Genomic DNA, 56,240 nt, shown 5'->3' with positions numbered 1-56,240 from the left:
TGCGGCGACCTTCTCCGCGGTGGTGCGGCCGAGTTCGGCGAGCTCGGCGCGGCGGCCGGCGCGCCACTGGGCGATGTCCAGCATCAGGCGGGAGCGGACGCCCGTCTCCTGCTGGACGGCGAGGCGGGTGAGCTCCTGGAGCGACTCGAGCACGTTGCCGCGGGGGCCGACGAGCTTCGAGAGGTCCTCGCCGCCGTCGATGCTGACGACCGCGCGGCCGCCCTCCACGTCCAGGTCGATGTCACCGTCGTAGTCCAGCAGGTCCAGCAGGCGCTCGAGGTAGTCACCCGCGATGTCGCCTTCCTGGACGAGCAGGTCCTCGGTCTTGCCCGGCGACTGCGACTCCGACTCTGACTGCGTCTCCGACTGCGGCTCGGCCTCGTCCGACGACGACGCCTCCACGTCGGTCGCCTGCAAGGTCTCCGACACGATGTCTCCTCTCCGGGGCGAACGCCCGAAATCAGCGGCGCTTCTTGCTGCCCGGCTTCTTGCTGGTGGATCGGCCTGGGGTCAGGCCGGGAATCTCGGTGTTGGAGTTGCCGTTCACGTCGGCCGGGGAGTCCGGCTTCTGCGCGGCCGGCGAGCCGCCGGGGCCCGCGGTCGGCATGCGCTTCGCACCGTTGGCCGGCTTGACGCCGGGTGCGGGCTTCTTCGGGTTGACCGGCTTCACGCCCGGCTTGGGAGCGAGGGCCTGGCGGGTGGTCACCGCGGTGGCCTTCTTCTCCTCTTCCTCCGCGTCGATGCGGCGGTAGACGACGTACTGCTGGCCGAGCGTCCACGCGTTGTTGGAGAGCCAGTACAGCAGGATCGCGACGGGGAAGAAGAAGCCACCGACCAGGACGCCGATCGGGAACAAGTACAGGGTCAGCTTGTTCATGATGGCCGTCTGCGGGTTGTCCAGCGCGGCCTGGTTCTGGCGGGCGACCGAGTGGCGGGCCGTGAAGTGGGTCGCGATGGACGCCACGATCATCAGCGGCACGGACACGAGGATGACGTTCAGGCGCTCGGTGCCGAACTGCGCGAGCTGGTCGGCCGGCATCGTGATGAACGTCGACAGGTTGGTGCCGAAGAGCTTGGCGTTGACGAACGAGTCGACGCCCTGCTTGTCGAAGAAGTAGACCTCGCCCCAGCCGGGCTTGAACGACCGCAGCACGTGGAACAGACCGATGAACACCGGGATCTGCACCAGCATCGGCAGGCAGCCGCCGAGCGGGTTCACGCCGTGCTCGGACTGCAGCTTCTGCATCTCCTGCGCCTGGCGCTGGCGGTCGTTCGGGTACTTCTTCTTGATCTTCTGCATCTCCGGGGCGAACTCCTGCATCCGCCGCATGGAGCGCACCTGGCCGACGAACGGCTTGAACAGGATGGCGCGCAGGGTGAAGACCAGGAAGATGACGGACAGCGCCCAGGCGAAGCCGCTCGACTCACCGAACACCTTGCCGAACACCCAGTGCCAACACCACAAGATGAAGGACACCGGGTAGTAGATGAAGTTGAGCACGAGCTACTCCTCGGTGGATACATCGGGGACCTGCCGCCTCGGCGGTACCGGGTCCAGGCCTCCAGGGTGCCAGGGTCCGCAGCGCAGCAACCGGCGGATGGTCAGCCAGGTTCCGCGGAACGCCCCGTGGACGGTCAACGCCTCCACCGCGTACGCACTGCAGCTCGGGTAGAAGCGGCACGTGGGCGGCAGCAGGGGCGAGATGAAACGCCGGTAGAAGTGCACCGGCAACAGCGCGACCTTCGCGGGCAACGTGGTCATCGCAGCACCTTCCGCAGAGCGGAGGAGAAGTCGGCGGCCAGGTCGGCGCTCGACGCCACCGCTGCAGAGGGCAACGCACGCACCACGACGAGAGTTCCGGCGGGCATGCCGGAGAGGTGTTCGCGCACCACGTGCCGCAGGCGGCGGTAGACGCGGTGGCGAACGACGGAGTTGCCGACGGCCTTGCTCACGACGAAGCCCACCTTGGACGAATCCAAGGTGGGCACGTCTGGCGTCAAGGCGTGGACGACCAACCGGGGCCGTCCAGCGCGGCGGCCTCGGCGAACCACCAGGCCGAAGTCCTGGCTGCGGGTGAGCCGGGCGGCCGCTGGAAGCACGACGACGCTGCGCTTACCAGCTGTCAGGCAGACAGCGTGGCACGGCCCTTGCTGCGGCGCGCGGCCAGAATGGCGCGGCCGGCGCGGGTCCGCATGCGCAGCCGGAAGCCGTGCGTCTTCGCGCGGCGGCGGTTGTTGGGCTGGAAGGTGCGCTTACCCTTGCTCACGGTCGGTTCTCCCGGTGCTTCACTGCTGACAAAGCCTCTGTGGTCGTCCCCGACGGCAGTAGACGTAGGCGCGCGAAAGGCGCCCGTCGCAAGCGGGAGACTCATCTGAGGGTACGCACCCCCGGGTGCCGCGACCAAATCGGGGTGGGCCAAGCCACGTCTTGTCGGGCGCCCGCACCCTTGTTACCGTTCTTCCCTCGCGCGTGCCGGGCCGGTGTGGGAGCCGCCAGCACCGGCTACACAACGCACCTTTTAGTGCACAGTTGTGGATAACTCTGTGGATACCTCTATTCTCCGTGTCCACATGTGGAGTCACGGACTCCGGTGGAGGGGAGGGGAGCGCGGGGTGTCGAACCAGCAGGTCGACCTTGGTCACGTGTGGGCCGAGGTGGTGCAGGAGCTGGCCGCGAGCCACCTGTCCCCTCAGCAGCGCGCGTGGATGAGGGTCACCCGTCCGATCGGTCTGCTGGACGGGACCGCCCTGCTCGCCGCACCGAGCGACTTCGCGAAAGAGGCGATCGAACGCGCGCTGCGCGACCCGATCACCGACGCGCTGTCCCGCAGGCTCGGCCGTTCCGTCTCGCTGGCGGTGAAGGTCGACTCCCCGGAACCGGTCAGCCCGCCGACCGCGCCGATCTCGGTCCACGCCGTCCAGGCGGCGCAGGTGGGGCAGCCCGTTCCGGTCGCGCCGGTCCCTCCGGTCGTCGTCACCGGCGACACGCCCGGCCCCGTGGACGAGGGTGCGGAGCCTGCGGAGGGCAGCGACTCGGACGAGGTCGACGAAGCCGGCGACGCGCTCGCCGCCGTCACCGAGATCTGGCCGACGTTCAACTCCGCGAGCTCGGCCACGGCCGCACCGCCCAACGGGAACATGCCGTACACCCGGCCCGCGAACCCGTCGCCGTCGCAGACCCGGCTGAACGAGAAGTACAACTTCGACACGTTCGTCATCGGCGCCTCGAACCGGTTCGCCCACGCCGCCGCGGTCGCGGTGGCCGAAGCACCGGCCCGCGCCTACAACCCGCTCTTCATCTGGGGTGAGAGCGGCCTCGGCAAGACGCACCTGCTGCACGCCGTCGGGCACTACGCCCAGCGCCTGTTCCCCGGCATGCGCGTGCGGTACGTGTCGACCGAGGAGTTCACCAACGACTTCATCAACTCGCTGCGCGACGACCGCAAGGTCGCCTTCCAGCGCCGCTACCGGGACATCGACGTCCTCCTCGTGGACGACATCCAGTTCCTGGAGGGCAAGGAAGGCACGCAGGAGGAGTTCTTCCACACGTTCAACACGCTCCACAACACGAACAAGCAGATCGTGGTGTCGAGCGACCGGCCGCCCAAGCGGCTGGAGACGCTGGAGGACCGCCTGCGCACGCGGTTCGAGTGGGGCCTGATCACGGACATCCAGCCGCCCGAGCTGGAGACCCGGATCGCGATCCTGCGCAAGAAGGCGGCCCAGGACCGGCTCGCGGCCCCGGCCGACGTGCTGGAGTTCATCGCCTCCCGCGTCGAGCGGAACATCCGCGAGCTGGAGGGCGCGCTCATCCGCGTCACGGCGTTCGCGTCGCTCAACCGCCAGCCGGTCGACATCCAGCTCGCCGAGATCGTGCTGCGCGACCTCATCCCGGACTCGCACGCGCCGGAGATCACCGCCCCGACGATCATGGCGGTCACCGCCGAGTTCTTCGGCGTCTCGATCGACGACCTGTGCGGTCCCGGCAAGACGAAGGCGCTCGCGCAGGCACGGCAGATCTCCATGTACCTGTGCCGCGAGCTGACCGACCTGTCGCTGCCGAAGATCGGTCAGACGTTCGGCGGCCGCGACCACACGACCGTCATGCACGCGGACAAGAAGATCCGCAAGGAGATGGCAGAGCGCCGGCGCATCTACGACCAGGTCCAGGAGCTCACCTCCCGGATCAAGCAGCGCGCCCGCCACGCTCCCTGATCCCACCTGGGTAAGACGCCAAGGGGTTCCTCCACCGCGGAGGGACCCCTTCTTCTTCGCGCCGCGTCCGCGCCACGCGGTGAGCTCTCACCGGGGCGGGAGCGGCCGCGGGGTCCCCGCACACCCAGGGAGGGGACGGGGGAGCGCCGCGCGACCCGGGTGGAGAGGGGCGGCCGGGCCCGGGTGGAGGAGGCGTGGAGGAGGTCCAACCGGGTGCGGAGCGGGCAACATCGTCTGCCCGCGCACTCGAAGGGGTGGGGACAACTGGAAAAGTGTGAGACCCGGGCCACGATCCGGCCACGAAAGCCTGTTGAACACCCGGGTACAACTGCCCCGCACCCGGGGACGCACCCGGGGACAACTGTGGACGATCTGTGGATCGAGACCTGTGTACAACTGGCTGTCCCCGGGTGCGCCGGTTTGTCCCCGGGTGCCATCCCCCTGTAGTCCACATGGGGTGAGGTGTCTTGACCTGGGCGTTCAAGGGATGTCCACACAATCCACAGCCCCTACTGTTACTGCTGTTGATCTCTTCAAGAGAAGTTCTTCAAAAGCAAAACAGCGTGGACGGCTCCCGGGGATCGGTGCCCGAACCCCGAAGTGACGCGGAGGGCCAGGACGCTCTACCGTGGTGCTCCGCCCTCGGCCATCGAGGACACTCAGGCCGGGACGAGGCTCCCCCACCCCCACTGGCACGTTGTCGTGGTCGGGCTTGTCGACTGTCGAGGAAAGGACGCCTCATGAAGATCCGCGTCGAGCGCGACGGCCTGGCCGACGCCGTCGCCTGGGTCGCACGCAGCCTCCCGTCCCGTCCGCCCGTTCCCGTGCTGGGCGGCGTGCTGCTCGACGCGGAATCGGAAGACTCGCTGACCGTCTCCGGGTTCGACTACGAGGTCTCCGCCCAGGTCGGTGTCCCCGCCACGATCGCCGACGGTGGCCGCGCCCTCGTCTCCGGCCGTCTGCTCGCCGACATCACCAAGGCGCTCCCGAACCACCCCGTCGAGATCGCGGTCGACGGTGCTCGCATGACGATCAGCTGTGGCAGTGCCCGGTTCAGCCTCCCGACGATGCCGGTCGAGGACTACCCCGCGCTGCCGTCCATGCCGCAGCTGATCGGTGAGCTCCCCGGCGAGGTCTTCGGCGAGGCGGTCAGCCAGGTCGCCGTCGCGGCCGGCAAGGACGACACGCTCCCGATGCTCACCGGCGTCCGGGTCGAGATCGGCGAGGGCAAGCTGACCCTCGTGGCGACCGACCGGTTCCGCCTGGCGATGCGCGAGTTCCCGTGGGAGCCCGACGCGTCCCTCGGCGAGGTCGCCGTCCTGGTCCCCGCCCGCACCCTCGGCGACGCTGCCAAGACGCTCGGCTCCGGCGGCAGCAAGGTCGAGATGTCGCTCGCGGCCAACGACGGGCTGCTCGGCCTGTCCGGTTCCGGCAAGCGCACGACGACCCGCCTGCTCGACGCCGACTTCCCGAAGTACCGCCAGCTGCTGCCCTCCGAGCACTCGGCCGCGGCGATCATCGACATCGACGCCCTGCAGCAGGCGATCAAGCGCGTGTCGCTGGTCGCCGAGCGCGGCACCCAGGTCCGCCTCGAGTTCGTGGACGGCGGCCTGCGCCTGTCCGCCGGTGGCGACGACGAGGGGTCGGCCGAGGAGGAGCTGCCGGTCGAGTACACCGGCGAGCCGGTCACGATCGCGTTCAACCCGGGCTACCTGCTCGACGGCCTCGGTGCCGTCCGCACGCAGAAGGTCCACTTGTCCTTCACCACACCCAGCCGACCGGCGTTGCTGAAGCCGGTGGACGAGGATGGGAACGTGGCGCCGGGCTACCTGTACCTGCTGATGCCCGTCCGCCTTCCCGGCTGAGAAAACCCTTACCGGGTACCAGAAACGTTAGGGGAGAACACCGTGCAGCTCGGACTCGTCGGCCTCGGCAAGATGGGTTTCAACATGCGCGAGCGGGTGCGCCGTGCCGGTCACGAGGTGATCGGCTACGACCGCAACCCGGAGGTCAGCGACTCGGAGTCGCTGGCGGACATGGTGTCCAAGCTCGAAGCACCGCGCACGGTGTGGGTGATGGTGCCGGCCGGCGAGATCACCAGGAACACGGTCAAGGAGCTCAAGGAGCTGCTGGAGCCGGGTGACCTGGTCATCGACGGCGGCAACTCGAAGTTCACCGACGACCAGGTCCACGCCGAACTGCTCGCGGAGAAGGGCATCGGCTACCTCGACTGCGGTGTGTCCGGCGGCGTGTGGGGCCTGGAGAACGGCTACGCGCTCATGGTCGGCGGTGCCGCCGAGCACGTCGAGCAGGCGCAGCCGATCTTCGACGCGCTCCGCCCCGAGGGTCCGCGCGAGGAGGGCTTCGCGCACGCGGGCAAGGTCGGTGCCGGCCACTACTCGAAGATGGTGCACAACGGCATCGAGTACGGCCTGATGCAGGCGTACGCCGAGGGCTTCGAACTGCTCGACAAGACCGATGTCGTCGACAACGTGCCCGGCGTCATCACGGCGTGGCAGCGCGGCACGGTCGTGCGCTCGTGGCTGCTCGACCTGCTGGTGCGCGCGCTCGAGTCCGACCCGGAGCTCGACGACCTGCGCGGGTACGTCGAGGACTCCGGCGAGGGCCGGTGGACCGTCGAGGAGGGAATCAACAACGCGGTGCCGCTGCCGGTGATCTCCGCCGCGCTCTTCGCCCGGTTCACCTCCCGCCAAGAGGACTCGCCGGCCATGCGCGCCGTCGCCGCTCTGCGCAACCAGTTCGGCGGTCACTCGGTGCACCTCGCCGGTCCGTCGTCCGGTTCGGGCAGCACCCAGGGCTAACGGGTGCACGTCAGACACCTCCAGGTCAGCGACTTCCGCTCGTGGGAGCGGGCCGACCTGGCCTTCGAGCCCGGTGTGTCGGTGCTCGTCGGGCGCAACGGCCAGGGCAAGACGAACCTGGTCGAGGCGCTCGGGTACGTGGCGACGCTGGGCTCGCACCGCGTCGCCACGGACGCACCCCTGATCCGGCACGGCGCCCAGCGCGCCGTCGTGCGGACGGCCGTGGTCAACGACGACCGCGAGCTGCTCGTCGAGATCGAGATCACGGCGGGCAAGGCGAACCGGGCCAGGATCAACCGCGGTCCGGTCCCGCGTCCGCGCGACGTGCTCGGCATCCTGCGGACCGTGTTGTTCGCGCCGGAGGACCTCTCCCTCGTGCGCGGCGATCCGGGGGACCGGCGGCGGTTCCTCGACGAGGTGCTGGTGCTGCGCTCGCCGAGGTTCGCGGGCGTGCGCAGCGACTACGACCGGGTGCTGAAGCAGCGCAGCGCGTTGTTGAAGACGGTGAAGCACAGCAGGTCGGCCGACCTGTCGACGCTCGACGTCTGGGACGGGCACCTGGCCAAGCACGGCGCCGAGCTGCTGGCCGCGCGGTTGAAGCTGGTCCGCGACATGGCGGACCACGTGACCACGGCCTACGCGGAGGTGGCGCCGGAGTCGCGACCGGCGCTCATCTCCTACCGGTCGAGCGTCGGCGACCTGCCGGAGGACCGGGAGAGCATCGAGGACCTGCTGCTCGCCGAGCTGGACCGGGTGCGCAGGCAGGAGATCGAACGGGGGGTGTGCCTGGTTGGCCCGCACCGCGACGACCTCGAGCTGACGCTGGGCGAGCTCCCCGCGAAGGGCTACGCCAGTCACGGAGAGTCGTGGTCGTTCGCGCTCGCGCTGCGGCTCGGCGGGTACGAGCTCATGCGTGTCGACGGCATCGAACCGGTGCTCGTGCTGGACGATGTGTTCGCGGAGCTCGACCGCGGCCGGCGCCGGCAGCTCGCGAAGGTCGCTGCCGCCGCGGAGCAGGTGCTGATCACCGCCGCGGTGGCGGAGGACGTGCCGGACGAGCTCAGCGGCGCCCGGTTCGAGGTGCACGGCGGGGAGGTGCGGCGTGTCTGAGCGAAGGCCTGACTCCGGGGGTGCGGACCCCCAAGATGTAGCTCGATCGGGTGTGTCCGCCCACACATCTGGGGACAAGTCTGTGGATGGTGTGGATAACTCCGTCACAAATCGGGACTTGTCCACAGGTTCATTCACACCTGAGGGTGAGCAGCTGCGCGGTTCGGACCTCGCGCGGGCGGCGCTGGAGGCCGCGAAGGCCAGTGCGAAGGCCCGCGGCCGCACGCCCGGCAGCAAGGCGAAGGGCCGACCGGTCAACCGCAGCCGTCGGCGCTGGTCGGGGCCGGGACCGGACGACCGCGACCCCCAGGCGATCGGCCGCATCGCGTCGCGGATCGCCGCGGACCGCGGCTGGGTCGAGCAGCTGCAGGGCGGCCAGGTGTTCGGGCGGTGGGCGAAGCTGGTGGGGGAGGAGCTCGCCGAGCACGCGCAGCCGATCACTCTCAGTGACGGTGAGCTGACGGTCCAGGCGTCGTCCACGGCGTGGGCCACCCAGCTGCGCCTGCTCCAGCGCGACCTGCTGAAGAGGATCGCGGCCGGGGTCGGCAACGGTGTCGTGACCCGGCTCAGGATCAAGGGCCCCGACGCACCCAACTGGCGTCACGGGCCCAGGCACGTTCCCGGCCGCGGCCCGCGTGACACCTACGGGTGAGCCGCTGTCAAGGGCTCAGCGGCCGTTCTGTGGCTCAATGAGCGTTCACCTGGGGATTTGAACCCCCTTTTCGGCCGTCCGCACCCATCCACGCGCGCTTGAGGGCGTCTGTGACCGAATCAAAGGTGTCCTTGACCCCGTTCTGTCGGTGTGCCCCGGTAGAATCAGGGGAGAGCGTCACCACAACCCGGGAAGTCGGGGAACACAGTGCGGGCCCCGCCCGCATCAGCGAGGAGACTCCAGGCCCGTGTCAGCTAAGAAGAATGAGTACGACGCGTCCTCGATCACCGTCCTCGAGGGTCTTGAGGCAGTGCGCAAGAGGCCGGGCATGTACATCGGCTCGACCGGTGAGCGCGGTCTGCACCACCTCGTCCAAGAGGTTGTGGACAACTCGGTCGACGAGGCGATGGCCGGCTTCGCGACGACGGTCGACGTCACCCTGCTCGCCAACGGCGGCGTCCGGGTCATCGACGACGGCCGCGGCATCCCCGTCGACGTGCACCCGGTCGAGGGCAAGCCGACCGTCGAGGTCGTGCTCACCGTGCTGCACGCGGGCGGCAAGTTCGACAGCGACTCCTACGCGGTGTCCGGCGGTCTGCACGGCGTCGGCATCTCCGTGGTGAACGCGCTGTCCACGGCCGTCGAGGTCGAGATCAAGCGCCAGGGCTACGTCTGGAGCCAGCGCTACGAGAACTCGAAGCCCGCGCACGACCTGCGCCAGGGCGAGCCGACCGACGAGACGGGCACGACCGTCACGTTCTGGGCGGACCCGAACATCTTCGAGACCACCGAGTACAACGTCGAGACGATCGCACGCCGGCTGCAGGAGATGGCGTTCCTCAACAAGGGGATCACCATCGTGCTGCGCGACGAGCGGGTCTCGGAGGAGGACGAGGAGGCCGACGCCGAGGGCCACCAGGCCGCGGTGAAGGAACGCGTCTACCACTACCCGGGTGGTCTGGAGGACTTCGTCCGCCACATCAACCACACGCGCGAGGCCGTGCACCAGAAGGTGATCGGCTTCGAGGCGCAGGGCGAGGACCTGCAGGTCGAGGTCGCGATGCAGTGGAACACCGGCTACACGGCCTCGGTCTACACCTTCGCGAACACGATCAACACGCACGAGGGCGGCACGCACGAGGAGGGCTTCCGCGCCGCGTTGACGCGAGTCGTCAACGAGTACGCGCGCGAGAAGAAGCTGCTCAAGGAGAAGGACACCAACCTCACCGGTGACGACATCCGCGAGGGTCTCGCCGCGATCATCTCGGTGAAGTTGAAGGAGCCCCAGTTCGAGGGCCAGACGAAGACCAAGCTGGGCAACAGCGAGGCCAAGTCGTTCGTGCAGAAGTCGACGAACGAGCACCTGGCCGACTGGTTCGAGCGCCACCCCAACGAGGCCAGGGCGATCGTCACCAAGTCGGTGTCGTCGGCGCAGGCCCGCATCGCCGCCCGCAAGGCCCGCGAGCTGGTCCGCCGCAAGGGCGCGCTCGACATCGGCGGCCTGCCCGGCAAGCTCAAGGACTGCCGCTCGACCGAGCCGGAGCGCTGCGAGCTCTACATCGTCGAGGGCGACTCGGCAGGCGGCTCGGCCAAGGAGGGGCGCGACTCGATGTACCAGGCGATCCTGCCGATCCGCGGCAAGATCATCAACGTCGAGAAGGCCCGCATCGACCGCGTCCTCAAGAACACCGAGGTCCAGTCGCTGATCACGGCACTGGGCACCGGCATCCACGACGAGTTCGACCTGTCGAAGCTGCGCTACCACAAGATCGTGCTGATGGCCGACGCCGACGTCGACGGCCAGCACATCCGCACGCTGCTGCTCACGCTGCTGTTCCGCTTCATGCAGCCGCTCATCGAGCACAACCACGTCTACCTCGCGCAGCCGCCGCTCTACAAGATCAAGTGGCAGCGCGCGGAGCCGGAGTACGTCTACTCCGACCGCGAGCGCGACGCCGTGATCAAGGCGGGCCTCGAGGGCGGCAAGCGCCTGGGCAAGGACGACAACATCCAGCGGTACAAGGGTCTCGGCGAGATGAACGCCGAGGAGCTGTGGGAGACCACGATGGACCCGGCGAACCGGATCCTGCGGCAGGTCACCATGGACGACGCGGCCACCGCCGACGAGCTGTTCAGCGTGCTCATGGGCGAGGACGTCGAGGCACGCCGTTCGTTCATCACCCGCAACGCCAAGAGCATCAAGTTCCTGGACATCTGAGTCCGGCTTGCGCACCTAGGCGTCCTGGCGTTTCTGGCGAGAAGGAAAGAGAACAGTGACCGAGACGACTCTGCCGCCGGACCACGACCGCATCGAGCCGGTCGAGATCCAGCAGGAGATGCAGAACTCGTACATCAACTACGCGATGTCCGTCATCGTGGGTCGTGCGCTGCCGGACGTGCGTGACGGGTTGAAGCCCGTGCACGTCCGCGTTCTGTACTCGATGTTCGACTCCGGCTTCCGTCCCGACCGCGGCTTCAACAAGTGCGCCCGCGTCGTCGGCGACGTGATGGGCAACTACCACCCGCACGGCGACTCGGCGATCTACGACGCGCTGGTGCGCCTCGCGCAGCCGTGGGCGCTGCGCTACCCGCTGATCCAGGGCCAGGGCAACTTCGGCTCGCCGGGCAACGACCCCGCCGCCGCCATGCGGTACACGGAGTGCCGGCTCTCCCCGTTGGCCATGCACATGCTGGCCGACATCGAGGAAGAGACCGTCGACTTCCGCGACAACTACGACGGCCGCATCCAGGAGCCGACGGTCCTGCCGTCGCGCATCCCGAACCTGCTGATCAACGGCAGCTCCGGCATCGCGGTCGGCATGGCGACCAACATCCCGCCGCACAACCTCCGCGAGGTCGCGGAGGGCGTCGTGTGGGCGCTCGACAACCACGAGGCCTCCGACGAGGAGACCCTCGAAGCGATGATCGCCCGGATCAAGGGCCCGGACTTCCCGACGTACGGCCAGATCCTCGGCACCTCCGGCATCGAGGACGCCTACCGCACCGGCCGCGGCTCGGTCCGCATGCGCGCCGTCGTCGAGATGGACGAGGACGCCAAGGGCCGCACGATCCTGGTCGTCACCGAGCTGCCGTACCAGGTCAACCCGGACAACCTGGTCGAGAACATCGCCGCCCTGGTGCGCGACGGCAAGCTCACCGGCATCGCGAACATCGCCGACGAGTCGAACCGCCGCATCGGCATGCGCATCGTGATCACGCTCAAGCGCGACGCGGTGGCCAAGGTCGTGCTGAACAACCTCTACAAGCACACCCAGCTGCAGTACTCGTTCGGCGTCAACATGCTGGCGCTGGTCGACGGCGTGCCGCGCACGCTGCGGATCGACCAGATGATCCGCCACTACGTGAAGCACCAGATCGAGGTCATCCAGCGGCGGACCAGGTTCCGCCTGCGCAAGGCCGAAGAGCGCGCCCACATCCTGCGCGGACTGGTGAAGGCGCTCGACCAGCTCGACGCCGTCATCGCGTTGATCCGCCGGTCCGAGACCCCGGACATCGCGCGCACGGGCCTGATGGACCTCCTCGAGGTCGACGAGATCCAGGCCAACGCGATCCTGGAGATGCAGCTCCGCCGCCTGGCCGCCCTCGAACGCCAGAAGATCATCGACCAGCTGGCCGAGATCGAGCTGGAGATCGCGGACCTCGCCGACATCCTCGAGAAGCCCGAGCGGCAGCGCAAGATCGTCCGCGACGAGCTCATCGCGATCGTGGACAAGTTCGGCGACGACCGCCGCACGAAGATCATCCCGTTCGACGGCGACGTGTCCATGGAGGACCTGATCGCGGTCGAGGACGTGGTCGTCACGATCACCCGCACCGGCTACGCGAAGCGCACCAAGACCGACCTCTACCGGGCGCAGAAGCGCGGCGGCAAGGGCGTGCAGGGCGCGCAGCTCAAGCAGGACGACATCGTCGCCCACTTCTTCGTGTGCTCCACCCACGACTGGATCCTGTTCTTCACGAACAAGGGCCGGGTGTACCGCGCGAAGGCGTACGAGCTGCCCGAGGCCAACCGCAACGCCCGCGGCCAGCACGTCGCGAACCTCCTCGCGTTCCAGCCGGAGGAGGAGATCGCGCAGGTCATCCAGATCAAGAACTACGACGTGTCGCCGTACCTCGTGCTCGCGACGCGCAAGGGTTTGGTCAAGAAGTCCAAGTTGTCCGACTTCGATTCCAACCGATCGGGTGGACTAATCGGCATCAACCTGCGCGAGGACGACGAGTTGGTCGGAGCCGTGCTGTGCTCGGCTGATGACGACCTGCTCATGGTGTCCGCGGACGGCCAGTCGATCCGCTTCCACGCGACCGACGACGTGCTGCGCCCCATGGGCCGCGCCACCTCGGGCGTGCAGGGCATGCGGTTCAACGCCGACGACGAGCTGCTTTCCGTCGGCGTCGTCCAGGAGGGTCTCTTCGTTTTGGTCGCGACGGACGGTGGGTACTCGAAGCGAACTCCGATCGAGGACTACCCGGTCCAGGGTCGGGGCGGCAAGGGTGTGCTGACCATTCAGCACGACCGCCGACGTGGCAGGCTGGTCGGAGCGCTCATCGTCGACGTCGACGACGAGCTCTACGCCATCACCTCGAGCGGCGGGGTCATCCGCACCCGCGCCGAGCAGGTGCGCAAGGCAGGCCGGCAGACGAAGGGCGTGCGGCTGATGAACCTCGGCGAAAGCACCACTTTGATCGCGGTCGCACGCAACGCGGATGAGCCCAGCGACGTCGTTAACGATGAGACGTCTGCCGCGGAGGGCTCTGCCGCCGACCAGGCAGAAACCCCGACCGACTCGGCTGAGTAGTCGGGCATCAGCGAGAGGCCAAGGACAAGCTCGTGACTCCACCCGAGAACCGCGAAGGCCGGGACGCGGACAAGACCGCGGTGATCACCAAGCCGACGCCGCAATCCGCGGCGAAGTCGGCCGACGACGCCGGGAAGACCGCGCCCGCGGCCTCCGGTTCCTCGGGTGGGAACGGGCAGGACACCTCGGCCCAGGACAAGACGAAGCCGGTCTCCGCCGACACGGCCAAGGCCGTTCCGGCCGAGGAGAAGACGGCCGCGGTGGCGGCGCCGGCCGCCGAACCCGCCGCACCGGCGGAGGAGCCGGCCGTCACCACGCCGCCGCCCTGGCAGCGCGTGACGAATGACACGGAGGGCACCCAGCAGGACGCCTACGTGGCCCCGACCGCACCGCCCGTGCCGTCGGCGTCGGAGCCCGCCCCGGCGTTCCCCGACACCGACCCGGACACCGTGAAGGTGCAGAAGCCCGTGGTCGGGGGCTCGGCCGTCCCGGTCGGCCTGGGCAGCAGCCGCACGTCGGTGAACCTCGGCACGGGCGGCGCACGCCCCGCCGCGTCCACCCCGTCGGCCCGCCGTCCCGGCCGCGGCCCGCGCCGCGCCTCGCTCCAGATCAAGCGCGTCGACCCGTGGTCGGTGCTCAAGCTGGCCCTGGTGCTCGGCGTCGCGCTGTTCTTCGTCTGGCTCGTGGCCGTCGGCGTGCTCTACGGCGTGCTGCACGGCATGGGCGTCTGGGACAAGATCAACAGCACCGCGAACGACCTCCTCCAGGCCAACGAGCCGGGGGAACCGCTGATCAGCGCCGGTCGCGTCTTCGGCGTCTCGGCGATCATCGGCGCGGTCAACATCGTGCTGTTCACCGCCCTCGCGACCGTCGGCGCGTTCGTCTACAACGTGTCCGCGGATCTGGCCGGTGGCTTGGAGTTGACGCTCTCCGAGCGAGAGTGACCCCCGATTTGGGAGCGGCGAGGACGATCCTGTAAGGTCTTCCTCGTCGCCCCGAGAGGGTGACAGTTGATCGAGGGCCTATAGCTCAGGCGGTTAGAGCGCTTCACTGATAATGAAGAGGTCGGAGGTTCAAGTCCTCCTAGGCCCACTCGATTCGAACTTCTCTCGAATCATCATCGTTTCTGTCTGGATTTCGAGTTCCAGAGCCCCGGCTGGACATCTGCGAAGCCTGTAGGCTGTGCGGTACGTCGGGGCCATCACAGTCTTGTTGGAGGGGTTCAGAGTGGCTAAGAAGCTCATCGCGCTCGTCGTGGTCGCCGGTGCGGTCCTGTTCTTCGTGAAGCGCAGCCGTTCCGCCAAGGCCGACGCGGACCTGTGGCGCGAGGCGACTGCCCCCACCGACTGAGCTTCGATCTCGCGGGCGGCCTGCCGCGTCGCCCCCAAGGTCTCGGGGACGTAGCTCAATTGGCAGAGCACCGCCTTTGCAAGGCGGGGGTTAGGGGTTCGATTCCCCTCGTCTCCACGTATCACCGGCTCGTGCTCGCAAAGAGCGCGAGCCTTTTACGTTCCGAGTGTTTTCTGGGGGCCGAGCCCCCAGACCCCGGCCGGGCGGCTCCGCCCCCGGACCCCCGGCCCGGCTGGCCTTCGGCCTCCCCGGACCCCCGGTCCTGCTGGCCTTCGGCCTCGCCGGACCCCCAGGCCGAGCCCAGACCGGATTTCCCGGCCAGACCCGCGTTGGGCGTCGCCAGATTCCCGGCCGGACTTGCCCTTGGCTTCCGTCGGACTCGCCGCGTTGTTCGCGCCGGACCCTCAGCCGCGCACCGCCCTCAGCCCTTCGCCGAGAACCCGGCCAGACTCGCCTTCGCGGTTCCTTCGCCAGGACTCACCAGGCTCGCCTTCGGTGGCCCATTTACGGGAGTGCAAGGCGGAAGCCCTGTTCGCGGCGTTGCGAACAGGGCTTCGAAAGGGTGGTGAAGGGTGTGTCAGGCAGATGCCAGGGTGCGCTGCTTCGAGGACTGGCGGAGCTTGTCGATCGACCAGGCGCCGGCACCGGTGCAGGCCAGCAGGAGGAACGCCCACGAGTAGACCGCGGCGAGCTCGCCGCCGTTCTGGATCGGGAGCAGGCCCTTCGGCTGGTGCACGATGAAGTAGGCGTAGGCCATGGCGCCCGAGCTGAGCAGCGCTGCCCAGCGGGTCCACAGGCCGATGACGATGAGACCGCCGCCGATCAGCTCGATCAGGCTCATGGGGCCGGCCGGCCAGGACAGCAGCTCGGTTCCCTTCATCACCTTCTGCACGCCGTGCATGACGAAGAACAGTCCGATCACGATGCGGAACAGCCCCAGGGCGTGCTCTCGTCGTTGCTCCAGGAACTCCATGGTCTCGGGTCCTTCCGAGGCGAGGGGCGGGTAACAGGGCACAAAAGGTATGGACCAATTTAGAGTGTGCCGGTAGAGGCGCCATCGGTATCTGGTTGACTGTTGCCCCTATGAAACGAGCACTGCTGCTGCCCCTGCTCGGCGTCCTCGCCGCGTGCGGGTCCCAGGTCGCCCAGAACGTGCCGGTGCCCGCCACGTCCGTTCCGCCGGTCGTGACCACGACCAGCGCAGCACCGGCAGTGCCCCCCGCGCCACAGCCCGTGAAGGACGGCGCGTGCCCCTACCTGCCGACGACGTTCGTGGCCGAGGCGAACGGGCAGCGGGTGCCGAAAGTGAAACTGTCAACGGACGAACCGCACCCGGCGTGTTTTTTCTACGCCAACGCGACTGAGGTCCAGTTGACCGTGCGCGTGTACGCGGGCGACCAAGGGGTCGCCAAGAAGATCGTGAACGAGGCGGCGCCGGACGGTTCACAGCCCGCCAACTCACCCACCGGGTGGACCGGGGGGTACGTGAGCAGCAACAGCGGCGTCGTCTACGCCGTGGCGAAGAGCGACGCCGCTGTCGTGGTCATTACCAACCAGAAGCAGTCGATCAAGGCTCGTCGGATCGCGGAAGAAGCGATCAAGAACCTCGGGTTGTAGCTACTTGACGGGTTCCTTCTGGGTCGGGACCTGGCCGTTGAGGACGGGCTCCGCGTGCGGGGCCTGCTCCTCCTCGTGCAGGTGGACCTCCTCGGGGCGCCGCGTCAGTGCGACGTAGCCGGCTGCCGCGGCCGCGATGAGCAGGCCCAGCACCCACGGCCACCGGCGGCGCTTCGGAGCCTCGGCACCGAGGTTCGCCGCGGCCTTGCGGAGCTCCTTGGCGCGGACCTTGGCGTCCTTCCTGGCGTGCTTGGCCGCCTTCCGCACCTCCTTGCGCACGACCTCGGCCTTGGTCATGAGGTCGGCACGCGTCTGAGCGCTCTTCTTGGCGAGGCGCTTGCGGGACTTGCGGGTCTGCTTCTCCCAGTCCTCCGCCTTGCCCATGAGCTGGTCGGCGCGGTCGACGAGTGCGCCGCGGACCTGGTCGGTCGTGATGCCACGCTCGGCGAGCTTGACCTCTGCGACGTGACCAGCGCGAACGACACCCTCACGCGCGGCCTTCAGACCGGTGCCGACAGCCTTGCCAACCGATTCGCCGGCGCGGGTCATGACGTCCACCTCGTCCATCCTCTGCTCCACACGTTGTCGTCCGGTGATGTCAATAGAGGTACCCATCGTGCCCGTTTCTGAACATCTCCGCCCGTGATGGCACGATGGGGTGGTGGCTGACAGCAATGAATCCTTCGTCGGGACCAAGGTGACGGCGACCCTGCACACCACGCAGGGCGACATCCGGCTCACCCTGTTCCCCGACCACGCCCCCAAGACGGTGGCGAACTTCGTCGGGCTCGCCGAGGGCTCGAAGGAGTACACCGAAGCGAACGCGAGCGGCACGAAGTCGGGTCCGTTCTACGACGGCACCCTGTTCCACCGCGTCATCGCGGGCTTCATGCTCCAGACCGGTGACCCGACCGGCACCGGCCGCGGTGGCCCCGGCTACCGCTTCGCCGACGAGTTCACCTCCGACCTGCAGTTCAACCGCCCGTACCTGCTGGCGATGGCGAACGCGGGGCCCAACACCAACGGCTCCCAGTTCTTCATCACGGTGGCGCCCACGACGTGGCTGAACTTCAAGCACACGATCTTCGGTGAGGTCGCCGACCAGGAGTCGCGCAACGTCGTCGACGCCATCGGTGGCACGGCGACCGGCGTGAACGACCGCCCGGTCAACGACATCAAGATCGAGCGGGTCACGATCGAACGCGCGTGAGCGACGCTCTGGTCCCACCGGACGGGCCGATCGGAGCGCAGCCGGAGATGCCGGTCTGCGCACGTCATGCCGATCGGCCCACCCGGCTGCGCTGCACGAGGTGCGACCGTCCGGCGTGCCCGGACTGCCTGCGCGAGGCCGCCGTCGGCAGCCAGTGCGTCGACTGCGTCAACGAGGGCCGCAGGTCGGGCCGGCGTTCGCAGACCCTGGTGGGGGCCGAGCAGACCGACGGACGCCTGGTCGTCACGCCCGTGCTGATCGTGCTGAACGCGCTCGCGTTCGTCGTCACCGCGGTGCAGGCGGGTAACCCGCTGCTGAACCAGCGTTCCGCGATCTTCCTGGAGTCCGCGCTCCAGCCCGTCCTCGTCGCCAACGGCGAGTGGTGGCGAATCCTGACCTCGGGGTTCATGCACATCGGCCTCTGGCACCTGGTGCTCAACATGGCGGTGCTCTACATCGCCGGGTCGAGCGTCGAGCCCGAGCTGGGCCGGCTGCGGTTCACCCTCGTCTACTTCCTGGCACTGCTGGGCGGCAACGCGGCGGCGTTCTACTTCGGTGCGGCCGGTGGCCTGCTCGCCGGTGCGTCCGGTGCGGTGTTCGGCATCATGGGCGCGCTGATCGTCGTGTGGCGGCGCAAGAAGCGCGACATCTCGACGGTCGTGGTGATCGTGGTGATCAACCTCGTGTCGAACCTCTTCACCAACGCCTCACTGCTCGCCCACCTCGGCGGGTTCGTGATCGGCGGCCTGCTGACGCTTGCGATGGTCAAGGCACCGCGCGAGAACCGGAACCTCTACCAGCTCGGGGCCGTGACGGCCGCGGTCGTGTTGCTGGTGGGCATGTTCGCGTTGCGGGCGAGCGAGCTCAGGACTCTCATCGGGATCTGAGTCACGGGCGCAGTGCGTGCAGCACGCTCGCCACTTCTACCGGGTCGGCGCCGAGGTCCAGTTTCGTGAGCACCACGAGACGGTCGTCGGCGTCGAGCTCCAACGCCTGCTGTTCCCGGCCGAGCCTGCGCGTGTGCTGCAGCTTGACCTTCACCTCGTGCCACGCCAGGTGCGTGGTGCTCGCGAACCCGCGCACCGCGATGCCGTTCGCGTCCGCGCTCAGCCGCGGGCGGGCGAGGGAGGCGAACGCGGCGAGGTAGCTGACCAGCAGCGTTGCCAGCCCGACGAGGAGACGGCCGGCGTTCTCGGTGGTGATGACCGTGGCGAACGCGAGCAGGGCGGCGGACACCCAGGCGGCGGCGACGAGCGGCGCGGGAGTGGACCAGGAGCGAGTCACAGCGTCGAGTGTCCCGCATGAAATGTGGACAACTGAAGTGCGGAAGAGGCGCTTGTGCAATTTCGCGCAAAGTTGTCCACAGGGGTTGTCCCCAATGGGGATGACTTACAACCATGTGCTTCGGTGACGCCCACGTGAACCAGGTGAACGTGGCATGGACGAACATCGGCCCGGACGAGTGAACGTCCGGGCCGTCGATGACCAGTCGTGACAGGGGGCGGACTTACCGCCAGCGCATCGTCATCAGCAGACCGATGATCATCAGCGCGAAGCCGATGGCGAAGTTCCACGCGCCCAGCTCGAGCATGAACGGGATCTTCTCGGCCGCGATGTAGTTCACGACGAGCCACGCGAGGCCCAGCAGCATGAAGCCGAGCATGATGACGACGTAGACCGGGTGGGACGGCCCCGCTGCCTTGACCTTGACCGGCGTACGGCGGTCAGTGGGTGCGGTGTAGACCGCCTTCTTCCGGACCTTGGACTTGGGCATGCTGTCCTCGCCTGACGTGGATGTCTCTGAGTGCGCGAGTTTACGTGCACTACTCAGCAGACACGTTAACGTAGCCGAGGTGGTGAGCGAACCACCTGGCAGACGCAGTTGTAATCCGTTCACAGTCCGCGCGGAGGTTCTCAGGTGAACTCGGGACCGCAGCAGCCGCCTCCACGGCGTCCTGCACCCCGTCGTGACGACCTGCGGCACGTGCGCTCGGCACCTTCACCGCAGCCGCTGCCGCCCGCGGACGCCACGCAGTTCACCAGTGCCTTCTCCGGCAGCCTGCCCCCGCCCACCGCTCCGCCGCGCCACCCCGGCCCGCCGCAGGGCCCGCAGCCGACCCCACCGGGAGGCGTGCCCCGCGGCGCGGCGCCCGGCCCGCAGGCATTCGGCCCGCAGGCACCCGGTCCGCAGAACGGCTGGCGGCCCGGCCCGCCCCCCGGCGCGCCCCAGGGTCCGCCCCGAGGAGCACCGCAGCGCCCCCGTCCACGGCCGGTCGACCCGCCGACGGAGATCATCGAGCCGGTCGAGGACGACTACGACGATGAGTACTACGACGACGACGATTACTACGACGAGGACGAGAAGGACGCGCTCCCGCCGGAGAGCTTCCGCCGCAAGGCCGTCCGCGGCTTCGGCGAGGTGCTCATCACGATGGGCCTCGTCGTGCTGCTGTTCGTCGTCTACGAGGTCTACGTGACCGACCTGTTCTCCGCGCAGAAGCAGGACGAGGTCACCGCGGCGCTCGACTCCGAGTGGAACTCGAACACCGTCACGCCGCCCCCGGCCGACCCTAACCGCCAGTCGCAGCTGAACCTCATCGAGGGCAAGGCCTTCGCGAAGATGTACATCCCCGTCTTCGGCAACGACTGGAAGTTCTCCGTCGTCGAGGGCACCACCGACAAGCACCTCGAGATCGGCCCCGGCCACTACAAGGACACCGCGCAGCCCGGCCAGCCCGGCAACTTCTCCATCGCGGGGCACCGCGTCGGCAAGGGTGCGCCGTTCAACGACCTCGACCTGCTGGAGTCCTGCAACGCGATCGTCGTGCAGACCCAGACCCAGTGGTTCGTCTACCGGGTCCTGCCGATGAAGAACGAGGTCGCCGGCTGGGCGAACAACCCGAAGGCCAAGGAAGCCGCCTGCACCGGCATCGCCCCGCTGTCCACGACGCTGGGCGAGGCCTACGCCAAGACCGTCGGCCAGGAGATCGTGGTGCCGAGCCAGGGCGAGGTCATCGCCCCGGTCCCGCACCAGCCGAACGCGGCGGTGCCGCCGGAGCAGCAGGCCCGCCTGCTCACCCTGACCACCTGCCACCCGCGGTTCTCCGACAAGCAGCGCCTGATCGTGCACGCCATCGAGACCAAGAGCTACCCGGTCGCCGACGGCTTCGTGCCGCCCGAGATGACGGAGGCCTGATGTACGGCTGGATCTGGCGGCACCTGCCGGGCCCGCTGTTCCTGCGCGTCGCCGAGGCGGTCGTCCTCGTCCTCGGCATCGTGGCGCTGCTGATGTTCGTCGTGTTCCCGTGGGCCGAACCGCTGCTGCCGTTCAACAACGTCACCACCCAGTGAGGTGCGCCTCCGCGAGGCGCAGGTACTCGCGGACGTAGGCGCGGAACGGCTCCGGGTCCGTGTCGTACTGCCCCAACGCCCAGTAGACGTCGTCGTCCTCGCGCGAGAACTGGAACGTGATGTGGAACGTGCGGTCCTTCCACTCCGCACGGGGCTCGCCGGCGAGGACCTTCCGCGCGGCGTCCCTGCCGAGGAACCACTCGGCCTGCTCCGAGGTCATCGGCTCGACGCCCAGCTCGACGAGCATCTGCCGGGCCAGGTCGTAGGTCTCGCTCATGCGCTGCTGAACCGGTGACTCACCGGCCAGCTCCCGCACCGCCGGGGTGTCCAGACCCGCGAGCAGCAGGTCGCAGGCGAACCCCACGGTGTCCCTGCTGTCGAGCCGGCCGTCGGTCAGCTCGGCGTTGAAGAATGCCAAACGCTTGCGCAGGTCGTCGTTCACGGTCTTGCCCCAGGATCTCGTCCACCGCACGCGCGACCGAGATCGGTGTTCACGCACCCGGTGTCCGCATCGGCGCGACCGGAAAAGCTGAAACCGCCACCACGTCAAGCGTGGTGGCGGCTTCATCGGAGAACGGGCTCAGCCGTTCGAGATGGCGGTCATCTCCTCGCGCGGCACGACCTTCACGCGCTCGCGGCCCTGCTCGGCACCCAATGCGATCTCGTGCGCGTCGAGCTTGCGCCAGCCCTCGTTCGTGACGAACGGGACGGCGCGCTGCTCCAGGAACTGCACGACGGCGTCCGGCGAGGGGGAGGTGGCGCGGGGGAGCGACTCGGCGTCCTCCAGCAGGCTCGTGATGGTCTCCAGCGCGTCGCCCTTGGTGTGGCCGATCAGGCCGATCGGACCGCGCTTGACCCAGCCGGTGACGTACGTGCCGGGCATCGGCACCTCGTCGAGGTCGAGCACGCGGCCCGCGAGGTGCGGGACCGTGCCGGAGACGTGGTCGAACGGGAGGTCGGCGAGGTGCGTGGAGAGGTAGCCGACCGCGCGGTACACGGCCTGCACGTCCCAGTCGGTGAACCGGCCGGTGCCGCGGACGCCGCCGTCGCCGGTCAGCTCCTGCGTCTCGGTGCGCAGGCCGGTGACGCCGTCGGTGCCCAGCACCTCGACCGGTGCTTCGAGGAAGTGCAGGTGCAGCCGGCGGGGGCGGTTGCCGACGTCGCGGATCGCCCACTCCTGCAGGGTCTTCACGATCATCTCGACCTGCTTGTTGGTGCGGATCGCGTGCATCGAGGCCTCGTCGAACTCGATGCCCTCCGCGTGCACGATCACCTCGACGTTCGGCGAGTGGTCGAGCTCGCGCAGCTCCAGCGGCGTGAACTTCGCCTGGGCCGGGCCGCGGCGGCCGAACACGTGCACGTCGGTGACGGGGGAGGCGGCGAGGCCCGCGTGCACGTTGGCGGGGATCTCGGTGACGAGCAGCTCGTCGGCGGTCTTCGCGAGGATGCGGGCGACGTCCAGCGCCACGTTGCCGACGCCCAGCACGGCGACCTCGGTCGCGGTCAGCGGCCAGGTGCGGGGGACGTCCGGGTGGCCGTCGTACCAGGACACGAAGTCGGCGGCGCCGAAGCTGCCGGGCAGGTCGATGCCGGGGATGTCGAGCTCGCGGTCGGCGGAGGCGCCGGTGGAGAAGATGACGGCGTCGTAGAACTGGCGCAGGTCGTCGAGCTTGAGGTCGACGCCGTACTCGACGTTGCCGAAGAAGCGCACGGACGGCTTGTCCAGCACCTTCTGCAGCGCGGTCACGATGCCCTTGATGCGCGGGTGGTCCGGCGCGACGCCGTAGCGGACCAGGCCGTACGGCGCGGGGAGCTTCTCGAAGAGGTCGATCTGCACGTCGACGTCGGACTTGGTGAGGATGTCGGCCGCGTACACACCGGCCGGACCCGCGCCGATCACAGCGACGCGCAAGGGACGACTCATGACACCTATTTTAGGGAAGCCTTACCTCAATGAAGACGAGAGCTAACTCACTCGACGGGACCGACTAGGCTCTCTTCATGCGCGTGCTCGTGGTCGACAACTACGACAGCTTCGTCTACAACCTCGTCCAGTACCTCGCCCAGCTCGGGGCCGAGTGCGTCGTGCGGCGCAACGACGAGGTGGACCTCACCGAGATCGACCGCGTCGACGGCGTGCTGGTGAGCCCCGGTCCGGGCACACCCGAGCGCGCCGGGTCGAGCATCGACGTCATCAAGAAGTGCGCCGACACCGGCAAGCCGGTCTTCGGCGTCTGCCTCGGCCACCAGGCCATCGGCGTGGTGTGGGGCGGCACCGTCGACCGCGCGCCGGAGCTCCTCCACGGCAAGACGAGCATCGTCTTCCACGAGGGCGCCGGCGTGCTGAACGGGGTGCCGAAGCCGTTCATCGCCACCCGCTACCACTCGCTGACGGTGCTGCCGGAGACGATCCCCGCCGAGTTCGAGGTCACCGGCAAGACCGAGACCGGCATCGTCATGGCCATGCGGCACAGGGAGCTCCCGGTCGAGGGTGTGCAGTTCCACCCCGAGTCGGTGCTCACCGACGGCGGCCACCGGATGCTCGCCAACTGGTTGAAGGTCTGCGGGTACGAGGTGCCGGAGGCCACGGTCGCGCAGCTGGAGAACGGCATGCGCACGCTCGCCGCCGCGGCCCGCCAGTAGCTCACACGAGAAGAGGCCCCCTCCCGACGCCGGGAGGGGGCCTCTTCTCGTATGAGCCGATCAGTTGGTCGGGAGGAGCCCGGTCCGGCCGATGACCACCGTGACCGCGGCGCCCTTGCCGATGGGCGAGCCCTTCGCCGGCTGCTGCGAGATGATCTTGTCCTTCTGCGGCGAACCGGGCTGGACCTGCTGCTCGTCGACGTTGAAGTTGCCGTTCCAGCCGAGCGCCCGCAGCTTGGTCTCCGCGTCCTTCTGCGACAGGCCGGTCAGGTCGGGCATCTCCATCAGGTTGCCCTTCGAGACCGTCAGCGTGACCGTGGCGTCCTTGACGGCCTTGCTGTTGGCCTGCGGGGTCTGCGAGATGACCTCGTTCTGCGGCTTCTGGCTGTCCGCCTGCGCCACGTTGACCTTGAAGCCGGAACCCTCCAGCGTCTGGCGCGCGGTCTCCAGGTCCTGCCCCACCACACCGGGCACGTTCTGCTTGTCCGGCGCCCTGCCCAGGCTGATGGTGATCGTGCCGCCCTTCTTCAGCTTCAGGCCGAACTCGGGATTCTGCTGCACGATCTTGCCGACCTTGTTGGGGTCGTCGGTCTCGACCGTGTCGGTGCTCTGCTGCACCTTGAAGCCGTTCGGGTCCTTGTCCAGGATCTGCTGGGCCTCGTTCGGAGTCTTGCCCTTCAGGTCCGGCACGGCACCCTCGCCCGGCGGCGAACCGACGCGCACGACGACCTCGGCACCCTTCAGCAGCGAGGTGCCCTCCGGCGGGTTCGTGCCGATGACCTTGCCGATCTGCTCGGACGTGCACGGCGCCGCGGCCCCGTTCGCACCCGGCTCGCAGGGCACCAGCTCCTGCTTCGGCTTCAGCCCGGACTGGGTCAGCTTGTCGTTGGCCGTCAACGGCTCCATGCCGACGACGGCGGGCACCGGCACCTTCTCCGGGGTGTCGCTGTCGCCCGGCTTCATCAGACTCGTGGTGATCCACGCGGCGAGGCCGAGCACGGCGATGCACAGGAACACCACCAACGCGATCATGATGGTCTTCTTGCGCTTGGCGCGCCGCTCCTCTTCCTCGTCGGCGATCGGGTCGTAGTCGTCGTCCGGCTCCGACTTCAACGCCGCCGGACGGTGCCGGCCGCCGTTCACGACCTGGGTGCGCGCGGAACGCGAGGCCGACTGCTCGTTCATCACGGCCGTGCGGTCCTCGGCCGTCATGACGGCGGGCGCGGACGGGCGCTGGCCGGACAGCACGCGCACCAGGTCCGCGCGCATCTCCGCGGCGGACTGGTAGCGGTTGGCCGGGCCCTTCGCCATCGCCTTCAGCACGATCGCGTCGAGCTGCGGCGACACCTTCGGGTTCAGCGACGACGGCGCCTTCGGGTCCTCCCGCACGTGCTGGTACGCGACCGCGACGGGCGAGTCACCGGTGAACGGCGGCTCCCCGGTCAGCAGCTCGAACAGCACGCAGCCGGCCGCGTAGACGTCGGACCGCGCGTCCACGGACTCGCCGCGAGCCTGCTCCGGCGACAGGTACTGGGCCGTGCCGATCACCGCGGCGGTCTGCGTGACCGCGGCCTGGCCGTCGTGCAGCGCGCGGGCGATGCCGAAGTCCATCACCTTCACGGCGCCGGACTTCGTGATCATCACGTTCGCCGGCTTCACGTCGCGGTGGACGATCCCGTGGCGGTGGCTGAAGTCGAGCGCGGCCGAGACGTCGGCCATGACCTCCATCGCGCGCTTGCCCGACAGCGGTCCCTGCGTCTTCACGATGTCGCGCAGCGTCCGCCCGTCGACGAACTCCATCACGATGTAGGGCAGCGGGCCGTACTCGGTCTGCGTCTCGCCGGTGTCGTAGACCGCGACGATCGCCGGGTGGTTCAGAGCAGCCGAGTTCTGCGCCTCGCGCCGGAACCGCTCCTGGAACTGGGCGTCGCGGGCGAGGTCAGCGCGCAGCACCTTGATCGCCACGTCTCTGCCGAGCCGGACGTCCCGCCCCTTGTGGACCTCGGACATGCCGCCGTACCCGAGGGTCTCACCCAGTTCGTAGCGGTTTGAGAGCAGTCGCGGAGTGCTCATCGGTGCTTCGTCCCGCTCCTCATCGACGGTGTTCCCATCTCGGTTCTGGTTCTGCTCATGCCCGGCACGTCACCTTCACCCGCGTCCCGGCCGACACGTCGCCGGTCGGCGCGATGGCGGTGACGCGGCACTTCCTCAGGTCTCCCGGTGCCGTGCCCTGCGGGCTCAGCACGGTCGGCTCCAGGCCGTGGTCGCTCAGCTGCGTGCTGACCTCGTCGCCGGTCCGGCCGAGGTAGTCGTCCTCGTCGAGCCGTGTCGTCGAGGTGCCCGGTATCCGGTCGGCGGAGTCGGGCTTCGCCTGACCGTTCGCCGGTGCGTTCGGGCTGCTCGTGCTCGTGTTCTGCGGCAAGCCGCCCTGCTCGCCGGCAGCGGTCTTCCCGATGGTCAGCTTCCAGGCGACGACTCCGCCGATCACCAGCAGAGCAGTCACCAGAAGAGCGACCATAACCCACACGGTCACCCGGTTCCTCCCGGGTGGCGGTGGCATCGGGGCGAACGTCCCGGTGTGCGGCACCGGTTGCTGTTGTACCGGTTGCATGCCCGGATGGGTACCGGCGCGAGGCTGACCACCGGAGTGGTGCGGCATCGGCGGTGGTACCTGCAACGGCTGGGACACCTGGGGCTGCTGCGGGGCGACCTGCTGCGGCACCTGCGGAGGCGTCAGCTGCTGTTGCGCCAGCTGCTGGGGCGCCAGCTGCTGCTGCGGTGCCATCTGCTGGGCGACCTGGTGCTGCTGCACCTGCTGCGGGATCGGCGGCATCGTGAAACCCGACGGCGTCGGCAGCGGCTGGCCCACCCGCACCGCGCTGACCGCCGCGGCGAACTCGCCACCGGTGCGGTAGCGCTGCCGCGGGTCCTTCACCAGCGTCGCCTCGATCAACGCCCGCGCACCCGGCGGCACGTCCGGCGGCAACGGCGGCGCGATGTCGCGGATGTGCATCATCGCCACCGTCACCGCGTTGTCCGACAGAAACGGCCGATGTCCCGCAAGGCATTCGTAGCCGCACACGGCCAGCGAGTAGACGTCGCTCGCCGGTTCGGCCTCGCCGCCGAGCGCCTGCTCGGGAGCGATGTAGTGCGCGGTGCCCATGACCATGCCGGATCGTGTCACGGGAGCGGCGTCGACGGCCTTCGCGATACCGAAGTCGGTGATCTTCACCTTGCCCGACGGCGTCACCATGATGTTGCCCGGTTTGACGTCCCGGTGCACCAGCCCGCGTTCGTGCGCGGCCTGCAGCGCGTTCCCGGTCTGCTCCAGCAGGTCCAGCGTCACCTCGGCGGTGAGCCGGCCCCGCGAGATGATCGTCGCGAGCGGTTCGCCCTCGACGAGCTCCATCACCAGGTACGCCGTGTCCTCCGGCCCGTCCGCGACCGACGCGGTCTCGCCGTAGTCGTGCACCGACGCGATGCCGGGGTGGTTGAGCGACGCGGTCATCCGCGCCTCGACGCGGAAGCGGTGCAGGAACTCGGCGTCACCGGACAGCTCCGCCTTCAGCACCTTCACGGCGACCCGGCGGTCGAGCCGGTCGTCGGCCGCCTCCCAGACCTCGCCCATGCCACCGACCGCGATCCGCCTGGTCAGGCGGTAGCGGTCGGCGAGGAGCTGGCCCGTGGTCAGCATCAGCGACCCGCCAGGTACGCGTTCATCACGGCGCGGCCGATGGGCGCCGCCACCTTGCCGCCGGTCGCGCCGAGGCCGCGGTCGCCACCGTTCTCCACGATCACCGCGATCGCGATCTCCGGCTTCTGCGCCGGCGCGAACGCGATGTACCAGGCGTGCGGTGCCACGGTCTGCTCCCGGCTGCCGCCGACCTCCGCGGTACCGGTCTTCGACGCCACCTGGACGTTCGCGATCCTGCCCTCGCCGCCGGTGTTCGCCTCCGACTGGACCATCATGTCGCGCAGCGCGGCCGCGTTGGCCGAGCTCATCGCGGTGTTGATCTCGTCGGGCTCGGTGTCCTCGACCGTCTTCAGGTCGGGGCCGAGGATCTTCGACACCAGGTACGGCTGCATGCGCTTGCCGCCGTTGGCGATCGTCGCCGCGATCATCGCGTTCTGCAGCGGGGTCACGCGGACGTCGCGCTGGCCGATGCCGCTCTGGTAGAGCGCGGGCTCGTCGGGGACCGGGCCCATGGTCGAGTTCTCGACCGCCATCGGCACCCTGAGGTCGTCGTCGTTGAAGCCGAACTTGTCCGACTGGGCCTGCAGCTTGGCCTTGCCGACCTTCGCCGCCATCTCGCCGAACGCCGTGTTGCACGACTTGGCGAGCGCGAGCTCCATCGACGCGGTCTGCCCGCTGCCGCAGGGCTGGCCGTTGTAGTTCGGGAACGGGAAGTTGTTCGTGCCCGGCAACGGGATCGAGCCCGCCGCCGTGTACTGCGACTCCTTGGTGTCACCGTTGGCGAGCGCGGCCGCGGCCACGACGACCTTGTACGTCGAGCCGGGCGGGTAGATGCCCTGGATCGCGCGGTTGATCAGCGGGTCGCCGTTGCCGTCGGTGGTGAGCTGCTTCCACGCGGTCTGCTGCGCGGTCGGGTCGTGGCTCGCCAGCAGGTTCGGGTCGTAGGACGGCGTGCTGACCATCGCGAGGATCTCGCCGGTGTCCGGCTTCATCGCGACGACCGAGCCGCGGAAGCCCTTCGCCGCCAGCTGGTCGTAGGCGATCTGCTGGACCCGCGGCACCAGCGTGAGCTGCACGTTGCCGCCCACCGGGTCGCGACCGGTGATCAACGCCGAGACGCGGCGCGCGAACAGCCGGTCGTCCGAGCCGTTGAGCAGGTCGTTCTCGGCGCGCTCGATGCCGGCGGTGCCGTAGGTGACCGAGAGGTACCCGGTCACCGGGGCGTACGCCTGCGGCGCGGCGTAGGTGCGCAGGTACCGGAGCCGGTCCGTCGTCTCCTTGACGTCCGCGATCACCATGCCGTCGGCGGCCATGATCAGACCGCGCTTGCGGGCGTACTCGTCGAGCAGCACCCGGCGGTTGTTCGGGTTCTTGCGCCACTCGTCGGCGTTGATGACCTGCACCCACGTGGCGTTGCCCAGCAGCAGCAGGATCATCACCATCATGGCGAAGCCGACCCGGCGGAGCGGTGTGTTCATTTCGGACGCTCCACCATGACTGTGTGCTGGTCGGCGATGGCCGGCTGCTGCGGCTTCGGCTTCGGAGCACGCTGCGGCGCCCGCGCGGCCGCGGAGATCCGCAGCAGCAACGCGATCAGGACGTAGTTCGCCAGCAGCGACGAACCGCCCTTGGACAGGAACGGGGCGGTGATGCCCGTCATCGGGATCAGCTTCGTGACACCGCCGACGACGATGAACACCTGGAAGCACATCGCGAACGCCAGGCCGCCGCCGAGCAGCTTGCCGAAGCTGTCGCGCACCGAGATGGCACCGCGCAGGCCGCGCATCGCGACGACCATGTAGACCAGCAGCAGCGCGGCGAAGCCGACGAACCCGAGCTCCTCGCCGATCACCGCGGTGATGAAGTCGGTGTTGGACTCCGGGATCATCTCCGGCCGCCCGGCACCGAGCCCGGCACCGCCGATGCCACCGGTCGCGAGACCGAAGAGCGACTGCGCGATCTGGTAGCCGCCGCCGTCGTCGTTGTAGGTGGCGATCGGGTCCGACCAGTTCGCCACGCGCTGCTGGACGTGCGTGAAGAGCTTCCACGCGATGACCGCGCCGCCGGCGAACAGACCAAGGCCGAGCACCACCCAGGCCGCGCGTTCGGTGGCGACGTAGAGCAGCACCAGCACGATGCCGAAGAACAGCAGCGACGAGCCGAGGTCCTTCTGCAGGACCATGACCGCGACCGCCACGCCCCACGCCGCGAACAGCGGGCCGAGGTCGCGGGCGCGCGGCAGGTCCATGCCGAGGAACCGGCGGCCCGCGGTGGTGAAGAGGTCCCGCTTCGACACCAGGAACGCGGCGAAGAAGACCATCAGCAGGATCTTGGCGAACTCACCCGGCTGGATGGAGAACGGGCCGATCCGCAGCCAGATCTTCGCGCCGTTGATCGTCGGCGCGATGAAGCCCGGCAGCACACCGGGCAGCAGCAGGGCGACCAGCCCGGCCAGGCCGAACGTGTAGCCGAAGCGCGCCAGGGTGCGGTGGTCGGTGAGGAACTTCAGCGTGGCCGCGAACAGCAGCAGTCCGATCGCGGTCCAGATGACCTGCTTGAACGCCATCGGGTCCCACGTCGAGCCGTCCGCGAAGACGGTGCCCTCCATGGCGAGGTCGATCCGGTGGATGACCACCAGGCCGAGCCCGTTGAGCAGCGCGACGCACGGCAGGATCACCGGGTCGGCGTAGGGCGCCCAGCGGCGCACGGCGAGGTGCGCGCAGGCGAACAGGCCGAGGTAGGCGAGTCCCAGGTACAGGATGCGCAGGCTGAGCGAGCGCTCCTGGTTGAGCTCCACCAGGATCAGAGCCAGCGTGACGAGCCCGGCCGCGAACGAGAGCATCACCAGTTCGGTGCCGCGCCGCGTCGGCGCCCGCAGCCCCGGCGACGTGCTGGTCGCCAGCGACGCGACTGGTGAGCCGTCCCCGGACGGGGCGGGTGAGCCCTTCAACTACGGACCCTCCCGGCATTCCACGCCCGGCTTCTGCGCGGACGAGGTGAGCGAGGGTTGGGTGGTCTCGCCACCCGCGGGGGCCGTGGTCGACGAGGGCGTCCCGTTCGCGGGCTGGGTCGTCGTCGTGGGCGGGGTCGTCGTGGTCGGCGACGTCGGGGTGGACGAGGCCGAGGTGTCCTTGCACAACGGCAGCATGTGCGCCGTGCGCAGCATGCGGACCGCGGCGCGCGCGCCGTCGATGCCGTTGTCGCTGCGGATGCCCTCGGTGATCGTCTTGCGCCCGGCCTCCTGCAGGTCCTTCACCGCGATCGGCGTGCAGCCCGACGAGCCGGGCGGGCACGAGTCCTCGACCTTCGACGAGAGCTTGAACCCGAGCACGCTGCCGTTGAGCCCGCGGAAGATCGCGACCTGGCCGTCCTCGGTCGCGCCCACGTAGAACTGGGTGTTCAGCCACAGCTTGCCGCCGACCCCGGCCGCGCCGACCACGACGAGCAGCAGGAAGACGATCGCGAACGCCTTGAGGGCGTTGCGCTTCTTGCGCTTCGGGTCCTGCGGCGGTGGCGGCGGTGCCTCCATCCGCTGCGGCATCGGCTGGCGCTGCTGCGTGAGCGCGCTCGCCCGTGACGCCGCGGAGTCCGGCGGGGTGTTGTGCTCCTCGCTGCCGTCACCGGCCGCACCGCCGACGATCGGGTAGTCGTCGCCGAAGTCGACGTCCTCGACGTCCGCCACGATCACCGTGACGTTGTCGGGGCCGCCGCCCTTGAGCGCGAGCTCGATCATCCGGTCCGCGCAGGCCTGCGGGTCCGGGATGCGGATCGCCTCGTCCAGCGTCTCCATCGAGACGACACCGGACAGGCCGTCCGAGCACAGCAGGAACCGGTCACCGGCCCGTGCCTCGCGCACCGTGAGGCTGGGCTCGAAGTCGTGCCCGGTGAGGGCGCGCAGCAGCAACGAGCGCTGCGGGTGCGTGGCCGCCTCGTCCGGCGTGATCCGGCCCTCGTCGATCAACGACTGGACGAACGTGTCGTCGTGCGTGATCTGCGCGAACCCGCCCTCTCTGAGCAGGTAGGCGCGCGAGTCGCCGATGTGCACCAGGCCGAGGCGGTTGCCCGCGAAGAGCACCGCGGTCAGCGTGGTGCCCATGCCCTCCAGGTCCGGGTCGCTCGCGACCAGCTCGGAGATGGCGCCGTTGCCGGCCGCGACCGCGTCGCGGAGCTTGCCGAGGAGGTCGTCGCCGGGCTCGTCGTCGTCGACGTGGGCCAGCGAGGCGATGACCACCTTGCTCGCGACTTCGCCGGCGGCGTGGCCACCCATGCCGTCGGCGACTGCGAGCAGGCGGGGGCCCGCGTACACGGAGTCCTGGTTGTTGGAACGGACCAGGCCCCGGTCGCTTCGGGCCGCGTATCGAAGAACCAAGGTCATGAGCGCAGCTCGATCACCGTTTTGCCAATGCGGATCGGGGTGCCGAGAGGTACGCGCAGTGGTGCGGTGACCTTGGCTCGGTCTAGGTAGGTGCCGTTCGTGGAGCCGAGGTCTTCCACGTACCAGTCGGTGCCGCGCATCGACAGCCTCGCGTGCCTGGTCGACGCGAAGTCGTCGTCCAGCACGAGAGTCGAGTCGTCCGCGCGGCCGATCAGGATCGGCCGGCCGTCGAGTGAGATGCGGGTGCCGGTGAGCGCGCCGTGGGTGACCACGAGCGTCCTCGGCGCCTTGCTACCCCTCGCCGACTTGTCGGACCTCCGGAAACCGGGCAGACCTGACGCCCGGAGCCCTGAGGCCGCGTAGAGATCAGAGCGGACCACACGTAGGGCGGCCAGCACAAAGAGCCAGAGGAGCACGAGAAAGCCCGCTCTGGTCAGCTGCATCACCAGCTCTGGCACCGGTTGTAACCGCTCCTGCCTTGAGTTGCTTACCGACGCCCGTGTCGACCTCTAGCCCGCGGTGCGGAAGACCAGTGACGAGTGGCCGATGCGGACGACGTCGCCCTCCGCGAGCTGCCAAGTCTGCACTGGCGTGCCGTTCACCGTGGTGCCGTTGGTCGAACCGAGATCAGCGAGCATCGCACTGTGCCCGTCCCAGGTGATCTCCAGGTGGCGCCTGGACACACCCGTGTCGGGGAGGCGGAAGTCGGCTTCCTGCCCACGTCCTACGACGTTTCCACCCTGCTTGAGGTTGTACGTCCGGTTCGACCCGTCGTCGAGGTGCAGCGTGGCGTTGAGCTGGCGGTTGCCGCCCTGCACTGCCGGCGGGGCGTATCCGCCCTGGTTGTAGCCCTGGTCGTACCCACCGGCGGGCTGGCCGTAACCCTGGTCGTAGCCGCCGGCCGGCTGGCCGCCGCCGTAGCCCTGGTCGTAGCCCTGCTGGCCGTAGCCCTGCTGCTGGCCGTAACCCTGGTCGTAGCCGCCGCCCTGCTGGCCGCCGCCGTAGCCCTGGTCGTAACCCTGCTGGCCGTAGCCCTGCTGCTGGCCGCCATAACCCTGGTCGTAGCCCTGCTGCTGGCCGTACCCCTGGTCATAGCCCTGCTGGCCGCCGCCGTAGCCGCCGCCCTGCTGGCCGTAGCCCTGGTCGTACCCGCCTTGCTGCTGCTGTTGGCCGTAGCCCTGGTCGTAGCCCTGCTGCTGGCCGTAGCCCTGCTGCTGGCCGTAACCCTGGTCGTAGCCGCCCTGCTGACCATAAGGGTCGTGGCCGGGCTGGCCCTGTCCTTGTCCGTAGCCGGGTGGCTGGCTCATGACTCGGTCTCCTGCGGTGCGAGGTGGTGCTGACCGTCGGCTGGCCGCTTTCACGTCGGGGTCGACGGACGAGCTGGTTCGGAACTGTCCGGTGTGCAGCGCCTCGGAGCGCTCCAGGGAGACTACGACGTCACCGTAGGTATCCCATCCGGACTCTTCCAGGTGCTCTCGCAGGCCCTCCGCGAGAAGCTGGGTGATGCGTAGTTCATCCTGCTCGTCCCCGGCAAGTCGATCGTGGTCCTGAGGGCCGAGCAGCACTGTGTAGTGGTTGGGGGCTAGCAGTCTGCCACCCGCGAGCTCGCGGATGTTGCTGTCACCCTCCCGTTGCAGCGCCTGTGCCACCTCTTGGGGCACGACGTTGCCTCCGAACACGCGCGCGAAGGTGTTGCCGACCAGACCTTCGAGCTTGCGCTCGAAGCGTTGCAGGCCCATGTCAGCTCCTTCCGCCTGGACGGTCTTCTGCACCGATCGTATCCGGGTGCGACCAGGCCTACAGGGGGCGATTAGGAACCTGGTTTGGACGCGTGCTAGTGTTTCCAACGTCTCCAGGGGCAAGTGGCGGAATGGCAGACGCGCACGGTTCAGGTCCGTGTGTCCGAAAGGACGTGGGGGTTCAACTCCCCCCTTGCCCACAGAGAAAGACAGATCGAACCCCCCTCGCGGAATCGCGAGGGGGGTTCTTTCGTTGACCGGCAGTATCGGATTCCGTGATCCAACAGGTGATGTCTGTCACTCGTTCGGAGGGCGACATGTGGGCGATAGCGGCGGCGGACTTCGGTGCGGAGCTCGAGCTGGTGGAGCTGCCGGAGCCGCAGGCGGGTCCGGAAGAGCTCAAGGTGCGGATGCTCGCCGCGAGCGTGAACCCCTTCGACCGCAAAGTCGTCGACGGGATGCTTCGGAGTTCCGCAGAGCACCGGTTTCCGATGGTTCCCGGAACCGACGGTGCCGGTGAGGTCGTCGGTTCCGGCGAGCGGATTTTCGGGACCTTCTTCCACCGCCCCGTCGGACGGGGGACTTACGCCGAGTACGCCGTGGTTCCGGCCGGGAACGCGTTGGCGCCGTTGCCGGACGGCCTCGATCCCGCGGTCGCCGCGGCATTGCCGACCGCAGGCATGACGGCGCTGCAGCTGGTGGAAGCGCTCGGTGACGCGAAATCCGTGCTGGTCGTCGGTCCGAACGGCGGCGTCGGCTCGTTCGCCGTGCAGATCGCGCGGGCGGCGGGCAAGCACGTGATCCCGATCGGCCGGGGCGACTCGCTCGTGGAGGCCGACGCGCTCATCGACCTCGTGAGCGCCGACCGCTCGTCGTTCGAGGCGAACGCGCGCTATGCGCCGTTGGCGTTCAACACCAACTACGCGTCGAGCGACAGCGCGCAGAACTTCGGCATGAAGGGCTCACCGGAGACGCTTGTCCGCCTGGCGTCCATGGTGCTCGACGGCGATCTCTCGGTGCCGATTTCCCGCCGTGTGCCGTTGCGCGAAGCCACCGGTGTTTTCGCAGGTCACGGGCCTGGCAAAACCGTGATCATCATGTAGGTGGTCGTTCTGGCGCGGTGAGCGGTCGGCGGCCGGTGACCGGCACCGTTCGCCGCCTTTTCGCCACCACGCCTGGAGCACCCACTGTGAGCAGGTCTTTTGGTGCGTCCAACCGGATTAACGTCACCCAGACGGCAGCACCGTAGGACCGAACTCCCCGCGCCGCTCCTCGACCGGTCACCGACCGGTCGGCGCCGTCGATCGCAGGGGGTCCGGTGACCTGGGGGCGGGCCGCGCGCTTCCTGGTACGCCTTATCCAGAGCACGAGTCGAAACGTGGCGGATCGCCCGCCGCGTGGTGGCGAGGAGGCACTGGCGTGAGCAGCACCCCAGCAAGGATCGCGGCGCCCGGCAGCGCGCAGGGACTGTCGACGACCGCGGTCCCGGTTCCGGAACTGCCCGCGTCCGTCGAGGAGCTGGCAGCCGCAGCGGCGATCCGCCTCGGCTGGCACGGCGTGGTCCTCCCGGAGATGGTCCTCATGGGCCGCAAGGTCGTCGTCGTGGCCGAGCTCCTGGCCGACGCCCACGCCGAGCGCGTGTGCGTGGGTGCGGGTCCCGAGGTCGACAAGACCACCGTCTCCACCTGGGTGTGGCCGGAGATGGAAGGCCGCGTCCCGCCGGCCGCCGTGCGCATCGTCGGCGTCTTGGCCGTCGCACGCCACTGGCGCACCGCGCTGGCCTCCGCGGTTCCCTTCGCCCGTTACGGCAACGCCGCCGCCGTTCTCCCGGACTCGGTCGCGTTCACCAACGACTACCTGACGAACTGCCTGCCGCGCGTGCGCCGCTACGGCGTCTCGGTCCTGCTGGCCGACGAGGAGAAGGACCTGTCCGTGGACGTGTCCGGCCGCAACGAATGCGTGCCCGTCGAGGACACCGCCATCACCCGTTGGGTCAACGAGCTGGTCTACGAGCAGGTGCTCGCCACCGCTTCCTGATCTACGGTCGGGGCATGCGAGTAGTCATCGCCGGCGGACACGGGCAGATCGCGCTGCTTCTCCAGCAGCAGCTGGCCACCCGTGGAGACGCGGCAACAGCACTGGTCCGCAACCCCGATCACTTCGCTGACGTGCAGGAAGCCGGAGCCGTTCCGGTGCTGTGCGACCTGGAGTCCGCCACAGTGGACTCGGTTGCCGAATACATGAACGGCGCGGACGCCGCGGTCTTCGCCGCCGGCGCAGGGGCAGGCTCGGGAGCCGCCCGCAAGGACACAGTGGACTTCGGGGCCGCCGCCCTGTTCGCCACGGCAGCGGCCGAGGCGGGCGTGCGGCGGTTCCTCCAGGTCTCCACGGTCGGCATCGAGTCAGCGGACTCGCCGTCGGTGGACTCCGAGTTCGCGGTGTACCTCAAAGCGAAGAAGGCGGCGGAGGACGACCTGAGGTCGCGTTCACTCGACTGGACGATCCTGCGTCCCGGCCCGCTGACGAACGACGCCCCGACCGGTCTGGTGACGCTGGCGGCCCCGGTGCTGCCGCGCTCCCCGGTGACCCGCGCCGACGTCGCCGCCGTGCTCGCGGAGCTCTTGACCGCACCCCAGACCGTCGGCAAAACGCTCGAACTGACGAACGGCTCCACGCCCATCCCCGACGCCGTCCGCGCCGTCCTCTGAGTGCACGCGGGGAGCTTTCGTACTCTCCTGGCGCACGCGGGGGCCCCGCGTGCCCCTCAGGGGAACGTGGGACTCCCGCGTGACATCTAGCCGAGGACGCGGGTCAGGTAGGCGTTGGTGAAGGTGCGGGTTGGGTCCACCTCGTCGCGGACGCGCAGGAAGTCGTCGAAGTGCGGGTACAGCGGGCGCAGCTCGGCAGCGGTGAGGTCGTGCATCTTGCCCCAGTGCGGGCGACCGCCGACCGACGCGGCGATGGACGCGTACGCGTCGAAGAACGCCTTGTAGGGCATGCCGAGCGCCTGGTGCATGGAGATGTAGGCGGTGTCACGGCCGGAGGCGGTCGACAGCCAGATGTCGTCGGCCTGCGCCACCCGCACCTCGCACGGGACGATCAACGCGTCGCGGTCGCCCAGGCGGTTGGCGACGGCACGCAGCTCGCCGATGACGTCCATCAGCGTCTCGCGAGGGATGGAGAACTCGGTCTCCACGAACCGGACCCGGCGCGGGGTCACGAAGACGTTGTGCGAGTAGTCCGAATAGGACCGCTCGCTGATCAGCGAGCCGCAGACCTCGTTGAGCTTCCTGGTGTAGCGCGGGAAGGTCTTGGCCACCTTGCACACCGCGCCGAACGCGGCGTTCTCCATGACCTCGTACTCCCAGGCCTGCCGGAACCGCGACAGCGGCTGCGCCGGCTCGGGAACCCGGTTGTTGCGCTTGAGGATCACCCGGTCCGAGTGCGTGAACCAGTGGAACTCGACGTGGTCCTCGACCGCGCACAGGTCGTCGAACTGCTCCAGCACCGCGTCGAGCCGGCCCGGTGCCTCCGAGGCCTGCAGCACGAACGACGGCACGCACTGCAGCGTGACGGTGCTGATCACGCCCAGCGCGCCGAGGCCGACGCGGGCGGCGTTGAACAGGTCCGGTCGCTCGGAGCGCGAGCAGGTGACCACCGAACCGTCGGCGAGCACCAGCTCCAGCGCGGCGATGGCGGTGGCCAGGACGCCGAGCTTCGCGCCGGTGCCGTGGGTGGAGGTCGACACGGCACCGGCCACGGTCTGCGCGTCGATGTCGCCGAGGTTCGGCATGGCGAGGCCGAGTCGGTGCAGGTCGGCGTTCAGGACGTGCAGCGGCGTGCCGGAGCGGACGGTGACCAGGCCCGTCTCCACGTCGGCGCGGACGATGCCGGTCCACCGGTCGAGGTCGAGCGCCACCTCGGGGGCGACGGCGATGTCGTTGAACGAGTGACCGCTGCCGCGCGCCCGCACCCGGCCGCCGGAGACGACGGTCGCGGCGATCTCGTCAGTGCTCGCCGGGTGGACGACGCGCGTCGGCGCACAAGTCGCGGTGCGAGCCCAGTTCGTCCACACGGGTACCTCCACGGAGTGTGACCTGCGAGTAACGTAAGTGAAAGCTCTTCACGTTTCAAGGGTTGAGGACGTACCGTCGGAGCATGCGCCGAACTCGACTCGACACCGCGACGAAGGACCTCGATCCTCCGTTCGCGATCGTCGACCTGGACGCCTTCGACCACAACGCGGCGGACCTCGCCCGCCGCGCTGCCGGTCATCTCATCCGGGTGGCGAGCAAGTCGATCCGCGTGCGCGACCTGGTGAGCCGGGCCCTCGAACGACCCGGTTACGCCGGGGTCATGTGCTACTCGCTCGCCGAGGCGCTCTGGCTCTCCGAGCAGAACGTCAGCGAGGACCTGCTGGTCGCCTACCCCACGGCCGACCGCGCCGCGCTGCAGAAGCTCGCCGCGAACGAGACCGCCCGCCAGCGCATCACCATCATGGTCGACTCGGTCGAGCACCTCGACTTCGTCGACGCCGCCATCGGCCCGCACGCCGACATCAGGGTCTGCCTGGAGCTCGACGTCTCCTGGCGCCCGCTGCCCGGCGTCCACATCGGACCACGCCGCTCGCCGGTGCACACCCCGGCGCAGGCCGCGTCGCTCGCCGCCAAGATCGTCCGCCGCACCGGGTTCGCGCTCGTCGGCGTCATGGCCTACGAGGGCCAGATCGCGGGCCTGGGCGACAACCCGCCCGGTCAGCCGCTGCGCGCGATCGGCATCCGGCTCATCCAGGCCAGGTCCGGCCCGGAGCTGATCGAACGGCGCACCGCCGTGATCTCCGCGGTCCGCCAGGTCACCGACCTGCAGTTCGTCAACGGCGGCGGCACCGGCAGCCTGGAGCTCACCGGCACCGACCCGTCGGTCACGGAGCTGGCAGCGGGCAGCGGCCTCTTCGGCCCCACCCTCTTCGACGGCTACCAGGCCTTCAAGCCCCACCCGGCGGCACTCTTCGCGCTGTCCGTGGTCCGCAAGCCGGCCAAGCGCGTCGCCACCCTGTTCGCCGGCGGCTACATCGCCTCCGGTACCCCGACCCCGGACCGCCAGCCCTCGCCGTACCTGCCGGAGGGCCTGAAGACGCTCGGCCTCGAAGGCGCGGGCGAGGTGCAGACCCCGGTCACCGGCAAGGCCGCCGAACAGCTGCGCATCGGCGACCGCGTCTGGATGCGGCACGCCAAGGCGGGCGAGCTGTTCGAGCGGTTCGACGAGGTGCACCTGGTGCGCGGCGACCGCGTCGAACGCACGGTGCCCACCTACCGCGGTGAGCGCCGCAACTTCGGCTAGGCCGGCAGCCGCGACGACAGGTAGCCCCTGACCAGCGCCTTCGCCTCCACGAGGATCGCCTGGTCGCCGGTCGGGTTGTTGCGGAACGCCATCTTCAGCACGGCGTCCGCGGCCTCGACGGCGATCGCGATCGGCAGCTGCACCTCGTTCATCGGGATGCCGAAGTTGCCCGAGATCAGCTCGGAGATCTTGTCGGAGATGACGGCGTTGTTGTCCCGCCGGTCGTCGAGCAGCCGCATGTCCACGACGTCGCCGAAGTGCAGCTTGCCGAACGCCGGGATCTCGCGGTGCATCGTCACGTAGACGTCGAACACCGTGTCCACGGCGTCCCACCAGTGCTCCAGGGTGGCCTGTTCGAGGCGGTCGGTGATGCCCTGGGAGAACCGGTCGACGTTGCGCAGGGTCAGCGCCTGCACGACGGCCCGCTTGTCCGGGAAGAACTGGTACAGCGAGCCGACCGCCACGCCCGCTCTCTCCGCGATCAACGTGGTGGTGACGCCGTCGTAGCCCACCTCGTCGATGAGGGTCGCGCAGGCTTCGAGCATGCGCTCGACCCTCTTGGCGCTGCGCTGCTGGACGGGCTGACGGCGGAGCGGGGTGGTGCTCGTCACGGCGACTCCCAGTAGTTCGGGTTCTTCCATCTTGCCTTCTGCGCGGCGTCTTCACTTCCCTGAACCTGTCAACACGCCTACGATCCGAACAAGTTTCACATTTGGAGGATCGATGAGCGACTTCCTCTGGGGAGTGTCGACGTCCGCGTTCCAGATCGAAGGCGCGTTCGACGCGGGCGGCCGAGGCCCCTCGGTGTGGGACGACTTCGCTCCGGTGCACGACGACGACAGCGCCCGCGTTGCGTGCGATCACTACCACCGGTGGCGCGAGGACGTGGCACTCATGACCCAGCTGGGGGTCAACGCCTACCGCTTCTCCATCGCGTGGCCGCGCATCCAGCCCAGCGGCAAGGGCCCCGCCAACGCCGAGGGCCTCGACTTCTACGACCGGCTCGTCGACGCGCTCGTCGAGGCCGGCATCGCGCCCGTGGCCACGCTCTACCACTGGGACACGCCGCTGCAGCTCGAAGCCGAGGGCGGCTGGCTCGGCCGCGACATCGCCGACCGGTTCGCCGACTACACCGCACTGCTCGCGGAACGGCTGGCCGACCGGGTCCACATGTGGATTCCGATCAACGAACCGGCCATGGTCACGTTGCAGGGCTATGCGATCGGTGAGCACGCACCGGGCAAGACGCTGCTCTTCGACGCGTTGCCGACCGCCCACCACCTGAACCTCGCTCACGGCCGTGCGGTGGAAGTTCTGCGCGGCCACAACGCCCGCTCGGTCGGTACCGCGAACAACCACACGCCCGCGTGGCCGGCCACCGCCGCCGACCAGCCCGCGGCCGACGCGTACAGCGACGTCCACAACTGGCTGTACGCCGATCCGGTGCTGGCCGGCCGCTATCCGGACTCGGTCGCCGAGCTCATGCCCGTCCGGGACGGCGACCTCGCGACCATCCACCAGCCGCTCGACTTCTACGGCGTCAACTACTACAACCCGACCAGGCTGACGCTGCCGTCGGAGGGCAACCCGCTGCCGTTCGAGCTGGTCGAGGTCGACGAGTACCCGCGCACCGGGTTCGGCTGGCCGGTCGTGCCGTCCGGGCTCACCGAGATGATCGCCACCCTGCGCGAACGGCACCCGGACCTGCCGCCGGTGCACGTCACCGAGAGCGGCTGCAGCTTCCCGCACGAGGTCGAGGACGCCGACCGGATCGCCTACCTCGACGGACACCTCAAGGCAGCGCTCGACGCCGGTGTCGACGGGTACTTCGTGTGGTCGCTGCTCGACAACTTCGAGTGGGAGGCCGGCTACTCGCAGCGGTTCGGCCTGGTGCACGTCGACTTCGAGACCCAGCGCCGCACGCCGCGCGACTCGTTCCACTGGTACCACAGGGTGATCAGCGGTGAGTGAGGCGCTGGCCGAACCGGTCGTCCCGGTCCGGCGGGGCTGGATGGCCTGGCTGTTCGCCGCGAACCTCGGGCTGTGGCTGGCGGTCTACGCGCCGATCCAGGTCCTGCTGCCGCAGCAGGCCGAGCTGCTCGACGTGGCGGACAAGGAGTTCGTGTTCGGCGTCGTCACCGGCGTCGGCGCCGCCGTGTCGCTGCTGGTGGTGCCGCTCATCGGGTACCTGTCCGACCGCACGACCTCGCGGTTCGGCCGGCGCCACCCGTGGACGCTGATCGGGGCGGTCGTCGGCGCGATCGGCCTGGCGGTGCTCGCCACCGCGCCGTCCGTCGTGGTCATGACCGCCGGCTGGTGCCTGGTGCAGGCCGGGATCGGCGGCATGCTCGCCGCGCTCACCGCCGTGGTGCCCGACCAGGTGCCCATCGCCCAACGGGCGCAGGTCGGCGGGTTGATCGGCATCAGCCAGATGCTCGGCACGGTGCTGGGCGCGGTCGTGGTGACGTTGCTGGTCAGCGGTCTGCAGGCCGGTTATTTGGCGTGCGCGGCCATCGTGCTCGTCGGTGCCGTCTTCTTCGTCCTGCGCACGCCCGACACGCAGCTCGTCACCAAGCCGGTGCGGCCGACGTTCTGGATCTCACCCCGGGAGCACCCCGACTTCGCCTGGGCGTGGGCCGGGCACCTCCTGATCAACCTCGGCAACGCGTTCGGCACGCTGTACCTCCTCTACTTCCTCGGCGACGTGGTCCACCACGAGTCGCCGGAGGACGGACTGCTCGTGCTGATGGCGCTCTACGGGGTGGCGCTCGCCGCAGGAGCGGTGCTGTTCGGCGCACGGAGTGATCGTTCCGGGCGCCGGAAGCCGTACGTCTACCTCGCCGCGGTCGTGATGGCGCTCGCCGCTCTGCTGCTCGTCGCCTGGCCGACCTGGACCGCCGCGCTGGTCGCCGCACCGCTGCTGGGCGTCGGCTTCGGCACGTACTGGGCCGTGGCCATCGCGCTGCTCACCCAGGTGCTGCCGGCGGCGTCCGACCGGGCCAAGGACCTCGGCGTGCTGAACGTGGCCAACGCGTTGCCGCAGGTCATCGCGCCCTTGCTGACCGCGGTGATCTTGGCCAACCTTGGCGGGTACCGCGGTCTGTTCGCGGCGTCGGCGCTGGCGACGGCGGTGGCGGGAGTGTTGATGAGTCGAGTGCGATCGGTGGACTGATGCGACTGTCGGGCAAGCGGGTACTGGTCACGGGCGCGTCCCAGGGCATCGGCGCGGAGACCGCGTTCCGGTTCGCGGCACGCGGTGCGCACGTCCACCTGGTGGCCCGCAGCGCCGAGCTGCTCGATCTGCAGGTCGAGCGGATCACCGAGTTCGGCGGTTCCGCGACCGCCCATCCGGCCGACCTCGCCGACGCCGCGCAGATCCACGCGCTCGCCGAGGCCGTGGAGACGCCGGACGTGCTGGTCAACAACGCGGGTGTCGGGCGCTGGTTGTTCCTCGACGAGTGCTCGCAGGACGACCTGGCCACGATGACCGCCGTGCCGTTCATGGCCGCCATGCTGCTCACCAGGGAGTTCCTCGGCGCCATGCGGTCGCGCGGCTCCGGCTGGATCGTCAACGTGAACTCGCCGGTGTCGCGGCTGCCGATCCCCGGCGCGGCCGGCTACCAGTCGGCGCGCTGGGCGCTGCGCGGCCTGACCGCGTCCCTGCGGCTCGACCTGCGCGGGACCGGCGTCGGCGTGAGCGAGGTCGTGCCGGGCAAGGTCTCCAGCGAGTACTTCGCCAACAACCCCGGCGCGGAGGAGCGGATTCCGGCGATCGCCAGGCTGATCCCGACGGTCACGCCCGACCGTGTCGCCACGGCGATCGTCGACGCCGTGGAGAAGGAACGCGCCGAGCACCTGTTCCCGTGGCAGCTCAAGGCGTTCGAACTGTCCGGCCGCTTGCTGCCCGGCCTCACGTCCTACATCACGTGGAAAACGGGTACGCGCCGCTGAAGCCGGGCGCGGAACCGGGCGCACCGGCAGCAGAAACCGCGGGAAGTGGGAAGAAGCGGCGCGCAGCTCCAGCCGTGCTCGCGGCGTCCGAACGTGGAAACGGCCCCTCACCCGCGCGGGAGGTGCAGGCAAGGGGCCGGGGTTGGTGACCGCGGACCGGTACCGGTCGGGAGGGAAGGTGCACGGCACCGGCCCGCGGGAATCTGTGGAGTTGAGCTGACCGGGGTCCGCGATGCAGCGGTCGGGGGTTCGCACATCGCGGACCACCGGTCAGTAGGCCGTTTGCAGACCTGGTCGTGTCGGGGGGACGCCAGGTCGGTCGCAAAGGCCCGTTAGTGGGCTCGAGCCACCGCGCGGCGGGTCCGGGTGACAGGAGGGGTCACCGGGGCCTCGCGCAGGTGGCGAGCCGGGCGCGGGGCGAGACCGCCCGCGACCAGGTGTTCGTACGCGGCGCGCCACACCGAGCAAGGTGACTTCTGCTGGCGCCAACGACCGGAGCACTCGGGGCAGTTGCCCTTCTCGTCCGGCTCGTGCGCTGCCAGCAGAGCACGCCATCCCTCGGTCAGCCGAGGGAGCTCGGATCGAGCCACCGACAGGAGGGACGGGGCGTCAGCGCGGCTCGCCAGCTCCGTGAGCAGGTCGAGGCGTTCCCACACAGCGTTGCGAAGAACCTGTCCGAGGATCGCGTCCATCGAAACGTCACCGTCACCTTTCCGCCTGGTCGGCGGCTTCGCGTAGCGCAGCCCTGAGCTGTACGAGCTGGTCGTGGGACAAGACTGCCGTCTCCCCGGGAGGGCCGACCAGGACCACTCGGCCCTGAACCACCTTCACGGTGAGCTGGCGGTCCCGGTCGACCACGTCGCCGCAGCTGATCTGCCACGTCCGACGCTGCCCGGTCGTGCCGCGCCATGTGGATCCGGTGTCACCCGTCTCCACGATGGAGGTGGAGCCGGGGGAGGAGCTGTCCATCGGTTGGCTGTTCCTCTCCGTGCTCACTCGCTTACCGGAATCCAGATTGCGATGATTCATGCCGGAACGGGACGTCACAGCGCCCACCGGTGGAACTCTTACGGTGAGCGGTAAGCGGTGTTCGGCAGGGCCGATCAGCCCTGCCGAAGAGGACTTCTCGGGCTCGGGGACCTCCCCCTAGTCTGCCGATGACGCCCAACGGACTGTGAGGGTGCGCGATGAACACCATGAGTTCCCAGGGCTCTCCGATCCCCACCGACGTGTGGGACCAGCAGGAGATGCGGGACGCACTGGCCCGACGGGAGATCAGCTCGGTCTACCGGCTGCTCCGACGGCACGGCGTGTCCCAGCGCCAGATCGCGGCGCTCACCGGGCAGTCGCAGTCCGAGGTCTCGGAGATCCTCAAGGGACGTCAGGTGATGGCCTACGACGTCCTGACCAGGATCGCCATCGGCCTGGGTGTCCCACGTGGATACATGGGTCTCGCCTATGACGAGACAACGGCAGTGAGGGTGGCCGCAGCCGCGGACACACCCCATCCTGAGGAGGACGAGTCGGTGAAGCGTCGGAAGTTCCTCGCGCACGCCGCCGCCGTGACAGTCGGCGCGGCCGTGTTCGGAGCGGACTCCGGGTCGTGGGTCTCACACCCCACACAGACTCCGGCTCCGGGACGCATCGGCATGACCGACGTGCGCCAGGTGGAAGCGGCCACCCGCGCGTTGCGCGCCCTCGACTACCAGTACGGCGGCGGCTCCTGCCGCGACGCGGTCGTCGCCCAGCTGTCCTGGGGACAGCAGATGCTCGGTGCGAGCTCCACGGACGTCGTGCGCCAGCGCCTCTACGTCGCACTGGCCGACCTGCACAACCTCGCCGGCTGGACGTCGTTCGACACGGGCCTGATGGACTCCGCCCGCAACCACTTCGGTCAGGCGCTCGACCTCGCCAAGCAGGGCGACAACGAGGCGCTGATGGCGAACATCCTGTACCGCATGGGCCGCGTGTACCTGCACCAGAACGCCCCCGACGACGCGCTCAAGGTGTTCCAGCTCGGCCAGCTGGCCGCGCAGAACTCCGGTTCCGAGCTCGCGGTGGGCATCCTGTGCGCCAACGAGGCCTGGGCGTACGCGAAGATGGGCTCCGACGAGCAGGCGCTCAAGCTGCTCGGCCGCGCCCGCGACGAGTTCTCCCGCGCCAACGTCGCCGAGGCGCCCGCGTGGGCCAAGTTCTTCAACGAGATCGACCTCTCGTCCATGATCGGCACGGTGCACACGGAGCTGGCTCAGACGGTGGACGCCAAGTACACGAGGACCGCCATTCCCGCGCTGTCCAAGGCGATCAACAACTTCGGCGACGACATGGCCCGCAGCCGGTCGTTCAACCTGACCTCGATGTCGATCAACCACCTCATCGAGGGCGACATCGACCACGGCGCCAAGATCGGCCGCCAGGCGGTCGACCTGTCGGAGAGCCTCAAGTCGGTGCGCACCAAGCAGCGCATGGAGCCGTTGCGCCAGGAGGCCGAGAAGCGCCGCAACAACCCCGAGGCCCGCGAGCTGGCCGACCGCGTCGCCCGCTTCACCGGAGCCGACACGGCTGCCTGACCAGCACGTCGTTTGGGCCCCATAGCACCACGTTCGGATGGCGTGGGACACGAACCGGTAACGCCAGGAGCCCCTGACACGAATGCAGCATCGACGGGCGGGAAACACAGGGCCTAAGGTGCGGCAGGTCGGGGCGAAGGGCGGGGTGCGGCGCGTGATGCTTACTCGGAGGTGGCGGTCACGGAGAGCGCTGCGGTCCGCGCAGCTGCTCGACGAGGTCGTGGACACCCAGCTGCCGCTGCTCGCGTCGTTCGACGAGGAGCGCCGGCGGCGTTCCGCCGACTACCTCGCCGAGCTCGTCGCCCTCGCGCAGGACTACCGCTACTACGCCAACGGCTGGATCGACAGCCGTGAGCTCGACCGCCGCGGCCAGCGGACGATGAACCGCCTGGCCCGCATGCGCGAAGAATCTTCGGCCCGACTGATCACCGACTAGTCCGTTCGCGCGCTGTTCGCCGCGTCGAACGGACCACTCGCCGAGTGCAGCCCCGGTCACCCCGGATGTTTCACGTTGAACAACGCATCACCAGGGCACCGGACCATCGCCGTCGAAGAGGCCACCGGTCGGCCCGTCGTCGGGCAGCGTGGCCAGCTCGACCGCGATCCGCGCGGCGTTCGCCGGCGTCTCCCGCCCCTGGAAGTCGTTGAACTCGGTCGCGACGTAGCCGGGGCAGGCGCCGTTGACCTTCATGCCGGTCAACTCCTTGGCGTACTGCACGGTGACGGCGTTCAGGAACGTCTTCGACGGCGTGTAGATCCCGTCGATGTCGTGGAAGGCCGCGTCCGGCGCGGTCTGCAGGGTCAGCGACGACAGGTGGCTCGACTGGTTGACGATCCGCGGCCGTGCCGACCGGCCCAGCAGGGGCAGCACCGCGTTGGTGACCCGGACGACGCCGATCACGTTGGTCTCCAGCACCTCCCGCAGGCCCGCCGGGGTGGCGGCGGACGGCGGCGTGGGCCACGACCCGGCGATGCCCGCGTTGTTGACCAGCACGTCGAGGCGGCCGAACCGCTCCTCGAACAGCGCCGCGGCCGCGGCCACGCTCTCGTCGTCGGTCACGTCCAGCGGCACGAAGAACGCGTCCGCGCCGTTCGCCCGCAGCTTCTCCGCCGCCTCCTCGCCACGCCGGGCGTCCCGAGCGCCCACACCGACACTCATGCCGAGCGCGCCGAGACCGGCGGCGATCTCGTACCCGATGCCCTTGTTCGCGCCCGTGACCAGTGCAATCGTCTGTTCGCTCATGTCTCTGATCGTCTTCCGCGAGGCCGTGAAGATCAACACCACCTCGGTGTTGCAGCGATACCCCAGCGGTATGGATACGGTGGACGGCGTGGAGACCAGGGAGCTCCGTTACTTCGTCGCGGTCGCCGAGGCGCTGCACTTCGGCCGCGCCGCCGAACGCCTGGGCATCGCCCAGCCGCCGCTGTCGCGCACCATCGCTCAGCTCGAACACCGGCTCGGCGTCGAACTGCTGACCCGCACCAGCCGCAAGGTCCTGCTCACCGCCGCCGGGGAGACCCTGCTGGCCGAGGCCAGGGCGATCCTCGCCGCTGTCGTCGCGGCCGAACGCCGCACCAGGGACGCGGCCGCCGACCGGCCGTCGCTGGTGCTCGCCGCGAAGGCGGGCAGCTCCGGTGAGGTGCTGGCGAAGCTGCTCGACGTGTACGCGGCCCAGCCCGGTGCCGTGCCGGTCGACGTCCTGCTGTGCGAGTCGAACACCCACGTCCCGCTGCTCGACGGACGGGCTGATGTGGCGTTGCTGCACGAGCCGTACGACCCGACGACCGGCCTCGACGTGGAGGTCCTGCACACCGAGGACCAGGTCGCGGTGATGCCGTCGGCGCACCCCCTCGCGGGAGCGGCGCAGCTGCGGATGGCGGACGTCAGCGGTCTGGCCGAACGGGCCCGCTGGCCGCGTCCGGACGGCACCTACCCGGACGGTCCCGGCATCGAGGTGCGCAACCTGACGCAGCTGTTCCAGATGATCGAGCTCGGCAGGGCCGTCGCCGTGGTGCCGGAGGACTTCCGCACGAGGCTCACCGAAGGGCTGGTCGCCGTTCCGGTCGTGGACGCCCCGAAGGTGACCACGGTGATCGCGTGGCCACCGCACAGCCGGTCACGGGCGCTCGCCGACCTGGTCAGGGTCGCGACCGGGGTCAGCTGACCGGTGCGCGGCTCAGCACGACGGCCAGGCCGAACGCCAGGCCCATGACGGTGATCTCGAAGACCGCCCACTGCACGATCGCCGTGGTCCGGTGCTGCGAGATCTGCGGCAGCAGCTTCCACCGGATGCGCGCGCCGAGCACCGCGACCGCGGCCGCGCACGCCGCCTTGCCGAGGAACAGCAGGCCGTAGCCGGTGGTGAACATCGACTGCGGGAACGGCACGACCGGGTTGAGGGCCAGCTCCAGCAGACCGTTGAACAGGCCGGTCACCGTGACGACGACCAGGCTGACGGTCGCGATCCGGGAGAACTTCGGCAGCGCGACGGCGAGCAGACCCTTGCGGTACGCGACCAGCGCCATCAGCGCGCCGAGCCCGCCGGTCCACGCCGCCGCGCCCAGCACGTGCAGCTCCATGGAGACCATCGAGTAGTCGTGGTACTTCCAGTTGGAGGCGTGCCCGGTGACCGGGATCGGCAGCAGGCCGAACATCGAGACCAGGATGCGCAGCTCGGCCGGCACGGACTCGCCGCTGCGCACCGCCAGCACGCCGACCAGCAGGTACACGAACGCGCAGGCGGCGCTGAACAGCAGGCCCTTGCCGGCGCCGACCGTGGCGATGTAGTCGACCGCGTTGCCGATGCTGACGTCGCTGCCCGGCCGCAGCTCCGCCGCCTGCAGGACGATCGCGAGCAGCGCGGTCACCACCCAGACCGCCGCGGCGACGACCGCGGCGGGCCGGGCGATCCGCATGACCGGTTCGGTGTGCGTGGGCCGGTCGAAGCCGAGCAGCTTCGGCAGGATCGACAGGCCGACGACGATCGTCGCCGACACGTCGAGCAGCACGCGGGTGACCGGCAGGCCGTACCGGACCGCCGCCCCGGCGTCCACGACCCCGGCGACCACGACGGGGGGCGCCAGCACGAGGCCGAGGGCGATGCCCGCGAGCGCGCCGAACACCAGACCGGCGAGCACGCGGTAGTGGGTGGGGGCGGTGGTCCGGACGTCACTCATGCCTTGGCGCTCCCGCCGCCGCCGCGCAGGGCGATGAACACGCCGCCGCCGAGCAGCACCACGGCGCCGACGATCCACACCCACAGCGGGATGCCGCCACCGGAGTCGCTGCTGCCGGAGGCGTCGGCGCTGGCCGGGGTGGTGGGCGTACCGGTGCCGTCCTTGGTGAGCGTGAACGTCAGCTCACCGGAGACCGGGTGGCCGTCCGCGGACAGGATCCGGTAGCCGATCTTGTACTGACCAGCCTTGCCCAGGGCGTTGACCTGGGCGGACACCGAGTTGTCGGTGATCTTCGGGTCGCCCGGCACCTCGTAGTGGCCGCCGTTCGCGTCCACCACCGAGATCGTGTTGATGTCCTTGCCGCCCTGCACGTCCTGGTCGAAGGTCAGCGTGACCGAGGACGGGCCGACCTCCAGCGAGGACTTGTCCTTCGGGTCGCTGCTGATCAGTGCGTTGTGCGCCGAAGCGGGCGCGGCCGTGGTGAGCACGGCCGCACCCGCGATCAGGCACGCGATGAGTGCGCGCTTCATGCTGTGGGTCACGCCTTCCTGCGCGAACGCAGGATCGCGCCGATGCCGAAGCCCAGGCCCAGCGCACCGACGGCCAGGCCGGCGCCACCGAGGTAGCGGGCGGTCTGGTCGGAACCGGCGGCCGACGCCTCGTGCGTGTCGGTCGAGTTCGCGGCGTTCGTCGAGCCGTGGCCGTGGTCGTCGCCGTCCGCCTTCTTCGGGGCGAGCTTCAGCGCGGGTGCCGGGTGCTCCGGCTCCTTGCCGTCGGCGCCCGCGGGCTGGCTCCAGTCGACGACCTCGCCGTTCTCGTAGGTCTGCTTGGTCGGCAGCAGCAGGGTGTCCTTCTCCGGCAGCGTGCCGAGGGCGACGTAGAACTCCTGGTACTCGTTGACCCCGATCTTCGTGCCGGGCTCCGCGGTCCAGGTGATCGACGTGAACGCCTCGGTGATCTCCTTGCCGGCGACCGTGACGGGCTTGTCGAGCTTGCCCTTGACCGCCTCTGCCTTCCAGCCGGGCAGCGGCCGGGTGCGCACCGAGGTGAGCGGGGTGTCCTGCGGCAGCGTGACCTCGATCTTGGTCGTGCCGGCGTTGTCCCGCTCGTTCGGGACGCGGAACGCGAACGTGGCGCGGCCGCCCTGCGTGAACTCCGAGGGCTGGGCGCTGACGTGCGCGGACGCGATCGCGGGGGTGCCGAGGACGGCGAACCCGGCCACGGCGAGGACGGCGAGCGCGCGCACGCCAAAGCGATGTGCAGACATGTGGTTGTGGCTCCTGATGCCAAAGGGGGGAGATGCGGGTGCGTGGGTGTCAGGAACCACAGGGCGGGCCGCGCAGCCCGTGGGCACGGCTCAGCTCGGCGGCGTGTGCGCGCCGCAGGTAGGGCGTGCCGGTGGACGTCCGCACCGGCGTGAGCACCGGCTGCGGCGTGAGCCTGCGGGGGATCAGGCGGGTGACTGCGGCGAACAGCCGGAACAGCGCGTTCTCCGCGTGGAACAGCAACAGCCCGGTCAGCGTCGCCGCGACGAGGTGCGCGCCGAACATCTGCCAGGTGAGCGTGCCGGTGTGCTCGTGGCTGACCCAGGTCAGCAGCAGGTGCTGCGCGAGCTGGGCCGTGGCGAGCCCGGCCATGACCGAGAGCCTCCCGGTCCGCCGGTCCGCGAGCGACGCCGCCGCGAACGCGATCAGCACCACCAGCGGCAGCGCGTGGACGAACTCCGCGAGCTCACCACCGCCGATGCCGTGGGCGGCGATCGTGAGCGCCGACGAGGTCACCGCGAGAACGGCACCGCGAAGGGTGCGCATCTCACTCGACCGGGTGCTCACGGATCTGAGGGTAATGCGACTGGTTTGCATCGGTCCACGAGTGGGTATCTAGGGCCGCATGCACAACCAATGCGACAGGCCGGGCCGCACCGACCGGGTCGTGTTCGGCGTTGCCGCAGGTCTCACGCTTGCATTCGTGGCCTGGGGGATTGCCGGAACTGACTCGTTGGCCTCGGCCTCGAAGACCGCGCTCGGGTGGGTCATCCAGAACCTGGGATGGGCCTTCGTGCTCACGGCGTCCGGCTTCGTGCTGTTCGCCCTCTGGCTCGCCTTCAGCCGTTACGGCAAGATCCCGCTCGGTCGTGACGACGAGAAACCCGAGTTCAAGACGGTCTCGTGGGTCGCGATGATGTTCAGCGCCGGCATGGGCATCGGGCTCATGTTCTACGGCGTGAACGAGCCGCTCACGCACTTCGTGAAGCCGCCGCCCGGCACCGAGGGCGACCCCCTCGAGACCGCCATGGCCACCACGCTCTTCCACTGGACCCTGCACCCGTGGGCGATCTACGCCGTCGTCGGCATCGCGATCGCCTACGGGAGCTTCCGCCGTGGCCGGTCGTCGCTGATCAGCGCTGCCTTCGCCCCTCTGCTCGGTCGCAGGGCCGCGTCGGGGTGGGGCCGTGCGATCGACGTGATGGCGATCTTCGCCACGCTGTTCGGCTCGGCCGCCTCCCTCGGTCTCGGCGCCCTGCAGATCGGGAGCGGGCTGGAGGCGGCCGGGTGGGGTGGCCAGGTCGGCAAGGGCGTGCTGGTCGCGGTCATCGCCGTGCTGACCGTGGCGTTCGTCGCATCCGCCGTCTCGGGGGTCGCGAAGGGCATCCAGTGGCTGTCGAACACCAACATGGTGCTGGCCGTGGTGCTGGCGCTGTTCCTGTTCGTCGTCGGCCCGACGGTGTTCATCCTGAACCTGCTGCCCACCGCGCTCGGCGACTACTTCCGCGAGCTGGCCAACATGGCCGGCCGCACCGCCGCCTCCGGTGGTGAGGCGACCGAGACGTGGCTGTCCGGCTGGACGATCTTCTACTGGGCGTGGTGGATCTCCTGGACGCCGTTCGTCGGCACGTTCATCGCCCGCATCTCGCGCGGCCGCACGATCCGCCAGTTCGTCGCCGGCGTGATCCTCGTGCCGTCCGCGGTGTCGCTGGTGTGGTTCGCGATCCTCGGCGGCTCGGCGATCTTCGAGCAGCGGTCCGGTGTGGACCTCGCGGGCCAGTCGACGCCGGAGTCGCAGCTGTTCTCGCTGCTCGACCAGTTCCCGCTGGCCACCGTGGCCGGCGTGGTCGTGATGATCCTCGTCGCCATCTTCTTCGTGTCCGGCGCCGACGCCGCGTCCATCGTGATGGGAACGCTCTCCCAGCGGGGCTCCATGCACCCGACCAAGGCCGTGGTGGTGTTCTGGGGCGTGCTCACCGGTGCCGTGGCCGCGGTGATGCTGCTGGTTGGCGGCTCCAACGCGTTGACCGGCCTGCAGAACCTCACGATCATCGCGGCGCTGCCGTTCATGGTCGTGATGGTCGGCCTGTGCGTCTCGCTGGCCAAGGACCTGCGGTCCGACCCGATGATCCGGCGCGAGGAACGCGTGGCCGAGGTCATGGAGGAGGTCACCGCCCACCTCGACCCCGGTCAAGTGGTCGAGGAGGCGGCGGTCGAGGCCGTGGCCAAGGTGACCGGGCGCACGCCGAACGTCAGCGCACGTTCAGACGCCTGAGCAGTTCCTGCTCCAACACGTCCAGATCGGTTCCGACGGCCCGGTGCGCTGCTTTGCGCCGGGCCGTCGGCATGCGTTCGGAAGCGCGCACGGCGGCGAGCAGTTGCGACAGGCGCGCCTCGGTCTTCGAAACCCAATCGGAATCCGCGGCCCGCACCGTCTCGAGCGACTCCGAAAAGCCGACGATCCGCGCGTGCAACCGGGCCCCGTAACCGGAGTACCGGCCGATGTCGGCCACGTCGATGCCGAGCCTCCGTGCGCGGTAGCGGTCGTACTGCTCGCTCAAAACCCCAGCTCCGCGGGCGATCACGGGGGCCAGCACCGGGATGAGCGCGGGCGCCACCACCTTCGCGACGCCGACCAGGTTCTTCGCCCTGCCGGGCGTGAATCCGGCCTTCGCTTTGCGCGCCATTCGGGTACACCTCCTCCGTCACGTGAAACTTACTGCCCAGGTTGCTGGCACATGAGGTCGGCGCGCGACATACGCTGCACCGGTGACTTCCCAGGTGCAGCTAGACGCCGGCGTGGTCACTCGTTGTCGGCGGCGGGTGCACCTCGAAAACGATCCGGAGATGCGCGACGCTCCCAAAGCGGCGCTGGACCCGGCTTCGGAACAACGGAAAGCGGACGCGGCGAACCACCGCCGCGCGGTGGCGGACGCCCTCGGGCGGATCGTCGGCTCGAACCTCTTCGAGGTGCCGAACGGTCCCGAGGTGCGCACTGCGGACCGGGAACGCGTCACGCTCGCGGCGATGGAGATGGGCGCGCCCTACATCTGGGGCGCCGCACTGCCGCGTGACCCGCGTGGCGGCCGTCGCGGTGGCATCGACCTGCTGGTGAAGGACGCGACCGGGTACGTGCCGGTGCTCGTGGTGCGGCACAAGATCACCGACCCCGGCCAGGGCGCGCGCACCAGCCCGTTGACCATGCCGTTGCCCGGCGGCAGCCGCACCGACCCGCACCGCAAGGTCCGGCCGCAGCCCCGTGACCAGCTGCGGCTCGCGCACGCCCAGCGCCAGCTCCAGGCCGCGGGCCACGCGACGAACGCCCGCGCGACCGGTGGCGTGATCGGCATGGACGCCGACGTGGTGCTGTGGCACGACCTGGAGGCACCGACCTGGCCCGGCGGACGCACCGCGCTGGCCGAGTACGACGCGCGGTTCTCCGACCGGCTGGCCGTGGCGCTGGCGGCGGCGAACCAGAAGGACCCGCTCGCCAAGCCGTCGCGGATCGTCGACTGCAAGACCTGCCCGTGGTGGCCGACCTGCGACACCGACCTCAAGCGCGGCAGGGACGTCTCACTGGTCGTGCGCGGTGAGGACGCGGTGGCGCTGCGCAGGATCGGTCTGTCCACTGTGGACCAGCTGGCGGAGCTCGACCCGGCCTCGGACGGCCCGATCCAGCTCGTCGGCATGCCGTTCGGCGACGCGGTCGTGCTCGCGCGGGCGTGGTTGCGCGACCTCACGCTGGTCCGCCGCGTGCGGGAGATGAACGTGCCGCGCGCCGACGTCGAGGTCGACGTCGACATGGAGAGCTTTGGCGACCTGGGCGCGTACATGTGGGGATGTTTGTTGTCCGGCAAGGACGTCGACGAGGACCACGGCTACCGCGCGTTCGTCACGTGGGACGCGCTGCCGTGCGACGACGAGGCTCGCTCGTTCGCCGAGTTCTGGACCTGGCTGACCGGCATCCGCCTGCGCGCCAAGGCACGCGGCCTGTCGTTCCGCGCCTACTGCTACAACGAGCTCGCCGAGAACCGCTGGCTGCTGGCGTCCGCGGAACGGTTCGCCGGCAAGCCCGGCATCCCGACCGTGGCGCAGGTCAAGGAGTTCATCGGCTCCGACGCGTGGGTGGACCTCTTCGGCATCGTGCGCGAGCAGTTCCTGTGCGCCCACGGCAAGGGTCTGAAGATCATCGCCCCGGTCGCCGGCTTCACGTGGCGCGACCCGGAGGCGGGCGGCGAGAACTCGATGCGCTGGTACCGGTCCGCGGTCGGCCTGAACGGCGACCCGCTCGACCTCGACCAGCGGCGCAGGCTGCTGGAGTACAACGAGGACGACGTCCGGGCCACCCACCGCCTGCGCGAGTGGATGACCTCGGACGCGATGTCCCGCCTGCCCTACGCCGGCGACCTCTGACGCGCCGCCCGCCCACGCCGAACGCACGCGGGGACCTTTCGTACCTCATGTGAGTACGAAAGCTCCCCGCGTGCACTCGAGAAGCAGGCGCGTGGGGCTAGCGAGGGGACATGCGGAGGGCGCCGTCCATGCGGATGACCTCGCCGTTGAGGTAGTCGTGCTCCACGATCGACACGGCCAGCTGCGCGTACTCCGACGGCTGCGCCAGGCGCTTCGGGAACGGCACACCGGCGGCGAGGCCCGCGCGGAACTCGTCGGAGACCGTGGCGAGCATCGGGGTGTCGACGATGCCGGGGGCGATGGTCAGCACGCGGATGCCGACGGAGGACAGGTCGCGCGCGGCCGGGAGGGTCATGCCGACGACGCCGCCCTTGGAGGAGGCGTAGGCGACCTGGCCGATCTGGCCGTCGAACGCGGCGATCGAGGCGGTGTTGATGATGACGCCGCGGACGCCGTGCTCGAGCTCCTCGGTCTTGCCCATCGCGGCGGCGGCCAGGCGCAGCACGTTGAACGTGCCGATCAGGTTGACCTCGACGACCTTGCGGTAGAGGTCGAGGTCGTGCGGGCCGCTCTTGCCGACGGTCCTGGTCGACGGGCCGATGCCCGCGCAGTTCACCGTGATGCGCAGCGGGGCGCCGGAGCCGGCCGCGGTGTCGACGGCGGCCTGGACCTCGTCGCCGGAGGTCACGTCGGCGGCCAGGTAGGTGACGTTCTCGACGGCTTCCGCCTTCTCGATCGCGCCGGGCAGGTCGAGCGCGAACACCTGCGCTCCACGCGCCGCCAGCGCACGTGCGGTCGCGCCGCCGAGACCGGACGCGCCACCGGTGACGATGGCCGCGGTACCCGAGATCTCCATGCCTTCACCTTCCTCGAAGCGAACTGCTCGCGAGGAGGTTAACGCTCGTTACCCGGTGGTCGACCCCCGGACCGGGTCAACGGTCGGACAGGTGCAGCAGCGCCACCAGGGGCACCGCTGCCAGCACCGCGAGGCCGATGAAGATCATTGCGATCAGCAGAACTCCCATGCCTTGAACTGTGCCGTTCGACGGTGTTCGAAACATCGCCCGCGCCGGTAGACCTCTGGGAGGAGATCTGTCACGGTCAGCTACGACGAAAGTCGTACGGTGTTCCCCGAGCGGCCAACCGGGGATGTCAGGGTCACCCGCATGTTCGCCCGTCGCATCGCGGTCGTCGGCACCGGCTACGTGGGACTCACCACGGGAGCCTGCCTCGCATCACTGGGACACAGCGTCGTGTGCGCGGACGTCGACGCGGAGAAGGTGGTCAGACTGCGCGCCGGCCAGGTCGACATCCTCGAACCGGGGCTCGCCGAGCTCGTCGTCGAGGGCCGGCTGGCCGGGCGGCTGGAGTTCGTCGTCGGTGCCGCTCCCGCGGTGCTGGACGCCGACGTCGTGTTCTTCTGCCTGCCGACGCCGATGGGCGCGGGTGGTGCGGCCGACCTCAGCGCCGTCGAGTCCGTCGCCGCCGAGATCCGCGACGTGCTGCCGTACGGAACGGTCGTGGTCACCAAGTCCACGGTGCCCGTCGGTACGTCGGAACGCGTGCGCGCGTTGCTCGGGCGTGAGGACGTGGCGGTGGTGTCGAACCCCGAGTTCCTGCGCGAGGGCACGGCCGTGCGCGACTTCCTGCACCCGGACCGGATCGTGGTCGGGTCGGACTCGCCGTCCGCGGCCGAGCGGGTGGCGGCGCTGTTCGCCAAGCTGGGCGCCCCGACCGTGCTGATGGACGCCGCCAGCGCCGAGATGGTCAAGTACGCCGCCAACTGCTTCCTCGCGATGAAGCTCTCGTACGTCAACGCGGTCGCCGAGCTGTGCGAACGGCTGGGCGCCGACGTCGAGTCGGTCACCGAGGGCATGGGCTACGACAAGCGGATCGGGCAGTCGTTCCTGCGGCCGGGGCCGGGCTGGG

56 protein-coding genes, 3 tRNA genes and 1 pseudogene (2 of these 60 cut by a window edge) are annotated in these 56,240 nt (G+C 69.5%); 31 read left to right on the top strand and 29 right to left on the bottom strand.

The features are described 5' to 3' along the window. The 5 genes in view from AB0A63_RS29940 to rpmH are tightly spaced (at most 31 nt apart) and all read right to left on the bottom strand, a layout consistent with a single transcriptional unit that may run on beyond the window. Positions 1-429, bottom strand: the 5' portion of a protein-coding gene (locus AB0A63_RS29940; protein WP_360397093.1) for a R3H domain-containing nucleic acid-binding protein. The gene continues 144 nt to the left of window position 1, outside the view; the window shows 429 of its 573 coding nt (coding positions 1-429); its start codon is at positions 427-429; the stop codon falls past the left edge of the window. Between the two features lie 31 nt (positions 430-460). Further along, a complete protein-coding gene (yidC, locus tag AB0A63_RS29935) occupies positions 461-1,501 on the bottom strand; it encodes a membrane protein insertase YidC (RefSeq protein ID WP_360397092.1) in 1,041 nt (346 codons plus the stop codon). A 3-nt stretch (positions 1,502-1,504) separates the two neighbouring features. After that, the gene (yidD, locus tag AB0A63_RS29930; RefSeq protein ID WP_360397091.1) at positions 1,505-1,762 is read right to left on the bottom strand and encodes a membrane protein insertion efficiency factor YidD; all 258 of its coding nucleotides are present in this window, start codon (positions 1,760-1,762) and stop codon (positions 1,505-1,507) included. After that, positions 1,759-2,100, bottom strand: a complete 342-nt coding sequence (rnpA, locus tag AB0A63_RS29925; RefSeq protein ID WP_360397090.1) for a ribonuclease P protein component — start codon at positions 2,098-2,100, stop codon at positions 1,759-1,761. The genes yidD and rnpA overlap by 4 nt, the downstream gene beginning before the upstream one ends. Positions 2,101-2,123: 23 nt before the next feature. Further along, the gene (gene rpmH, locus AB0A63_RS29920; protein ID WP_030465619.1) at positions 2,124-2,267 is read right to left on the bottom strand and encodes a 50S ribosomal protein L34; all 144 of its coding nucleotides are present in this window, start codon (positions 2,265-2,267) and stop codon (positions 2,124-2,126) included. A gap of 346 nt (positions 2,268-2,613) precedes the next feature. Here rpmH and dnaA point away from each other — a divergent pair, with 346 nt between their 5' ends. The 11 genes and pseudogenes from dnaA to AB0A63_RS29865 all read left to right on the top strand — a co-directional run bounded on the left by dnaA (position 2,614) and on the right by AB0A63_RS29865 (position 15,083). After that, entirely contained in the window at positions 2,614-4,215 is a 1,602-nt protein-coding gene (gene dnaA, locus AB0A63_RS29915) for a chromosomal replication initiator protein DnaA (protein ID WP_360397089.1), read from the top strand. A 740-nt stretch (positions 4,216-4,955) separates the two neighbouring features. Beyond that, the gene (gene dnaN / locus AB0A63_RS29910) at positions 4,956-6,080 is read left to right on the top strand and encodes a DNA polymerase III subunit beta (protein ID WP_360397088.1); all 1,125 of its coding nucleotides are present in this window, start codon (positions 4,956-4,958) and stop codon (positions 6,078-6,080) included. A 42-nt stretch (positions 6,081-6,122) separates the two neighbouring features. Beyond that, complete coding sequence (gene gnd, locus AB0A63_RS29905; RefSeq protein WP_360397087.1) at positions 6,123-7,037, top strand: phosphogluconate dehydrogenase (NAD(+)-dependent, decarboxylating); 915 nt, start codon at positions 6,123-6,125, stop codon at positions 7,035-7,037. Positions 7,038-7,040: 3 nt separating this feature from the next. After that, a complete protein-coding gene (recF, locus tag AB0A63_RS29900) occupies positions 7,041-8,147 on the top strand; it encodes a DNA replication/repair protein RecF (RefSeq protein ID WP_360397086.1) in 1,107 nt (368 codons plus the stop codon). 118 nt (positions 8,148-8,265) lie between these two features. Next, complete coding sequence (locus AB0A63_RS29895; protein ID WP_360397085.1) at positions 8,266-8,799, top strand: DciA family protein; 534 nt, start codon at positions 8,266-8,268, stop codon at positions 8,797-8,799. 247 nt (positions 8,800-9,046) lie between these two features. Next, positions 9,047-11,017 carry a DNA topoisomerase (ATP-hydrolyzing) subunit B gene (gene gyrB, locus AB0A63_RS29890; protein WP_360397084.1) on the top strand — a complete coding sequence of 657 codons (1,971 nt, stop codon included), beginning with the start codon at positions 9,047-9,049 and terminating at the stop codon, positions 11,015-11,017. A 55-nt stretch (positions 11,018-11,072) separates the two neighbouring features. Next, a complete protein-coding gene (gyrA, locus tag AB0A63_RS29885; protein WP_360397083.1) occupies positions 11,073-13,616 on the top strand; it encodes a DNA gyrase subunit A in 2,544 nt (847 codons plus the stop codon). Between the two features lie 260 nt (positions 13,617-13,876). After that, a complete protein-coding gene (locus tag AB0A63_RS29880) occupies positions 13,877-14,560 on the top strand; it encodes a DUF3566 domain-containing protein (RefSeq protein ID WP_360397112.1) in 684 nt (227 codons plus the stop codon). 74 nt (positions 14,561-14,634) lie between these two features. Further along, positions 14,635-14,708: transfer RNA gene (locus AB0A63_RS29875), tRNA-Ile, on the top strand. Positions 14,709-14,843: 135 nt separating this feature from the next. Further along, positions 14,844-14,963: pseudogene (locus AB0A63_RS29870) on the top strand (DLW-39 family protein); the annotation flags it as partial. A 47-nt stretch (positions 14,964-15,010) separates the two neighbouring features. Next, positions 15,011-15,083, top strand: a tRNA-Ala gene (locus AB0A63_RS29865). Between the two features lie 460 nt (positions 15,084-15,543). Here the strand turns inward: AB0A63_RS29865 and AB0A63_RS29860 are convergent. After that, entirely contained in the window at positions 15,544-15,939 is a 396-nt protein-coding gene (locus AB0A63_RS29860; RefSeq protein ID WP_360397082.1) for a DoxX family protein, read from the bottom strand. A gap of 110 nt (positions 15,940-16,049) precedes the next feature. Between AB0A63_RS29860 and AB0A63_RS29855 the strand changes: the two genes are divergently transcribed. After that, a complete protein-coding gene (locus tag AB0A63_RS29855) occupies positions 16,050-16,583 on the top strand; it encodes a DUF2020 domain-containing protein (RefSeq protein WP_360397081.1) in 534 nt (177 codons plus the stop codon). On the opposite strand, the gene AB0A63_RS29850 is transcribed toward AB0A63_RS29855, so the two are convergent. Then, positions 16,584-17,150 carry a hypothetical protein gene (locus AB0A63_RS29850; protein ID WP_360397080.1) on the bottom strand — a complete coding sequence of 189 codons (567 nt, stop codon included), beginning with the start codon at positions 17,148-17,150 and terminating at the stop codon, positions 16,584-16,586. Between the two features lie 94 nt (positions 17,151-17,244). Here AB0A63_RS29850 and AB0A63_RS29845 point away from each other — a divergent pair, with 94 nt between their 5' ends. Then, positions 17,245-17,793 (top strand): peptidylprolyl isomerase, encoded by a 549-nt coding sequence (locus AB0A63_RS29845; RefSeq protein ID WP_360397079.1) that lies wholly within the window; start codon positions 17,245-17,247, stop codon positions 17,791-17,793. Further along, entirely contained in the window at positions 17,790-18,680 is an 891-nt protein-coding gene (locus tag AB0A63_RS29840; protein ID WP_360397078.1) for a rhomboid family intramembrane serine protease, read from the top strand. Before AB0A63_RS29845 ends, AB0A63_RS29840 begins: the two co-directional genes overlap by 4 nt. A 1-nt stretch (position 18,681) precedes the next feature. Here AB0A63_RS29840 and AB0A63_RS29835 read toward each other — a convergent pair whose 3' ends face one another. Both AB0A63_RS29835 and crgA read right to left on the bottom strand, forming a co-directional pair. Continuing rightward, complete coding sequence (locus AB0A63_RS29835) at positions 18,682-19,077, bottom strand: PH domain-containing protein (protein ID WP_360397077.1); 396 nt, start codon at positions 19,075-19,077, stop codon at positions 18,682-18,684. A gap of 223 nt (positions 19,078-19,300) precedes the next feature. Further along, positions 19,301-19,567, bottom strand: a complete 267-nt coding sequence (gene crgA, locus AB0A63_RS29830; protein ID WP_065915483.1) for a cell division protein CrgA — start codon at positions 19,565-19,567, stop codon at positions 19,301-19,303. 210 nt (positions 19,568-19,777) lie between these two features. Between crgA and AB0A63_RS29825 the strand changes: the two genes are divergently transcribed. Together AB0A63_RS29825 and AB0A63_RS29820 are read left to right on the top strand one after the other, a co-directional pair. After that, a complete protein-coding gene (locus AB0A63_RS29825; RefSeq protein ID WP_360397076.1) occupies positions 19,778-20,989 on the top strand; it encodes a class E sortase in 1,212 nt (403 codons plus the stop codon). Then, on the top strand, positions 20,989-21,144 hold the full coding sequence (locus AB0A63_RS29820) for a hypothetical protein (RefSeq protein WP_360397075.1): 156 nt from the start codon (positions 20,989-20,991) through the stop codon (positions 21,142-21,144). The genes AB0A63_RS29825 and AB0A63_RS29820 overlap by 1 nt, the downstream gene beginning before the upstream one ends. Here the strand turns inward: AB0A63_RS29820 and AB0A63_RS29815 are convergent. Further along, a complete protein-coding gene (locus AB0A63_RS29815) occupies positions 21,131-21,616 on the bottom strand; it encodes a hypothetical protein (protein ID WP_360397074.1) in 486 nt (161 codons plus the stop codon). The genes AB0A63_RS29820 and AB0A63_RS29815 overlap by 14 nt on opposite strands. 108 nt (positions 21,617-21,724) lie before the next feature. Continuing rightward, entirely contained in the window at positions 21,725-23,041 is a 1,317-nt protein-coding gene (locus AB0A63_RS29810) for a pyridine nucleotide-disulfide oxidoreductase (RefSeq protein WP_360397111.1), read from the bottom strand. A gap of 104 nt (positions 23,042-23,145) precedes the next feature. Between AB0A63_RS29810 and AB0A63_RS29805 the strand changes: the two genes are divergently transcribed. Next, positions 23,146-23,787: an aminodeoxychorismate/anthranilate synthase component II gene (locus AB0A63_RS29805; RefSeq protein ID WP_360397073.1), complete on the top strand. Its 642-nt coding sequence runs from the start codon at positions 23,146-23,148 to the stop codon at positions 23,785-23,787. A gap of 60 nt (positions 23,788-23,847) precedes the next feature. Here AB0A63_RS29805 and pknB read toward each other — a convergent pair whose 3' ends face one another. The 7 genes from pknB to AB0A63_RS29770 are packed head-to-tail and all read right to left on the bottom strand — an operon-like array spanning position 23,848 to position 33,595. Next, positions 23,848-25,860 (bottom strand): Stk1 family PASTA domain-containing Ser/Thr kinase, encoded by a 2,013-nt coding sequence (gene pknB, locus AB0A63_RS29800; RefSeq protein ID WP_360397072.1) that lies wholly within the window; start codon positions 25,858-25,860, stop codon positions 23,848-23,850. 55 nt (positions 25,861-25,915) lie between these two features. Further along, positions 25,916-27,481 (bottom strand): protein kinase, encoded by a 1,566-nt coding sequence (locus AB0A63_RS29795; protein ID WP_360397071.1) that lies wholly within the window; start codon positions 27,479-27,481, stop codon positions 25,916-25,918. Beyond that, positions 27,481-28,959: a penicillin-binding protein 2 gene (locus AB0A63_RS29790; protein WP_360397070.1), complete on the bottom strand. Its 1,479-nt coding sequence runs from the start codon at positions 28,957-28,959 to the stop codon at positions 27,481-27,483. The genes AB0A63_RS29795 and AB0A63_RS29790 overlap by 1 nt, the downstream gene beginning before the upstream one ends. Further along, positions 28,956-30,383, bottom strand: a complete 1,428-nt coding sequence (locus AB0A63_RS29785; protein WP_360397110.1) for an FtsW/RodA/SpoVE family cell cycle protein — start codon at positions 30,381-30,383, stop codon at positions 28,956-28,958. Before AB0A63_RS29785 ends, AB0A63_RS29790 begins: the two co-directional genes overlap by 4 nt. A 48-nt stretch (positions 30,384-30,431) precedes the next feature. Then, entirely contained in the window at positions 30,432-31,856 is a 1,425-nt protein-coding gene (locus AB0A63_RS29780) for a PP2C family serine/threonine-protein phosphatase (protein WP_360397069.1), read from the bottom strand. Beyond that, entirely contained in the window at positions 31,853-32,314 is a 462-nt protein-coding gene (locus AB0A63_RS29775) for an FHA domain-containing protein (protein WP_053732084.1), read from the bottom strand. The genes AB0A63_RS29780 and AB0A63_RS29775 overlap by 4 nt, the downstream gene beginning before the upstream one ends. A gap of 51 nt (positions 32,315-32,365) precedes the next feature. Then, on the bottom strand, positions 32,366-33,595 hold the full coding sequence (locus AB0A63_RS29770) for a DUF3662 and FHA domain-containing protein (RefSeq protein WP_360397068.1): 1,230 nt from the start codon (positions 33,593-33,595) through the stop codon (positions 32,366-32,368). Between the two features lie 117 nt (positions 33,596-33,712). Between AB0A63_RS29770 and AB0A63_RS29765 the strand changes: the two genes are divergently transcribed. From AB0A63_RS29765 to AB0A63_RS29750, 4 genes are all read left to right on the top strand, one after another. Next, positions 33,713-33,795 (top strand) — tRNA-Leu (locus tag AB0A63_RS29765). Between the two features lie 162 nt (positions 33,796-33,957). Beyond that, positions 33,958-34,698 (top strand): hypothetical protein, encoded by a 741-nt coding sequence (locus tag AB0A63_RS29760; RefSeq protein WP_360397067.1) that lies wholly within the window; start codon positions 33,958-33,960, stop codon positions 34,696-34,698. A gap of 316 nt (positions 34,699-35,014) precedes the next feature. Beyond that, complete coding sequence (locus tag AB0A63_RS29755; RefSeq protein WP_360397066.1) at positions 35,015-35,632, top strand: hypothetical protein; 618 nt, start codon at positions 35,015-35,017, stop codon at positions 35,630-35,632. A 14-nt stretch (positions 35,633-35,646) separates the two neighbouring features. Then, positions 35,647-36,303 (top strand): NAD(P)H-binding protein, encoded by a 657-nt coding sequence (locus AB0A63_RS29750; RefSeq protein WP_360397065.1) that lies wholly within the window; start codon positions 35,647-35,649, stop codon positions 36,301-36,303. A gap of 86 nt (positions 36,304-36,389) precedes the next feature. Here AB0A63_RS29750 and AB0A63_RS29745 read toward each other — a convergent pair whose 3' ends face one another. Continuing rightward, complete coding sequence (locus tag AB0A63_RS29745) at positions 36,390-37,670, bottom strand: D-arabinono-1,4-lactone oxidase (RefSeq protein WP_360397064.1); 1,281 nt, start codon at positions 37,668-37,670, stop codon at positions 36,390-36,392. An 83-nt stretch (positions 37,671-37,753) separates the two neighbouring features. On the opposite strand from AB0A63_RS29745, the gene AB0A63_RS29740 reads away from it, so the two are divergent. Next, positions 37,754-38,935, top strand: a complete 1,182-nt coding sequence (locus AB0A63_RS29740) for an amino acid deaminase/aldolase (RefSeq protein WP_360397063.1) — start codon at positions 37,754-37,756, stop codon at positions 38,933-38,935. On the opposite strand, the gene AB0A63_RS29735 is transcribed toward AB0A63_RS29740, so the two are convergent. Further along, positions 38,932-39,546 (bottom strand): TetR/AcrR family transcriptional regulator, encoded by a 615-nt coding sequence (locus AB0A63_RS29735; RefSeq protein WP_360397062.1) that lies wholly within the window; start codon positions 39,544-39,546, stop codon positions 38,932-38,934. The two genes, AB0A63_RS29740 and AB0A63_RS29735, sit on opposite strands and share 4 nt — an antisense overlap. Positions 39,547-39,658: 112 nt before the next feature. Here AB0A63_RS29735 and AB0A63_RS29730 point away from each other — a divergent pair, with 112 nt between their 5' ends. From AB0A63_RS29730 to AB0A63_RS29720, 3 genes are read left to right on the top strand one after another with little or no spacing between them, the layout of a single operon-like run. After that, positions 39,659-40,906: a GH1 family beta-glucosidase gene (locus AB0A63_RS29730; RefSeq protein ID WP_360397061.1), complete on the top strand. Its 1,248-nt coding sequence runs from the start codon at positions 39,659-39,661 to the stop codon at positions 40,904-40,906. 40 nt (positions 40,907-40,946) lie between these two features. Next, positions 40,947-42,107, top strand: coding sequence for an MFS transporter (locus AB0A63_RS29725; protein ID WP_360397109.1), 1,161 nt, complete (start codon positions 40,947-40,949; stop codon positions 42,105-42,107). Continuing rightward, positions 42,107-42,886 carry an SDR family oxidoreductase gene (locus tag AB0A63_RS29720; RefSeq protein WP_360397060.1) on the top strand — a complete coding sequence of 260 codons (780 nt, stop codon included), beginning with the start codon at positions 42,107-42,109 and terminating at the stop codon, positions 42,884-42,886. Before AB0A63_RS29725 ends, AB0A63_RS29720 begins: the two co-directional genes overlap by 1 nt. Before the next feature lie 332 nt (positions 42,887-43,218). Here the strand turns inward: AB0A63_RS29720 and AB0A63_RS29715 are convergent, their stop codons facing one another. Further along, positions 43,219-43,578, bottom strand: a complete 360-nt coding sequence (locus tag AB0A63_RS29715; protein ID WP_035909125.1) for a hypothetical protein — start codon at positions 43,576-43,578, stop codon at positions 43,219-43,221. A 13-nt stretch (positions 43,579-43,591) separates the two neighbouring features. Next, on the bottom strand, positions 43,592-43,855 hold the full coding sequence (locus tag AB0A63_RS29710; protein WP_360397059.1) for a hypothetical protein: 264 nt from the start codon (positions 43,853-43,855) through the stop codon (positions 43,592-43,594). Between the two features lie 218 nt (positions 43,856-44,073). Between AB0A63_RS29710 and AB0A63_RS29705 the strand changes: the two genes are divergently transcribed. Both AB0A63_RS29705 and AB0A63_RS29700 read left to right on the top strand, forming a co-directional pair. Further along, on the top strand, positions 44,074-45,456 hold the full coding sequence (locus AB0A63_RS29705; protein ID WP_360397058.1) for a helix-turn-helix transcriptional regulator: 1,383 nt from the start codon (positions 44,074-44,076) through the stop codon (positions 45,454-45,456). 157 nt (positions 45,457-45,613) lie between these two features. Beyond that, a complete protein-coding gene (locus AB0A63_RS29700) occupies positions 45,614-45,892 on the top strand; it encodes a hypothetical protein (RefSeq protein ID WP_360397057.1) in 279 nt (92 codons plus the stop codon). A gap of 87 nt (positions 45,893-45,979) precedes the next feature. Here the strand turns inward: AB0A63_RS29700 and AB0A63_RS29695 are convergent, their stop codons facing one another. After that, positions 45,980-46,699 (bottom strand): SDR family oxidoreductase, encoded by a 720-nt coding sequence (locus tag AB0A63_RS29695; protein WP_360397056.1) that lies wholly within the window; start codon positions 46,697-46,699, stop codon positions 45,980-45,982. A gap of 88 nt (positions 46,700-46,787) precedes the next feature. Here AB0A63_RS29695 and AB0A63_RS29690 point away from each other — a divergent pair, with 88 nt between their 5' ends. Beyond that, complete coding sequence (locus AB0A63_RS29690) at positions 46,788-47,621, top strand: LysR family transcriptional regulator (RefSeq protein WP_360397108.1); 834 nt, start codon at positions 46,788-46,790, stop codon at positions 47,619-47,621. On the opposite strand, the gene AB0A63_RS29685 is transcribed toward AB0A63_RS29690, so the two are convergent. Genes AB0A63_RS29685 through AB0A63_RS29670 form a run of 4 tightly spaced genes read right to left on the bottom strand, consistent with a single transcriptional unit; the run spans position 47,614 to position 50,465 of the window. After that, positions 47,614-48,633, bottom strand: coding sequence for a CopD family protein (locus AB0A63_RS29685; protein ID WP_360397055.1), 1,020 nt, complete (start codon positions 48,631-48,633; stop codon positions 47,614-47,616). The genes AB0A63_RS29690 and AB0A63_RS29685 overlap by 8 nt on opposite strands. Beyond that, on the bottom strand, positions 48,630-49,163 hold the full coding sequence (locus tag AB0A63_RS29680; protein WP_360397054.1) for a copper resistance CopC family protein: 534 nt from the start codon (positions 49,161-49,163) through the stop codon (positions 48,630-48,632). The genes AB0A63_RS29685 and AB0A63_RS29680 overlap by 4 nt, the downstream gene beginning before the upstream one ends. A gap of 8 nt (positions 49,164-49,171) precedes the next feature. Beyond that, positions 49,172-49,900, bottom strand: coding sequence for a YcnI family protein (locus AB0A63_RS29675; protein WP_360397053.1), 729 nt, complete (start codon positions 49,898-49,900; stop codon positions 49,172-49,174). 49 nt (positions 49,901-49,949) lie between these two features. Beyond that, on the bottom strand, positions 49,950-50,465 hold the full coding sequence (locus AB0A63_RS29670; protein WP_360397052.1) for a hypothetical protein: 516 nt from the start codon (positions 50,463-50,465) through the stop codon (positions 49,950-49,952). Between the two features lie 58 nt (positions 50,466-50,523). On the opposite strand from AB0A63_RS29670, the gene AB0A63_RS29665 reads away from it, so the two are divergent. After that, positions 50,524-52,173 (top strand): BCCT family transporter, encoded by a 1,650-nt coding sequence (locus AB0A63_RS29665; protein ID WP_360397051.1) that lies wholly within the window; start codon positions 50,524-50,526, stop codon positions 52,171-52,173. Here AB0A63_RS29665 and AB0A63_RS29660 read toward each other — a convergent pair. Continuing rightward, complete coding sequence (locus AB0A63_RS29660; RefSeq protein WP_360397050.1) at positions 52,151-52,585, bottom strand: DUF6474 family protein; 435 nt, start codon at positions 52,583-52,585, stop codon at positions 52,151-52,153. The two genes, AB0A63_RS29665 and AB0A63_RS29660, sit on opposite strands and share 23 nt — an antisense overlap. Before the next feature lie 82 nt (positions 52,586-52,667). Here AB0A63_RS29660 and AB0A63_RS29655 point away from each other — a divergent pair, with 82 nt between their 5' ends. Further along, positions 52,668-54,311: a TM0106 family RecB-like putative nuclease gene (locus AB0A63_RS29655; protein WP_360397049.1), complete on the top strand. Its 1,644-nt coding sequence runs from the start codon at positions 52,668-52,670 to the stop codon at positions 54,309-54,311. Positions 54,312-54,408: 97 nt separating this feature from the next. Here AB0A63_RS29655 and AB0A63_RS29650 read toward each other — a convergent pair whose 3' ends face one another. Continuing rightward, positions 54,409-55,167 carry an SDR family NAD(P)-dependent oxidoreductase gene (locus AB0A63_RS29650; RefSeq protein WP_360397048.1) on the bottom strand — a complete coding sequence of 253 codons (759 nt, stop codon included), beginning with the start codon at positions 55,165-55,167 and terminating at the stop codon, positions 54,409-54,411. Between the two features lie 310 nt (positions 55,168-55,477). Between AB0A63_RS29650 and AB0A63_RS29645 the strand changes: the two genes are divergently transcribed. Then, a protein-coding gene (locus AB0A63_RS29645; RefSeq protein WP_360397047.1) for a UDP-glucose/GDP-mannose dehydrogenase family protein crosses the window boundary here: on the top strand, positions 55,478-56,240 show its 5' portion. Its footprint extends 539 nt past the window's final position; 763 of the gene's 1,302 nt are visible here — the first part of the coding sequence; the start codon lies at positions 55,478-55,480; its stop codon lies off the right edge, out of view.

The sequence above is a fragment of the Lentzea sp. NPDC042327 genome, from assembly GCF_040647275.1.
GTDB lineage: Bacteria > Actinomycetota > Actinomycetes > Mycobacteriales > Pseudonocardiaceae > Lentzea.
The sequence above is the reverse complement of the archived record's forward strand: the minus strand, read 5'-3'. Positions and strand labels throughout refer to the sequence as shown.

Coding starts and splice junctions, on each gene's coding strand:
- yidD (WP_360397091.1), bottom strand. CDS start 1,762: ATGACCACGTTGCCCGCGAAGGTCGCGCTGTTGCCGGTGCACTTCTAC.
- dnaN (WP_360397088.1), top strand. CDS start 4,956: ATGAAGATCCGCGTCGAGCGCGACGGCCTGGCCGACGCCGTCGCCTGG.
- AB0A63_RS29860 (WP_360397082.1), bottom strand. CDS start 15,939: ATGGAGTTCCTGGAGCAACGACGAGAGCACGCCCTGGGGCTGTTCCGC.
- AB0A63_RS29855 (WP_360397081.1), top strand. CDS start 16,050: ATGAAACGAGCACTGCTGCTGCCCCTGCTCGGCGTCCTCGCCGCGTGC.
- AB0A63_RS29850 (WP_360397080.1), bottom strand. CDS start 17,150: ATGGACGAGGTGGACGTCATGACCCGCGCCGGCGAATCGGTTGGCAAG.
- crgA (WP_065915483.1), bottom strand. CDS start 19,567: ATGCCCAAGTCCAAGGTCCGGAAGAAGGCGGTCTACACCGCACCCACT.
- AB0A63_RS29820 (WP_360397075.1), top strand. CDS start 20,989: ATGTACGGCTGGATCTGGCGGCACCTGCCGGGCCCGCTGTTCCTGCGC.
- AB0A63_RS29805 (WP_360397073.1), top strand. CDS start 23,146: ATGCGCGTGCTCGTGGTCGACAACTACGACAGCTTCGTCTACAACCTC.
- pknB (WP_360397072.1), bottom strand. CDS start 25,860: ATGAGCACTCCGCGACTGCTCTCAAACCGCTACGAACTGGGTGAGACC.
- AB0A63_RS29795 (WP_360397071.1), bottom strand. CDS start 27,481: ATGCTGACCACGGGCCAGCTCCTCGCCGACCGCTACCGCCTGACCAGG.
- AB0A63_RS29790 (WP_360397070.1), bottom strand. CDS start 28,959: ATGAACACACCGCTCCGCCGGGTCGGCTTCGCCATGATGGTGATGATC.
- AB0A63_RS29780 (WP_360397069.1), bottom strand. CDS start 31,856: ATGACCTTGGTTCTTCGATACGCGGCCCGAAGCGACCGGGGCCTGGTC.
- AB0A63_RS29770 (WP_360397068.1), bottom strand. CDS start 33,595: ATGGGCCTGCAACGCTTCGAGCGCAAGCTCGAAGGTCTGGTCGGCAAC.
- AB0A63_RS29750 (WP_360397065.1), top strand. CDS start 35,647: ATGCGAGTAGTCATCGCCGGCGGACACGGGCAGATCGCGCTGCTTCTC.
- AB0A63_RS29740 (WP_360397063.1), top strand. CDS start 37,754: ATGCGCCGAACTCGACTCGACACCGCGACGAAGGACCTCGATCCTCCG.
- AB0A63_RS29730 (WP_360397061.1), top strand. CDS start 39,659: ATGAGCGACTTCCTCTGGGGAGTGTCGACGTCCGCGTTCCAGATCGAA.
- AB0A63_RS29725 (WP_360397109.1), top strand. CDS start 40,947: ATGGCCTGGCTGTTCGCCGCGAACCTCGGGCTGTGGCTGGCGGTCTAC.
- AB0A63_RS29720 (WP_360397060.1), top strand. CDS start 42,107: ATGCGACTGTCGGGCAAGCGGGTACTGGTCACGGGCGCGTCCCAGGGC.
- AB0A63_RS29715 (WP_035909125.1), bottom strand. CDS start 43,578: ATGGACGCGATCCTCGGACAGGTTCTTCGCAACGCTGTGTGGGAACGC.
- AB0A63_RS29710 (WP_360397059.1), bottom strand. CDS start 43,855: ATGGACAGCTCCTCCCCCGGCTCCACCTCCATCGTGGAGACGGGTGAC.
- AB0A63_RS29705 (WP_360397058.1), top strand. CDS start 44,074: ATGAACACCATGAGTTCCCAGGGCTCTCCGATCCCCACCGACGTGTGG.
- AB0A63_RS29700 (WP_360397057.1), top strand. CDS start 45,614: ATGCTTACTCGGAGGTGGCGGTCACGGAGAGCGCTGCGGTCCGCGCAG.
- AB0A63_RS29695 (WP_360397056.1), bottom strand. CDS start 46,699: ATGAGCGAACAGACGATTGCACTGGTCACGGGCGCGAACAAGGGCATC.
- AB0A63_RS29685 (WP_360397055.1), bottom strand. CDS start 48,633: ATGAGTGACGTCCGGACCACCGCCCCCACCCACTACCGCGTGCTCGCC.
- AB0A63_RS29680 (WP_360397054.1), bottom strand. CDS start 49,163: ATGAAGCGCGCACTCATCGCGTGCCTGATCGCGGGTGCGGCCGTGCTC.
- AB0A63_RS29675 (WP_360397053.1), bottom strand. CDS start 49,900: ATGTCTGCACATCGCTTTGGCGTGCGCGCGCTCGCCGTCCTCGCCGTG.
- AB0A63_RS29665 (WP_360397051.1), top strand. CDS start 50,524: ATGCACAACCAATGCGACAGGCCGGGCCGCACCGACCGGGTCGTGTTC.
- AB0A63_RS29660 (WP_360397050.1), bottom strand. CDS start 52,585: ATGGCGCGCAAAGCGAAGGCCGGATTCACGCCCGGCAGGGCGAAGAAC.
- AB0A63_RS29650 (WP_360397048.1), bottom strand. CDS start 55,167: ATGGAGATCTCGGGTACCGCGGCCATCGTCACCGGTGGCGCGTCCGGT.